46 protein-coding genes and 1 tRNA gene (1 of these 47 only partly in view) are annotated in these 57,671 nt (G+C 62.2%); 27 read left to right on the top strand and 20 right to left on the bottom strand.

Translation table 11 applies throughout. The annotated features are described in order from the left end of the window. The first annotated feature begins 10 nt into the window (after positions 1 to 10). The 3 genes from PG899_RS09930 (at position 11) to PG899_RS09940 (ending at position 4,868) form a co-directional block, all read left to right on the top strand. Positions 11 to 3,463: a VWA domain-containing protein gene (locus tag PG899_RS09930; RefSeq protein ID WP_270697345.1), complete on the top strand. Its 3,453-nt coding sequence runs from the start codon at positions 11 to 13 to the stop codon at positions 3,461 to 3,463. A gap of 86 nt (positions 3,464 to 3,549) precedes the next feature. After that, entirely contained in the window at positions 3,550 to 4,107 is a 558-nt protein-coding gene (locus tag PG899_RS09935; protein ID WP_190284085.1) for a hypothetical protein, read from the top strand. Positions 4,108 to 4,163: 56 nt separating this feature from the next. Next, positions 4,164 to 4,868: an SIMPL domain-containing protein gene (locus PG899_RS09940; protein ID WP_190284086.1), complete on the top strand. Its 705-nt coding sequence runs from the start codon at positions 4,164 to 4,166 to the stop codon at positions 4,866 to 4,868. A 248-nt stretch (positions 4,869 to 5,116) separates the two neighbouring features. Here the strand turns inward: PG899_RS09940 and PG899_RS09945 are convergent, their stop codons facing one another. Continuing rightward, positions 5,117 to 6,493, bottom strand: coding sequence for an amino acid permease (locus PG899_RS09945; protein WP_190284087.1), 1,377 nt, complete (start codon positions 6,491 to 6,493; stop codon positions 5,117 to 5,119). 362 nt (positions 6,494 to 6,855) lie between these two features. On the opposite strand from PG899_RS09945, the gene PG899_RS09950 reads away from it, so the two are divergent. Then, entirely contained in the window at positions 6,856 to 7,143 is a 288-nt protein-coding gene (locus tag PG899_RS09950) for a hypothetical protein (protein ID WP_190284088.1), read from the top strand. Between the two features lie 89 nt (positions 7,144 to 7,232). Here PG899_RS09950 and ppsR read toward each other — a convergent pair whose 3' ends face one another. Continuing rightward, positions 7,233 to 8,045 (bottom strand): posphoenolpyruvate synthetase regulatory kinase/phosphorylase PpsR, encoded by an 813-nt coding sequence (gene ppsR / locus PG899_RS09955; protein ID WP_005302533.1) that lies wholly within the window; start codon positions 8,043 to 8,045, stop codon positions 7,233 to 7,235. Between the two features lie 308 nt (positions 8,046 to 8,353). Here ppsR and ppsA point away from each other — a divergent pair, with 308 nt between their 5' ends. Next, positions 8,354 to 10,732: a phosphoenolpyruvate synthase gene (gene ppsA / locus PG899_RS09960; protein WP_190284089.1), complete on the top strand. Its 2,379-nt coding sequence runs from the start codon at positions 8,354 to 8,356 to the stop codon at positions 10,730 to 10,732. Between the two features lie 300 nt (positions 10,733 to 11,032). After that, a complete protein-coding gene (locus PG899_RS09965) occupies positions 11,033 to 12,010 on the top strand; it encodes an AraC family transcriptional regulator (RefSeq protein WP_103828137.1) in 978 nt (325 codons plus the stop codon). 95 nt (positions 12,011 to 12,105) lie between these two features. Here PG899_RS09965 and PG899_RS09970 read toward each other — a convergent pair whose 3' ends face one another. The 4 genes from PG899_RS09970 to PG899_RS09985 form a co-directional block, all read right to left on the bottom strand. Next, positions 12,106 to 14,487 (bottom strand): beta-glucosidase, encoded by a 2,382-nt coding sequence (locus PG899_RS09970; protein ID WP_190284090.1) that lies wholly within the window; start codon positions 14,485 to 14,487, stop codon positions 12,106 to 12,108. A gap of 423 nt (positions 14,488 to 14,910) precedes the next feature. Further along, entirely contained in the window at positions 14,911 to 15,369 is a 459-nt protein-coding gene (locus PG899_RS09975; protein ID WP_011706502.1) for a serine protease chaperone, read from the bottom strand. A 17-nt stretch (positions 15,370 to 15,386) separates the two neighbouring features. Then, positions 15,387 to 17,261 carry a serine protease Asp gene (asp, locus tag PG899_RS09980; RefSeq protein ID WP_190284091.1) on the bottom strand — a complete coding sequence of 625 codons (1,875 nt, stop codon included), beginning with the start codon at positions 17,259 to 17,261 and terminating at the stop codon, positions 15,387 to 15,389. Positions 17,262 to 17,747: 486 nt separating this feature from the next. After that, complete coding sequence (locus tag PG899_RS09985) at positions 17,748 to 18,287, bottom strand: isochorismatase family protein (RefSeq protein WP_158197042.1); 540 nt, start codon at positions 18,285 to 18,287, stop codon at positions 17,748 to 17,750. A 236-nt stretch (positions 18,288 to 18,523) separates the two neighbouring features. Between PG899_RS09985 and PG899_RS09990 the strand changes: the two genes are divergently transcribed. Next, positions 18,524 to 19,333, top strand: coding sequence for a MetQ/NlpA family ABC transporter substrate-binding protein (locus PG899_RS09990; RefSeq protein ID WP_270697346.1), 810 nt, complete (start codon positions 18,524 to 18,526; stop codon positions 19,331 to 19,333). A gap of 92 nt (positions 19,334 to 19,425) precedes the next feature. Here the strand turns inward: PG899_RS09990 and PG899_RS09995 are convergent, their stop codons facing one another. After that, positions 19,426 to 20,172 carry a phosphatase PAP2 family protein gene (locus PG899_RS09995; protein ID WP_270697356.1) on the bottom strand — a complete coding sequence of 249 codons (747 nt, stop codon included), beginning with the start codon at positions 20,170 to 20,172 and terminating at the stop codon, positions 19,426 to 19,428. Between the two features lie 323 nt (positions 20,173 to 20,495). On the opposite strand from PG899_RS09995, the gene PG899_RS10000 reads away from it, so the two are divergent. From PG899_RS10000 to dedD, 7 genes are all read left to right on the top strand, one after another. After that, a complete protein-coding gene (locus PG899_RS10000) occupies positions 20,496 to 21,626 on the top strand; it encodes a 4-phosphoerythronate dehydrogenase (RefSeq protein ID WP_190284094.1) in 1,131 nt (376 codons plus the stop codon). 142 nt (positions 21,627 to 21,768) lie between these two features. Next, positions 21,769 to 22,785 (top strand): aspartate-semialdehyde dehydrogenase, encoded by a 1,017-nt coding sequence (locus tag PG899_RS10005; RefSeq protein ID WP_016351142.1) that lies wholly within the window; start codon positions 21,769 to 21,771, stop codon positions 22,783 to 22,785. A 275-nt stretch (positions 22,786 to 23,060) separates the two neighbouring features. After that, entirely contained in the window at positions 23,061 to 25,259 is a 2,199-nt protein-coding gene (locus tag PG899_RS10010) for a FimV/HubP family polar landmark protein (protein ID WP_190284095.1), read from the top strand. Between the two features lie 178 nt (positions 25,260 to 25,437). Next, complete coding sequence (gene truA, locus PG899_RS10015) at positions 25,438 to 26,247, top strand: tRNA pseudouridine(38-40) synthase TruA (RefSeq protein ID WP_190284096.1); 810 nt, start codon at positions 25,438 to 25,440, stop codon at positions 26,245 to 26,247. A gap of 119 nt (positions 26,248 to 26,366) precedes the next feature. Next, positions 26,367 to 27,230 carry an acetyl-CoA carboxylase, carboxyltransferase subunit beta gene (accD, locus tag PG899_RS10020; protein ID WP_011706493.1) on the top strand — a complete coding sequence of 288 codons (864 nt, stop codon included), beginning with the start codon at positions 26,367 to 26,369 and terminating at the stop codon, positions 27,228 to 27,230. Positions 27,231 to 27,232: 2 nt separating this feature from the next. After that, complete coding sequence (gene folC / locus PG899_RS10025; RefSeq protein WP_190284097.1) at positions 27,233 to 28,492, top strand: bifunctional tetrahydrofolate synthase/dihydrofolate synthase; 1,260 nt, start codon at positions 27,233 to 27,235, stop codon at positions 28,490 to 28,492. Between the two features lie 74 nt (positions 28,493 to 28,566). Continuing rightward, a complete protein-coding gene (dedD, locus tag PG899_RS10030; protein WP_011706491.1) occupies positions 28,567 to 29,367 on the top strand; it encodes a cell division protein DedD in 801 nt (266 codons plus the stop codon). Between the two features lie 57 nt (positions 29,368 to 29,424). On the opposite strand, the gene PG899_RS10035 is transcribed toward dedD, so the two are convergent. From PG899_RS10035 to PG899_RS10045, 3 genes are all read right to left on the bottom strand, one after another. Further along, a complete protein-coding gene (locus PG899_RS10035) occupies positions 29,425 to 29,769 on the bottom strand; it encodes a TusE/DsrC/DsvC family sulfur relay protein (protein ID WP_011706490.1) in 345 nt (114 codons plus the stop codon). A 20-nt stretch (positions 29,770 to 29,789) separates the two neighbouring features. Then, entirely contained in the window at positions 29,790 to 31,943 is a 2,154-nt protein-coding gene (gene yccS / locus PG899_RS10040) for a YccS family putative transporter (RefSeq protein ID WP_011706489.1), read from the bottom strand. 163 nt (positions 31,944 to 32,106) lie between these two features. Beyond that, positions 32,107 to 32,763: a Bax inhibitor-1/YccA family protein gene (locus tag PG899_RS10045; protein ID WP_190284098.1), complete on the bottom strand. Its 657-nt coding sequence runs from the start codon at positions 32,761 to 32,763 to the stop codon at positions 32,107 to 32,109. Positions 32,764 to 32,946: 183 nt separating this feature from the next. Here PG899_RS10045 and PG899_RS10050 point away from each other — a divergent pair. Further along, positions 32,947 to 33,034, top strand: a tRNA-Ser gene (locus PG899_RS10050). A gap of 71 nt (positions 33,035 to 33,105) precedes the next feature. Here the strand turns inward: PG899_RS10050 and PG899_RS10055 are convergent. Then, a complete protein-coding gene (locus PG899_RS10055; protein ID WP_190284099.1) occupies positions 33,106 to 34,320 on the bottom strand; it encodes an MFS transporter in 1,215 nt (404 codons plus the stop codon). Positions 34,321 to 34,406: 86 nt separating this feature from the next. After that, entirely contained in the window at positions 34,407 to 35,186 is a 780-nt protein-coding gene (locus PG899_RS10060) for a COG4705 family protein (RefSeq protein WP_011706486.1), read from the bottom strand. 380 nt (positions 35,187 to 35,566) lie between these two features. Between PG899_RS10060 and PG899_RS10065 the strand changes: the two genes are divergently transcribed. From PG899_RS10065 to PG899_RS10085, 5 genes are all read left to right on the top strand, one after another. After that, the gene (locus PG899_RS10065) at positions 35,567 to 37,192 is read left to right on the top strand and encodes an MCR-3-related phosphoethanolamine--lipid A transferase (RefSeq protein WP_190284100.1); all 1,626 of its coding nucleotides are present in this window, start codon (positions 35,567 to 35,569) and stop codon (positions 37,190 to 37,192) included. Between the two features lie 120 nt (positions 37,193 to 37,312). After that, positions 37,313 to 37,660, top strand: coding sequence for a hypothetical protein (locus tag PG899_RS10070; protein ID WP_232105294.1), 348 nt, complete (start codon positions 37,313 to 37,315; stop codon positions 37,658 to 37,660). 9 nt (positions 37,661 to 37,669) lie between these two features. Further along, entirely contained in the window at positions 37,670 to 40,219 is a 2,550-nt protein-coding gene (gene mprF, locus PG899_RS10075; RefSeq protein ID WP_190284102.1) for a bifunctional lysylphosphatidylglycerol flippase/synthetase MprF, read from the top strand. 9 nt (positions 40,220 to 40,228) lie between these two features. Beyond that, on the top strand, positions 40,229 to 40,915 hold the full coding sequence (locus PG899_RS10080; protein ID WP_190284103.1) for an AcvB/VirJ family lysyl-phosphatidylglycerol hydrolase: 687 nt from the start codon (positions 40,229 to 40,231) through the stop codon (positions 40,913 to 40,915). A gap of 157 nt (positions 40,916 to 41,072) precedes the next feature. Next, positions 41,073 to 42,626 carry a methyl-accepting chemotaxis protein gene (locus PG899_RS10085; protein ID WP_017408049.1) on the top strand — a complete coding sequence of 518 codons (1,554 nt, stop codon included), beginning with the start codon at positions 41,073 to 41,075 and terminating at the stop codon, positions 42,624 to 42,626. A gap of 66 nt (positions 42,627 to 42,692) precedes the next feature. On the opposite strand, the gene PG899_RS10090 is transcribed toward PG899_RS10085, so the two are convergent. Next, a complete protein-coding gene (locus PG899_RS10090; protein ID WP_190284104.1) occupies positions 42,693 to 44,276 on the bottom strand; it encodes a GGDEF domain-containing protein in 1,584 nt (527 codons plus the stop codon). 86 nt (positions 44,277 to 44,362) lie between these two features. Here PG899_RS10090 and PG899_RS10095 point away from each other — a divergent pair, with 86 nt between their 5' ends. From PG899_RS10095 to maiA, 6 genes are all read left to right on the top strand, one after another. Then, entirely contained in the window at positions 44,363 to 45,022 is a 660-nt protein-coding gene (locus tag PG899_RS10095) for a TIGR01621 family pseudouridine synthase (RefSeq protein WP_190284105.1), read from the top strand. Next, a complete protein-coding gene (locus tag PG899_RS10100; RefSeq protein ID WP_190284106.1) occupies positions 45,019 to 45,675 on the top strand; it encodes an HAD family hydrolase in 657 nt (218 codons plus the stop codon). The genes PG899_RS10095 and PG899_RS10100 overlap by 4 nt, the downstream gene beginning before the upstream one ends. A 237-nt stretch (positions 45,676 to 45,912) precedes the next feature. Further along, positions 45,913 to 47,010 carry a 4-hydroxyphenylpyruvate dioxygenase gene (hppD, locus tag PG899_RS10105; protein ID WP_190284107.1) on the top strand — a complete coding sequence of 366 codons (1,098 nt, stop codon included), beginning with the start codon at positions 45,913 to 45,915 and terminating at the stop codon, positions 47,008 to 47,010. Positions 47,011 to 47,057: 47 nt separating this feature from the next. Beyond that, positions 47,058 to 48,218 (top strand): homogentisate 1,2-dioxygenase, encoded by a 1,161-nt coding sequence (locus PG899_RS10110; RefSeq protein ID WP_190284108.1) that lies wholly within the window; start codon positions 47,058 to 47,060, stop codon positions 48,216 to 48,218. A gap of 11 nt (positions 48,219 to 48,229) precedes the next feature. Beyond that, complete coding sequence (locus PG899_RS10115; protein ID WP_029302746.1) at positions 48,230 to 49,228, top strand: fumarylacetoacetate hydrolase family protein; 999 nt, start codon at positions 48,230 to 48,232, stop codon at positions 49,226 to 49,228. Positions 49,229 to 49,300: 72 nt separating this feature from the next. Continuing rightward, positions 49,301 to 49,939 (top strand): maleylacetoacetate isomerase, encoded by a 639-nt coding sequence (gene maiA, locus PG899_RS10120; protein WP_039214563.1) that lies wholly within the window; start codon positions 49,301 to 49,303, stop codon positions 49,937 to 49,939. 78 nt (positions 49,940 to 50,017) lie between these two features. On the opposite strand, the gene PG899_RS10125 is transcribed toward maiA, so the two are convergent. The 6 genes from PG899_RS10125 to PG899_RS10150 all read right to left on the bottom strand — a co-directional run bounded on the left by PG899_RS10125 (position 50,018) and on the right by PG899_RS10150 (position 56,192). Further along, positions 50,018 to 50,641, bottom strand: coding sequence for a glutathione S-transferase family protein (locus PG899_RS10125; RefSeq protein WP_190284109.1), 624 nt, complete (start codon positions 50,639 to 50,641; stop codon positions 50,018 to 50,020). Positions 50,642 to 50,764: 123 nt separating this feature from the next. Next, positions 50,765 to 51,265 (bottom strand): thioredoxin family protein, encoded by a 501-nt coding sequence (locus PG899_RS10130; protein WP_016351122.1) that lies wholly within the window; start codon positions 51,263 to 51,265, stop codon positions 50,765 to 50,767. A 179-nt stretch (positions 51,266 to 51,444) separates the two neighbouring features. Further along, positions 51,445 to 53,109, bottom strand: a complete 1,665-nt coding sequence (asnB, locus tag PG899_RS10135; RefSeq protein ID WP_270697347.1) for an asparagine synthase B — start codon at positions 53,107 to 53,109, stop codon at positions 51,445 to 51,447. A 194-nt stretch (positions 53,110 to 53,303) separates the two neighbouring features. Next, positions 53,304 to 53,672 carry a cupin domain-containing protein gene (locus PG899_RS10140; RefSeq protein WP_190284110.1) on the bottom strand — a complete coding sequence of 123 codons (369 nt, stop codon included), beginning with the start codon at positions 53,670 to 53,672 and terminating at the stop codon, positions 53,304 to 53,306. 126 nt (positions 53,673 to 53,798) lie between these two features. Then, complete coding sequence (locus tag PG899_RS10145) at positions 53,799 to 55,373, bottom strand: cation:proton antiporter family protein (protein WP_190284111.1); 1,575 nt, start codon at positions 55,371 to 55,373, stop codon at positions 53,799 to 53,801. Between the two features lie 69 nt (positions 55,374 to 55,442). Further along, complete coding sequence (locus PG899_RS10150) at positions 55,443 to 56,192, bottom strand: HAD-IIA family hydrolase (protein ID WP_011706469.1); 750 nt, start codon at positions 56,190 to 56,192, stop codon at positions 55,443 to 55,445. A 214-nt stretch (positions 56,193 to 56,406) separates the two neighbouring features. On the opposite strand from PG899_RS10150, the gene PG899_RS10155 reads away from it, so the two are divergent. Continuing rightward, a complete protein-coding gene (locus tag PG899_RS10155) occupies positions 56,407 to 57,426 on the top strand; it encodes an adenosine deaminase (RefSeq protein ID WP_042064484.1) in 1,020 nt (339 codons plus the stop codon). An 83-nt stretch (positions 57,427 to 57,509) separates the two neighbouring features. On the opposite strand, the gene PG899_RS10160 is transcribed toward PG899_RS10155, so the two are convergent. Next, positions 57,510 to 57,671, bottom strand: partial view of an alkene reductase gene (locus PG899_RS10160; RefSeq protein WP_190284112.1) — the 3' end only. 960 nt of this gene lie beyond the right edge of the window; the window shows 162 of its 1,122 coding nt (coding positions 961-1,122); its start codon lies off the right edge, out of view; it ends in the stop codon at positions 57,510 to 57,512.

Raw genomic sequence — 57,671 nt, forward strand, 5'->3', positions numbered from 1 at the left:
CGGCGGGGAGGTGTTCCGCATCAGCGTGGCGAGCAATGGCACGGTGACGCTGACGCAGTCGGCGGAGCTGGACCATCTGCCGGAGGACGTGGACAACAGCAACGACAACAACCTCATCAGCCTGGCCAATGGCAAGGTGCTGCTGAGTGCGACGGTGACGGTGGTGGATGGTGACAACGACACCGCGACCGGGACAGTGAGTGCAGACCTTGGTGGCAACATCAGCTTCGAGGACGACGTACCGACAGCCAAAGACAACAACGTCGTTATCACTGAAGCAGGGTTGCCACCCTTCAACCTGGTGATGGTCATCGATACATCAGGCAGCATGTTGTGGCAGATCGGTACGTCGACAAATGGTTCGCCAAATCGTCTGGAACTGGCGAAGGATGCACTAAACCACATGATCGACTCCTATGTGGCGCTGGGTGTGCCGCTGGTCTTCACGGTCATTGATTTTGCCAGTGGGGCTGTATTGATCCCGCAAACTAGTGATCCTGATGTAGCCAAGGCCAGTATTTCCGGTTTGCCGACAGATGGTGGCGGTACCAACTACAACGCACCACTCGTATTGGCGCAGAATCAACTGACGGCGGATCTGGCGAACCCTGCTTTGGCTGGGTATGAAACCAAGGTTTATTTCCTGTCGGATGGAGCCCCCAATGAGGGCAATGTCCCGGCCGGCTGGACCAGCTTTGTGAACAGCAACAATGTTGAGGTTTACGCGGTGGGGTTGAACGTCAGCGGCAATGCGACGGCGATCGCTCAGCTTGGTCTGGTGGAGGACCATGGGGATGCCGTCACGTTGGTCAACAACATCTATGACCTGGACGCCACACTCCAGGCCACCGTGCCGCCGCCAGCTACCGGCAATGTGATCACGGATGTGGATACCACTGCCGGTGTGGACAGTGCCGGTGCTGATACCCCCGTGACCGTATTGCAGGTCAGCTTTACCGTCAGCAATCCGGCCGCTTATGTCGGGGTCGCCGACAGTGTGAATGGCAATGTGGTGACCTTCCTGGTGCAAGGAGGAACGACCGGCCCCATGACTACACCTCTGGGTGGGCATCTGACCGTGAATGCGGACGGTTCCTACTCCTACACTCCGCCCAATGATGTGGCCGTTGATACACAGGAGGCCTTTACCTATACCATTGTGGATGCCGATGGTGACACCTCGAGCGCCCTGTTGAAGATATTGGTACTGGATACCACCCCGGTCACGGCTTCCGTATTCGAAGATGGTCTGCCTGCCGGTCTGCCTGGCAACAACCCGGCCCTGACCACGGTTGCAGGCTCACTGGCTCATATGGTGGTCGACAGTATCGGCGTCAATTTCGGCGTCGGCAGTACAGCCGGTTTGCCTGCGTTGACCTCAGGTGGGGTGGCGATTACCTACAGCATCATCCACGGTGTCGGAGTCGATATCCTAGTTGCGGTGGCAGGCAGCAAACCGATCTTCACGCTGGCTGTCGAGGCTGATGGCGATTATACCTTTACTCTGCAGGGCCCGATTGATCATGCCCTGGCTGATGGCAACGACCTGGAACTGAAGGCGTTGAATCTGTCCAGTGCGATCACGGCCCATGAAGGGGTGGACAACGTGACGCTGGTTCGTGATTTCATCGTACAGGTTGAAGACGATGTACCGGTTGTCATGACGCCCGCTATGGGGGTCATGCTGAATCAATCCGGGGTGACTGGCATCTTCCTGCTGGATGGTGATGGTACCTTGTCCAACAACTACGGGGGGGATGGTGGTTCAATCCGGTTCGACAGCAGTTTGAATGGCAGCAGCAGTGGCATGACCTCGGGTGGTTTGCCTGTCACCTATACCCTGTCTTCGGATGGCATTACGCTGACTGCCGCAACGGCGGCGGGTACCGTGTTCATTGCCACCCTGCAGCCGGCATCCGGAACCTATCAGGTTCAGATGATTGGTGAAGTCGATGGCGGACAGACCATGATCGACTTCAGTGGTGGTGGTTACAAATTTGTCGGTGGTAATGGGCCTTGGGCTGGATTTAACACCCTGGCCAATGATAACAGCAAGGATCTGCTGTTGACAGCAATGACCAATGGTGTGGATGGCGGCACCGTCAATACGACTTCTCATACAGGTGGGATAAGTGGTGGAGCATCTGTGGGGACTGGTGAAGCTATGAGGATTGATTTTGTGATCGATCTGACCGGTTCACCGGGGAGTAGTGGGTCATATGGTGATCCTGCAACTCATGCCTTCGAAGCTCATTACGACGTCAATGGTGCTTCTGCACTGTTTACATCCATTACCAACAGTTCAAGTGTGAGATTGGTTGCCCGTCAGGATGTAGACAACGACAACGATATTGGTGATGGCAACAAGGAGTCGCTGACTGCTGTGGCAATCAGCTACAACGGTTCGACCAAGATCGTCAACATCGGTGCAGGCATGTCCCAGACCGTGGCGGTGGGCGGCAACTACTTTACAGTCAACTTTACGGATGATGATCCGGGGACTGGGGTTACTTATGTTGCGACCGTAGTTGGTGTTGTCACCAATACCAAGTTGGCGGCCTACACTGCAGATGGTTATAACAGTCTGGAGTTTCACTACGTCGATGGTAATACCTTCAAGATTGGGGACTTCGGTTCCAGTGTTGCCACTCCTGGGATCCCGGTCAGTTTGCAGCTGCCGGTCACGCTGACGGATGGAGATGGTGATGCAGTCCACAGCAACATTGGTCTTAGCCTGCTGCCGGAAGCACCGTTTACCCTGGACTACGACAGTTCCGCCAGCGGCGTGAATATGACCTTCAACAGTACGCAAGGGCATGCCATCGGGTCTGATTTTGGCGACAGCATCACAGGCAACAGTCTGGACAACATCTTGTCCGGCGGTGATGGTGATGACTTGCTGTACGGACTGGGTGGCAAGGATACCTTGGTCGGTGGCAAGGGCAATGACGTGCTGGATGGTGGCAGCGGCAACGACACTCTCTATGGGGAGGCTGGCGACGATACCCTGATCGGCGGGACTGGCAACGACATATTGCAAGGAGGTGATGGTAAGGATCTGCTGATCGGTGGTCTGGGTAGCGACACCATGACGGGTGGTGCTGGTAGCGATACCTTCAAGTGGCTTGCTGGCAATGCGGATGGTAGTACCGACAAGATTACTGACTTTACGTTGGGTAATCCGACCAGCGGTGGAGATGTACTGGATCTGTCGGATCTGCTGGTTGGTGTTCCCTCGGCAGCCAACAACAACGATCTGGCGACGGCGCTGGACAACTACTTGAAGTTTGATACTGCAACCAACAAGCTGACCATTGATACAAATGGGCTTACCAGTGGTGGTTCACAACTGACGGTACAGTTCCAGGGTAGCCTGGATCTGGATCACAGCGGTGGGCTGACGACCAACCACGACATCATCAAGCAACTGCTGGATGACGGCAACCTCAAGGTTGATCCGTAACCAGCCAAGGGGGCCGGGTAATACTTGGCCCCTGTTTTTTGACTGAGGGGGCGGCTAAGATAGCGGCAGTACAGGAGAGGGTCACCATGCAGTCATTTAATTGGGTCGATATCGATGGCATTCGCTATAGCTGGGATGGGCAGGGCAGCATTACCTGTACCGGCCAGTTTGGCTATCATGCCACGATGGCGGGTGATCGGATTGATGCGCTGGATCTGGAAAGCGATGATGGCGAGGTTGCTGGTTCACTGAATGTGGACTTTGCGGCGGCCACTATCTCATTCACGCCAGCCGTCGATGCAGCGCCACCCCACATGATGGTGCTGGTCGGTCATGAACAGGGGCAGCAGGAGTATACGTTGCAGAGTTTGAGCGATGTCTGCCTGCAGGATCTGCTCGGCCACTCCGACAACATCGACTGTGCCCCCCTGATGACCACCACGACGACGGAGCCGGTAGCTCCGCTGGCCGGACATGTTCTGTCGTGGGACTCCTTCCATTTTGATGATGATGTGCTGCTGGGGGCCCGCGGCGCCACGCCACTGGCGGCTGCTCATCAGGGGCTGCCGGGTAGCGAGATCAGCATCAATATCGATATGACCAATCAGGTACTGGATCAGATCCCGCCGTTGCACGATATATGAATCCCATTCGACGACGGGCATAATGACCTCACTCCAATAGATTGAGGTCTTTTTTTATGTGGCGTCCCCTGCTTACCCTGTCTGCCCTGGTTATCAGTGCACCCCTGTTTGCCCTTGAAGTGCCGCAAGCCCCCCATCTGGTGGTGAGCGGTTATGCCGAGCAAAAAGCCGAGCCCGACATGCTGACGCTGAATGTCTCCGTGACGGCGCTGGAAAAACAGGGCATCAAGGCCAAGCAGCAGGTGGATGGCAAGGTTGCCGCCTTCTTTGGCCAGCTGGAAGGGTTGGGCATCAAGCGCAGCGATGTGGAGGCGGGCAATCTGGTGATCTCTCCGGAATACCAGTATCCGCAGAACAAGAAGCCGGAACTGGTGGGCTACCGTGCCCAGCGCCAGCTTGCGGTCAAACTCTATCAACTCGACAAGCTGAGCGAGCTGATGGACACCGCACTCAAGGCGGGGCTGGAATCCGTGTCCCAGATTGAGTACGGGCTCAAGGCGCCGCAAACCATCAAGGAGCAGGCGCGTCTCGGAGCGGTTGAAGATGCCAAAACCAAGGCTGAGTCTCTGGCCAAGGCGTTTGGCATGAAACTCGGCAAGGTTTACAGCGTCGAGTACCACAACAATAGCCCCATGCCGATCTACAGCCGGGCCCTCAAGGCTGCCGCCATGGCACCTGCCGCCGACATGATGGAAAACAGCTACCAACAGCAGCAGATCACCATCACGGACAACGTGGAAGCCGTCTTCCTGCTGGAATAATCCTGCGCGGTTTTCTACCTGCCTTTTTGCAACAAGCCCGAGCTCTCTGTCTCGGGCTTGTTGTTTTTAGACGAGCGGGATGTTTGCCAAAGAAAGAGGACTAGCGATGGCCGCTTGCTGAGCGCGTGCTCACAGCGTCATGGTGGACTGAAGAGGGGAGCCGGGGGATGCCTACTTGCGGCGGTAATATCCGGGTAGAAAAAAGCCGGTCAGTGACCGGCTTTTGAGGGACGATGGGGCTGCAGCCATCAGCCCAGGTTGGCTGCGACGCGAGCCTGACGCTTCTGCTTGAATTGATAGCCGATGGCCAGCACGATGATCCAGACCGGAATGAGCAGTACCGAGATCTGGATGCCCGGCGTCAGGTACATGATGACCAGGATGCCGGCCATGAAGGTGAGGCAGAGGTAATTGCCGAACGGGTACCAGAACGCCTTGAACTTGGGAACCACGCCTTCGGCTTGCTTGCTCTTGCGAAACTTCAGGTGCGCCAGGCTTATCATGGCCCAGTTGATGACCAGGGCGGAAACCACCAGTGCCATCAACAGCTCGAACGCCTTGCCCGGCATCAGGTAGTTGATGAGTACGCACAGCAGGGTTGCTGCGGCGGAGACGGAGATGGCCACCACCGGCACCCCGCTCTTGTTGGTCTTGAGCAGGCTGCGCGGGCCGTTGCCCTGCTTGGCCAGACCAAACAGCATGCGGCTGTTGCAGTAGACACAGCTGTTGTAAACCGACAGGGCCGCGGTCAGTACCACCATGTTGAGCACGGTGGCCACCAGATTGCTGTCCAGTGCGTGGAAGATCATGACGAAGGGACTGCCGCCTTCTACCACCTTGCCCCAGGGGTAGAGGGACATCAGCACGGCCAGGGCGCCGATGTAGAAGATGAGGATCCGGTAGATCACCTGATTGGTGGCCTTGGGGATGCTCTTCTCGGGATTGTCGGCTTCGGCAGCCGTGATGCCGACCAGCTCGAGCCCGCCAAACGAGAACATGATCACCGCCATCGCCATCACCAGACCGCTGATGCCGTTGGGGAAGAAGCCGCCCTGGGCCCACAGGTTGCTGACGCTGGCGTCCGGGCCGCCGTTGCCACTGGCCAGCAGGTAGCCGCCAAAGCCGATCATGCCGATGATGGCCACCACCTTGATGATGGCGAACCAGAACTCCATCTCGCCAAACGCCTTGACGTTGGAGAGGTTGATGGCGTTGATCAACACGAAGAAGAAGGCCGCCGACATCCAGGTCGGGATCTCGGGCCACCAGTACTGGACATAAATGCCCACCGCGGTCAGCTCGGCCATGCTCACCAGCACGTAGAGCACCCAGTAGTTCCAGCCGGAGGCAAAGCCGGCGAAGTCACCCCAGTATTTGTAGGCGAAGTGGCTGAAGGAGCCGGCTACCGGCTCTTCCACCACCATCTCGCCTAGCTGGCGCATGATCAGGAAGGCGATAAAACCACCGATGGCATAGCCAAGCAGCACAGAGGGGCCCGCCATCTTGATGGTCTGGGCAATGCCGAGAAACAGGCCGGTGCCGATGGCGCCGCCCAGTGCGATGAGCTGGATATGGCGGTTTTTCAAACCGCGTTTCAGCTCCTCGCCGTTTTGTTGAAGATCCATTCTTCCTTCCTTACGTCTTCTGAAGTCATTCGTCTGTCATCTCGTCCGTCGGGTCACTCCATGTGACCGTGCACGGCAAAGCGTGCCTGAAACGTGACGAAATCCGTATTTATTTCGTTACAGTTGGTCGCTTTCTGTTTTTTATGGCGACTACCAACGGAAGCAGAATAGTGATAATCCATCGCGGATGCACCTGTTTTCCTCATCATTCGCTGGTTTTTTCGGCGAAAGGCAGGTTTTTAGGGAGCGACGAAGCTGGTAGGGAAGTGTTTGGTTGCATTGTGAGCAATTGAGTGCGGTTTGGTTGACTCTGTCGGAAATTCCTGTTTTATGAAGCCTCCTTTGCAACAAGGATGCACTTCATGCAACGTATTATTGGCAGTTTGCTGGCCGTCGCGCTGTGGCTCACCGTGTGGCTTTCGCCCCTGCTGCTGACCATGGTGGCAGGGTGTCTGCTGGTGTGGGCCGTGCAGGGTGATGACTATCTGGTGATGCACTTGCGGACGGTCTTGTTGATCGCCGGTGCCATCGGCCTGCTACCAGCCCTCTGGCTGACCGAGCGGGTACGCCGGCGTCACGGTGTGCTCAACTTCTACGCCATGCTGATGAACAACAAAGAGCTGAACCGCCCGGGCACCCAGCCCCGCTGAGGTCCAGTCGACAAGCGCCGGATACGGTTGTATCTGGCGCTTTTTTATTGGCGTTTGCCGTGTCGTCAGCTTGCCGGCGGGCAGGCTTCTCAATAAAGCTGACGGCGCAGGCCGGTGGCCTCGAGGATCTTGGCGCTGATCTCTTCCACCGAGTGGGAACTGGTGTCGAGGAAGCGGATCGCCTCCTGGCGAAACAGCCGCTCGACGCAGGCCAGCTCCTGTTCACACTGCTCCAGCGAGGAGTAGCGGCTGTTGGCGCGGCGCTGGTTGCGGATCTCGTGCAGCCGCTGGGGGGCGATGGTGAGGCCGAACAGCTTGTGGCGATTGGCCTTGAGGGCGGCCGGCAGATCCAGGACTCCCATGTCCTGCTCGATGAAGGGGTAGTTGGCGGCGCGAATGCCGAACTGCAGCGCCAGATAGAGGCTGGTCGGTGTCTTGCCGCAGCGGGAGACCCCGATCAGGATGATGTCGGCCTCCTCATACTCCTTGGTGGTGATGCCATCGTCGTTGGCCAGCGCGAAGTTGACTGCCTCAATGCGATCGTCATAGAGCTTGCGGTTCTCCATGCCGTGGGTGCGGTGCAGTCTGGGTTCGGCCTTCACCCCGAGCTCGTGCTCCAGCGGGCTGACGAAGGTGTTGAGAAAGTCGTGGCTGCTGGCCTGGGCCTTGAGCACCTCCTCGCGTACCTGATGATCGACGATGGTGTGGAACAAAATAGGGCGTACCCCGGTCTGGCGGAACTGCTCGTCGATGCGCATCCGTACTTGGCGCGCCTTCTCCAGGGTTTCGACAAAGGGGATGGTGATCTGCTCGAAGGCCAGCGGAAACTGGCTCAACACGGCGTGGCCGAACACTTCGGCGGTGATGGCGGTGCCGTCTGAAACATAGAATACGGTGTGCACTGGGGGCTCCTGTGAGGGGGGCGGCGAGCTGGCAAGCAAGAAGTATCTCTCGAAACCATATCGTTTTTGTCAACCGGTCTGCCGTGCCCAAGTTGTGAAGTGGTTTGCAAACCTGAGTCGTTACCTTTTTGTGTTGGCATTGTAGAATGTCTGTGTCATTCGACCATCCCCAAATCTTGCTCGGGGATTTTTTTGACAATAAGTAGAAAACGTTTTCATGGTCGTTGGCAACAGTAGAAATAGACAATAACGCACATAAACTGGCGCACAAGGTGCCATGGCGGCACAGTGCCCACCAACCTGGAGACATGCAAGTGCAACAGTACGTACTCTGGTACGAGCAACTCGGAATGCAGGACGTAGAACGAGTTGGCGGCAAAAATGCATCCCTTGGCGAGATGATCAGCAACCTCTCTGGTGCCGGAGTGTCGGTGCCGGGCGGGTTTGCCACCACCGCCTTTGCGTTTAACGAGTTTCTGGAGTCAAGCGGCCTCAACGGCAAGATCCACGATCTGCTCGACAGCCTGGATGTGGACGACATCGCCGCCCTCAACCGGGCTGGCCAGCAGATCCGTGACTGGGTGATCGAAGCCCCATTCCAGAGCGCGCTGGAACAGGCGATCCGGGTTGCCTACGACAAGCTCAGCGGTGGGCTTGACGCGTCCTTTGCGGTGCGCTCCTCCGCCACTGCCGAGGACATGCCGGATGCCTCGTTTGCCGGCCAGCAGGAGACCTTCCTCAACGTGCGCGGCATCGACGCCGTCATGATTGCCGTCAAGCATGTGTTTGCTTCACTGTTCAACGACCGCGCCATCTCCTATCGGGTGCATCAGGGCTATGACCACAAGGGTGTCGCCCTGTCGGCCGGGGTACAGCGCATGGTGCGCTCGGATCTCGCCGCCTCCGGTGTCATGTTCACCCTGGATACCGAGTCGGGCTTCAACGACGTGGTGTTCATCACCGGCGCTCAGGGCCTTGGCGAGATGGTGGTGCAGGGGGCGGTCAACCCCGACGAGTTCTACGTGCACAAGCCGACCCTCAAGGCAGGACGCCCGGCTGTGGTGCGCAAGACCCTCGGCTCCAAGCTCATCAAGATGACCTATTCCGGCGATGCCAGCCACGGCCGCCAGGTGCAGATCGTCGACACCAATGAGGCCGAGCGCAGCCGCTTCTGCATCACGGATGCCGAGGTGATGGAGCTGGCCAAGCAGGCCCTCATCATCGAGCAGCACTATGGCCGGCCGATGGACATCGAGTGGGCCAAGGACGGGCAGGATGGCAAGCTCTACATCGTGCAGGCTCGCCCGGAAACCGTGCGCAGCCGCCAGGAGGCCAACACCCTCGAGCGTTTTGCCCTCAAGCAAGCGGGCAAGGTGCTGATCGAGGGGCGTGCCATCGGCCACAAGATCGGCGCGGGCCCGGCGCGGGTCATCTCCTCCATCAGCCAGATGGACGAAGTACAGCCCGGCGACGTGCTGGTCACCGACATGACCGACCCGGACTGGGAGCCCATCATGAAGCGGGCCTCCGCCATCGTCACCAACCGGGGTGGGCGTACCTGTCATGCCGCCATCATCGCCCGCGAACTGGGCATTCCGGCGGTAGTGGGTTGTGGTGATGCCACCAAACGCATCGAACCGGGCCAGCTCATTACCGTCTCCTGTGCGGAAGGGGATACCGGCTTCATCTACGACGGCGAACTCGACTTCGACGTGGCGGTGACCGAGGTGGGCAACATGCCGCGTCTGCCCATCAAGATCATGATGAACGTCGGTAACCCGGACAGAGCGTTCGACTTTGCCCAGCTGCCGAATGCCGGCGTCGGGCTGGCCCGCCTCGAGTTCATCATCAACCGGATGATCGGGGTGCACCCCAAGGCGCTGCTGGAATTCGACCAGCAGAGCCCCGAGCTCAAGGCCACCATCGGCAAGATGATCGCCGGCTACGAGAGCCCGCGCGAGTTCTACGTCGCCAAGCTGACCGAGGGCATCGCTACCCTGGCCGCCGCCTTCTGGCCGGAGCGGGTGATCGTGCGGATGTCGGACTTCAAGTCCAACGAGTACGCCAACCTGGTGGGCGGCCGTGACTACGAGCCTCACGAAGAGAACCCGATGATCGGTTTTCGTGGCGCGTCGCGCTACATCGCCGACAGCTTCCGCCCCTGTTTTGCCCTCGAGTGCGAGGCGATCAAGCGGGTGCGTGATGTCATGGGGCTGACCAACGTCGAGGTGATGATCCCCTTCGTGCGCACCGTGGGCGAGGCGGAGCAGGTGATCGACATCCTGGCCGAGAACGGTCTGCGCCGTGGCGAGCGGGGGCTCAAGGTGATCATGATGTGCGAGATCCCGAGCAACGCCCTCTTGGCAGACAAGTTCCTCGAGCACGTGGACGGCTTCTCCATCGGCTCCAACGACATGACCCAGCTCACCCTTGGACTTGATAGGGACTCGGGGCTTATCGCCCACCTGTTCGACGAGCGTAACGAAGCGGTCAAGGCGCTGCTGGCGATGGCCATTGCCGCCGCCCGCAAGGCGGGCAAGTACGTGGGGATCTGCGGCCAGGGGCCATCCGATCACCCGGACTTCGCCGCCTGGCTGGTCGAGCAGGGGATCGACTCGGTGTCCCTCAACCCGGATACCGTGGTCGACACCTGGCTCTATCTGGCCGAGCAGCACAAGGCGAACTGACGCAGGCTGCACAGCCCCCATCAAAATGGCGCCCACGGGCGCCATTTTTCATGGCCGAACCTGACGCAACTGGTCCGATATGGCGGCCAGATATGCCCAAAATGGCGCGCTGGCGCGTGCTTTTACACTCCGTTACATCTGCTCGCTTTGCAACCGCCCCATAATGGTCGCGCCAGCCCGCTGCACGGGGTGGCAGGCCTGCCGCCAGTGGCGGGCCGGGGGATCACGAGCAGTTTCCTGTCAGCACGGAGGCCAGGACGGCAGATGTCACAGAGCGTATCGAACCAGGTGATCAGACGAATGCTGGGAGCCTGCCAGCAGCAGGGGGGCGATCCCGATGCCATTCTGATGGCGGGCGGCCTCACGTCGTTCGACATCGAGCGGGAACAGGGCCGGCTGCCGGCCCACAGCCACTACCGGATGCTGCAACTGATGCAGCCCTATCTGGCCAGTTTTCACGAAACCATTCTCTCCTACGACATCGGCCAGCTCTACCAGCACTATCCGCCGCTTATCAGCTTGTGCCTGAACCAGCCCTCGCCGCGGGCGGCGCTTGAGGTGCTGTTGGCCTATCGCCCCATCATCGGCAGTTGTGACGAGCTGCGGGTGCGGCGGGGGGCGCAGGCCAGCCAATACCTGTATGTCAATCAGGGGCCTGCCAGCCTGGGGGCGAGTCAGGCCATCCCCAACTTCATCATGCTCTACCGGATTTTGCGGGTCTATCTGGCGGATCCCCGGGTCTCGGTGGGCTTCACGGGGCGGCCGCCACCACGCCATCAGCTGCTGGATCAGTTCTTCGCCACCCGCTGCCGCTGGGAGCAGGGGGAAAACACCCTGACCATCGACAACGGCCAGCTCGACTGCCCCAGCCACTGCTACAACGAGCCGCTGGGTCATCTGCAACTGGCCCAGCTGGCGCAGATCTGCGCCGACATCGCCGAGCGGGCCCCCTTTGCCTATCTGGTGGGGGAGCGGATCCGCCACAAGATCCGCGAAGGGGAGCTGGAGAGCGACGAGAGCCTGCTCAAGGAGGTGTGCGCGGCCATGAATGTCAGCCGCTGGACCCTCAATCGCAAATTGCAGGGGGAGGGGAGCAGCTTCTCCACCCTGCTCAGGGAAGCGAGGGTGAGCGAAGCCTGCCGCTTGCTGGGTGAGGGGGATCAACCGCTGCAGAACATCAGCGATCGGGTCGGCTTCTCGTCCCAGAGCGCCTTCAATCGCTTCTTCAAGGCCAACACCCGCATGACGCCGCTGGCCTATCGCAACGCCCGCCAATAAGAACGGGACCGGCGCAAGGCCGGTCCCGTGGTCGGGTCATTGTTGAGCAACTATCAGGCAAGGCCGGGCTGGGTGCCCGGCCGTGCCTGCCTCTGTTAGCGGGTGATGGTGGTGACGCTGGCGGGATCCACCCCGGCCGGCAGTGCCAGCGCCCCCGGCGTGGTGTTGCTCACCACGATCTCCTTGCTCACCGTGAAGCTGACCGGCGTGCTGGCGGAGACGTCCGACGAGGGGCTGATGTAGGCGCTGTAGCGACCCGGCTCCACGATCCACTGGTTGCTGGCTTCATCGAAGCTGGCGAGGATGCTGGCCGGAATGGTGAAGCTCAGCTGTTCGCTGGCCCCCGGTGCCAGTTGCGCCGTCTTGGCAAAGGCCTTGAGCTCGATGAGCGGTTTCTTCAGTTTGACCTCGGGGGCGGTCACATAGACCTGGGCCGCCTCCTTGCCTGCCACGGCGCCGGTGTTGGTGATGGTGGCGCTCAGCACCAGGCTGCCGGCGCTGCCGCCCTCCAGGGTATTGCTGGCGATGGCGGGGCTGGTGTAGCTGAAGCTGGTGTAGGAGAGACCGAAGCCGAACGGGTAGGAGACCGCCTGCTCGAAGGTGCTGTAGTAGCGATAGCCCACGTAGATCCCCTCGTTGTAGTAGAGATCGTCCGGTTCGCCGTCCCCGTCGGTGTCCTCACCCGGGAAGGTGCCGGCGGAGGGAACGCTGGCGTAGCTGTGCGGGAAGCTCTGGGCCAGCTTGCCGCTCGGGTTGACCGCGCCGGAGAGCACGTCCGCCACCGCGTGGCCGGTCTCCTGGCCAGCCATGTAGGCCAGCAGGATGCCATCCACCTTGTCGCTCCACTGGGCGGTGTCGATGACGCCGTTGACGTTGAGCACCACCACCACCTTCTTGCCCTGGGCGTGGAAGGCGCTGCTCACCGCATCGATGAGGGCGCGCTCGTCATCACCGAGCAGATAGTCCCCCTTGCCGCTGCTGCGATCCGCCCCTTCCCCGGCCTGGCGGCCGATGCTGATGACGGCGGCTTGCTGGGTGGTGGCCGCATTGGCGATCAGGGCCGCCAGATCGCCGCTGATTGGCGCCTCGGCGCAGGTGTAATAGCCCTTGGCACCAAATTGCCCCTCGTGATAGACCTTGTTGTTCTCGTAAAAATCGCGGTAGTAGCTCTGCAACGCCTCGTTGACCGGGAAGCGTGCCGCCAGTCCCTGCGCGATGGTGGTGGTGCTGGCGGCGTTCACATCCCCGCTGCCGGTGCCACCCTTGTAGGTGTTGATCTGGTTGATGCCAAAACTGGCCAGGGTGCTGCTTGCCGAAAGCGGCAAGGCCGCGGCGTCGTTGCGCAGCAGCACCATGCTCTCGGCACCGGCCTGACGGGCCAGTTTGGCGTGAGCGATCAGATCCGGGCTGTTGCTGATGGCCAGCTGGCTGTAGGAGGGGCTCTTCATCACCTGGGTCAGGATGTGGATGGCGGCCTCGTTTACCTTGGCCTCGTCAAGATCGCCGTGCTCGATGGATTGCTGCAACTGCTCCTTGACGTTGCCCGGCTCGATCAAATCCTGTCCCGCCAGCACCTGCTTGTAGGCGTTGTTGGCCACATCGCCAGCAAACCAGTCGGACATCACCAGGCCGTCGAACTTCCACTCGCCACGCAGCAGGTCGGTCACCGCATCCCTGCGTTCGTTGACATAGGTGCCGTTGACCTTGTTGTAGGAGGTCATCACCGCCCAGGGCTGGGCCTCGTCCACCGCTATCTGGAAGCCGCGCAGGTAGATCTCGCGGAAGGTTCTCGGTTCGCCGATGTCGTTGATCTGGTTGCGGTTGGTCTCGGAGTTGTTGCCGAAGTAGTGCTTGATGGTGGTGCCTACCCCGTTGCTCTCCACCCCGTTGACCATGGCAGCGCCGATTTTGCCGGTGAGCAGGGGGTCTTCCGAGTAGTACTCGAAGTTGCGGCCATTGAGCGGGTTGCGCTGGATGTTCATGCCCGGGGCCAGCAGGATGTCGACCCCGTACTGGCGCACCTCGTCCCCCATGGCTTCGCCGACGGCCTTGACCAGCTTGACGTCCCAGCTGGAGGCGAGCAGCGAGCCGATGGGCCAGGCGGTGGCGTAGTAGCTGGCGCTGTCACCGTCGCGGTTGGCGTTGATCCGCACCCCGGCCGGCCCGTCCGCCAGTTTGAGGGCCGGAATGTCGATGCCGTCCGCGCTGCGCAGCACGCCGTTGATATAACCCGCCACGCCGGGCACGTCCTGCTTGACGTTGATGGCGCCGTTGGCACTGCCGTAACCGGGGCCGGAGAGCAGGTCCAGCTTCTCGCCGAGGGTCAGCTTGGCCACCATGGCCTCGGCCTGGCCGCGGTAATAGGCATCGTCCTTGACCAGGGGATCCGAGTCATTCTGGTTGCAACCGACCAGCAGGCCGGCCAGCGCCAGGCTGACACCCAGTGAAACCGCTTTCAATTTTGTGGTGATAGGCATGAAGACGTCCTCGTAACTGTCTGAATAAGAAATAAAAAGGAGATATCGACACCGGGCGCAAGGCATCCGCCCGGGCTGGGCCGCTCTGCTGGCGGCTGCCATTGGATATCGCAAGGAAGGCCGAACGGGCTCGTGGGCAGACGTTTGGCTGCAGGCAGGTTAACAAGCCGGGCGAGGGGCGCCTTGCCCCGGGGGAGCGAGAAATGTGCCGGCGGGAGCAAGGGGGCCGAGTTGTGAGCAAGGTCGCATCGAAAGGCGGTGCCAAACCAAGGGCTGAAAGTGACAAGAGGGGAGAAGGGCAGGGGAGATGCGGAAAAAACGGGTGGCCTGATGGCCACTGAGGATGACTGCGATCAACGCGCGAGGGGGCCGGCGGCCCCCTCGAAGATCAGCTGATATGCCCGGGCAATGGCCCGGGATGGCTCACTTGGGCTGTTTGAGGGCCCCGGCGAGTTCAATCTGCACCTTGACCCCCTCCTGCTTGAGCGCCGTGGCGACGGCGTTCAGATCGGTGCCCGGCTTGGCTTCCAGCAGGGCGATGCCGCCGCTGCTCTGCTTGAAGCGCAGGCCGTGACGGCTGGCCAGCGCGCTGGCCTGGTTGTCATCGGCTTCCACCAACAGGGTGCCGCTGGCGGTGAGCTGTGGGCTGGCCACCCCTTGCAGCAGCACGTCGCCGCTGCGCAGGGTTTGCCGGGGCGCCTTGCCGTCCGCGCTGCGGGCGACCCGCTGCTTGCTGCCGTTGTCCGGGGTGAGGTAGGTCTGACCGTTCACCTCGATGGTGCGGTACTGCTTGCCATCGATCACCACCGATTCATCGGCGGCGTGCACGCCGGCCGAAGCCAGGAGGCCGGCCAGGGCCAGGCCGAGTAAGCTGTGTTTCATCTTGTGACTCCTTGTGATCATGAGCGGGCGGCATCGTGGCCGATCACCCGCAGGGACCAGTTGAGCAGTTGACCCGGCTGGCTGTTGTTGCGCTCGGTCAGGGTGCTGCGGCGGTTGGTGTTGAGGTCAACCAGCGTCAGCTGGCGGCTGCTGTTGGAGACGTCGGTCACCTCCAGTCGCCACTCGCCCTGGGCCGCTTCGCCATAGAACTTGTGGGAGAGCATGCGCATGTCGCGCAGCCCCTTGGTGCGCACGTAACCCAGCTGCTGCCGGTCGAGGGATTGCCCCACCAGGCTGTTGTTGGGGTTGAGCAGCACGCTGCGGGTGCCGGACGGGGAGACCAGCTCGATCAGCAGGTCGGGCAGGCGCTGATGATCCAGGCTCACCGTGACCTGGACCGCTTCCACGGTCAAGGCTTGCGCCACCTGGGTGCTGGAGCGGGTGGCACTGCTGCCCACATCCGCGATGTTCCCTTCACTGCGTGGCACAGTGACCTTCTGAGCCGGCAATTGCACCAGCGGCGGTAGCGGGGTGTGGTTGGCGGCGGCTGTCAGGGTCTTGTTCACGTCGATGAGACCAAAGCCGTAGGTGGGGCTGTACCAGAGGCCGGCGGCGTTGCGTTCCCACCCTTCCAGGCCGGTGACCTGGCGGGGTTGACCGTTGGCGGCGGTATAACTGACCTGGACCGGCTGCTGGCCGGCATCGATGCGGGTGGCATTGCGGGCCAGCAGATCGCGCAGATCCCGCACCGACAGATCCGGATAGGCGGACATCAGCAGCGCCATGGCGCCCGAGGTGTTGGGGGTGGCCGACGAGGTGCCGTTCATCACGCCGTTGTAGTCGCAGGTGGCATCCAGCTGCGGGTTGTTGTGCAGCCGGTTGGTGCTGGGATCGTCGGTGCGGTTGTAGCCCATGTCGCAGCCGGGCAGATCCGTGGTCACCATGGCCGGCGCATCGGTACCGTACTCCCCGCCGGGGGCGCTCAGGAAGACGTTGCTGCCGACGCTGGAGTAGGAGGAACGCACTCCATCGGCGTTGATGGCGCTCACCACCAGGTTCCAGAAGTTGCTGTTGGAGGGGTCTATGTTGCTGTTCTCGAACGGCAGCTTGGGCAGGACGCCGGTGCGGCTGAACATGTAGTCACCCGCAGCGATGCGGTTGAAGCCGTTACCTGCCGCCTTGATGTAGGCCGCGCCCTGCGCCTGCTGGGTCTGCTGCTCGAACAGGCGATCGAGCTGAACCTGATCCAGCCCGCTGGCGCTTTGCGGATCCACCAGGCTCATGCCGTAGCTCTGGTTGAAGACCCGGTTGTCGGCGGTGGCGGTGCTGCCGCCCAGCGCATAGATCCAGTCTTTCTGCAGCTGCTTGCTGCGCTCATCCAGCAGGTTGAACCCCTGCAGCTGGACACGGGGGGCCACCCCCAGAGTACCTATGCCATTGTCGACCGCCCCGATCAGGCCAGAGACCGAGGTGCCGTGAGCACTGTCCGGATCGGTCGGGGTGGGGTCGCTGCTGCCGGTCACCACATTCTTCGAGCCAGGGCGCACATTGTCGGCCAAGTCCGGGTGGGCGATGGCCAGGCCGTCATCCACCACGGCCACGTTGATGCCCTGACCCTGCACGCCGGTACGGTGTGCCCACCAGAGGTTGAGGTCGTTGCCTGCCACGCCGCCACGGGAGCTGAAGGCATTCTGGCCGCTGTTGAGCAGGTGCCACTGCTGATCCTGCAGCGGGTTGATGCCGGGCAGGCAGCGCGCTGCGCTGCTGCGGCCGGTATCGAGGCCGGCTTCCTTGCCGGTCAATGGGGTGCAACTCTCACTCGCCTGAACTGAAGCGATGGGCAGGGCCGAGAGCAGGGCCGAGATTGCCAACGCTAACGATGTTTTTCTCATTAATAAACTCCATCTTATATCGCACCGTCCTGGGTGCGACTGGCATCTATACACGGGAAAAACAGAGTCAAAAAGCACTCGTTTTGATTCTGAGATAAGGCTCAAAAAAATCCCACAACAAATATTTTACAGACCATGTGGGGGTTCCTGTGAATCCTTTTATGTGGTGTATTGAGAACTTTTCTCAGCTGGATGGTGTTGATATTTATCTTTGTAGATCAACCTATTAGTAACTGTTCGCTAACGTTTGGCGGGACAAGCCGGTACGAAAGGGGGGGGGTGGAGTGGTGCGAAATAGGAGGCGTACCGCGCTGGCGGGGGGCCGCCGAGATCGAAAGCAGAGTGAGGGTCAGTGCAGGCAAGCCACAGGGCGCCAATGGCGCCCTGTGGGATGAAGTCGCTGGTCGGCAGGGGAGGAGATTTGATCAGCGCCAGAATGGCGCGAAACGTCGGATGACCGGATGGAGAGGCCATCCGGCAGGAGGGTTATTTGATCAACGCCAGAATGGATCGAAAGGCCGGATGGCGGCAATCGCCCAGCAGCTCGTAGAGGCACATCTCCACCGAGGTGAGTTCGGCCCCGTGTGCCGCCAGCTTGTGGATGGCGAGCTCCCGGTTGGCGGCGCTGCGCGACGACACCGCATCCACCACCAGCGACACCTGGCTGCCCGCGTCCAGCAGTCCCTGCACCGTCTGGTAGACGCAAATATGGGCCTCGATGCCGCACACCAGCCAGTGGCTGACGCTCTGACGGGCGAGGGCGTCGGCCAGCGCCGGTTCCCCCAGGGCGCCGAAGCTGTGCTTGGGCAGCACAAGATCGCCTGCCTGCATCAGCTGCAGCTCGGGCACGGTAGCCCCGAGCTTGTCCGGGTTCTGCTCCAGCCAGACAACCGGCAGGCCCAGCAGTCTGGCCCCCGCCACCAACTTGGCGGTGTTGGCGATCAGGGCGTCGCTCCCCTCGACCAGACGGGCCAGTTTGCCTTGAATATCGACGACCAGCAGGCCGGTGTTCGTGGTGGTCAGCATGATGGACTCCTTGCTAAGGAATGAAATGGGTAGCCGATGGTGCTCAGCCGCATTGAGTCCTTATATCAAAGGCCGTGATTTTTTATAAATAAGCTTGCCCGGTTTTGTTGCTTGGCGAAGAGAAACGGCTCTGTTATGGTGTGGTCAATTAGCCGTTTGGATGGCTAGATGGTTGCGGTGGTTCAAGCACGGCTCTACCATCGCGCCAGCCGTTGAGATGTTTACAGGGAGTTTTTATGCAGCGTCGTTCCTTCTTTGCCCTTTCCGCCCTGGCCCTGCTGGCCGGCACTCTGCCATTGGCCGCGCTGGCCGCCGATCCGGCCAAACAGGAGATCGTCATCGGCACCACGGTGGGGGATTTTGCCGACATGGTGACCGACTCCATCAAGCCGCAGCTCGAAGACAAGGGTTATCGGGTCAAACTGGTGGAGTTCACCGACTACGTGACCCCCAATATCGCGCTGGCCGACGGCTCGCTCGATGTGAACTGCTTCCAGCACAAGCCCTACCTGAAGAGCTTTGCCAAGGATCGGGGGCTGTCGCTCGCCCCCATCACCCAGGTACCGACCGGCCCCATGGGGCTCTATGCCGGCAAACTGGGAGATCTGAAGGCGGTGAAGGAGGGGAGCACTGTGGCCATTCCGAACGACCCTACCAATCAGGCGCGGGCGCTGCTGATGCTGCAGGATCTGGGCTGGCTGACCCTGAAGGAGGGGATCAACCCGCTCAAGGCGAGCGAGTTCGACGTGGTGCAAAACCCGCACAACCTCAAGCTGGTGTTGCTGGAGGCGGCCCAGCTGCCCCGCTCGCGCGAAGACGTGGACTTCTCGGTCATCAACGGAAACTTTGCCGCCTCAAGCGGCATTCCCTTCAACTCAGGGCTGTTCCTTGAGCGCAGCTACGACTTCATTAACTGGGTGGTGGTAAAAAGTGCCGATGCGGACAAGCCCTTTGCCAAAGACGTGGCAGAGGCCTACAACTCGGCCGCCTTCAAGGCCTATGCCGCCAAGCGCTTCGTCGGCTACAAATACCCCGAAGGGTGGTAGGGAGCGAGTGCCAGCAACTGAGAGGCCAGCATCACAGACTTGTAAAAAAAACGGGCACCCGCGGGTGCCCGTTTTTTTGTGTCGTGCGAATGTCAGTAATGGCGCAGCCACCAGCGGACGGCGAACAGCGCGGTGAGGCTGCCGAGCAGGGCGCTTGCCAGCACATCCAGCGGCCAGTGCATGCCGATCAGCATGCGCGACAGGCCGACACCGATGGCCCACAGCGGCAGCAACCAGGCGCCGGCAGGGGCGCGCGCCAGCCAGATCAGGCCGAAAAACTGGGCCAGGCTCATGGCGGCGATGCTGTGGCCGGAGGGGAAGGCGTAGTTCACCTCTGCCTGCCAGTGGTTGGCGAGCCACTCGGGCAGTGCCAGCAGCTGGCTGGCGGCATGGACCTGCTCGCTGCGCACCTCCACCTTGCCGGCGTAGAACTGCTGGATGGCGGGGATCAGCTGCTGGCTCTCCAGCCACAGCAGGTAGGGGCGGGGCTCCTCGGTCAGATGCTTGATCAGGCTCTTGATGAGCCAGTCGCCGGCCAGCACCGCAAACAGGGCGCCGCCGAGGGCCAGCAGTGCGGGCAGGCTCAGCGTCAGCTTGTGTCGGGTCAGCAGCAGCAGGGCCAGGATGCTGACGGCGATGCCGGGCACATCCACCATGCGGGTGAGGGCGTAGGGCCACCAGAGCCAGTCCGAGTGCAGGGCCTGGCTCATGAACGGTTGCCAGGGCAGGCAGGCCAGCAGGAGCAGCGGCAGGATCAGGGCGGCACTGAAACACAGCACCTGGCGGCGCGGCAGGGAAGAGGCGTGAATCGGCATAAAGGGGCTCGGCAAGGTGCCCATTCCTGGGCAGCAAAAAAAGAGGCGCCATTGTGCCAGCCCAGTCTGGTCGGTCAAGTCGCGCACCGCTCGCTGTAACACGGGGTTACAAATGAGTGTGGTGATGGTCGACCCGACTAGTGCAATCCGGCTGGTGGCGAGGGGAAGCATCCGGGGTTGCCCGTGCAGGCTGCGCCACTCGGTTGAGCAGAGATGAGTCAGCAGCGCGCAGGTTCCCGCCAGAAAGTCGCGGCGGCGACCGCTCATGGATGAATAAGCATCTGAAACTTCGGTCTGTTTGGGCTAGAATGGCGCGCTTGTGGCCGCTAGCGAAGTGAGAGAGCCCGATGAAGATCGTCGTTGATGAAAATATGCCCCACGCCCGTGAGCTGTTTGCCGAATTTGGCGAGGTCATCCCGCTGCCCGGCAGGCAGATGCAGGCGGCGGATCTGCAAGAGGCCGACGTGCTGCTGGTGCGCTCCGTCACCCGGGTGGACGCCGCACTGCTGGCCAGCTGCCCACGACTGGGCTTCGTCGGCACCGCCACCATCGGCACCGATCACGTGGACAAGGGGCTGCTGGCCGAGCGGGGCATTCCCTTCTTTAGCGCCCCCGGCTGCAACAAATATTCGGTCGGCGACTATGTGCTCTCCGCCCTGCTGGTACTGGCCGAGCGCCATGAGCTCAACTTGAGCGAGATGAGCCTCGCGGTCATCGGTGCCGGCAACACCGGCGAGTGTGTGGCCGGCAAGGCCGAGGCGCTCGGCATGCGGGTGCTGCGCTGCGATCCGCCCCGTGCCCGCGCCGCCGAGACCAGCGAGACGGCGCAGTTTGTCGACTACCAGCAGGCCCTTGGCGCCGACATCGTCAGCTTCCACGTTCCCATCACCCATCAGGGGCCGGACGCCACCTTCCACCTGCTGGATGCGGCGCAGATTGCCGCCCGCCCGGCCGGGCAGATCCTCATCAACGCCTCCCGTGGCGAAGTGTGGGACAACCGGGCCTTGCTGGCGCGCCAGCAAAGCCAGGCGCCGCTGCGGCTGGTGATGGACGTGTGGGAAGGGGAGCCGGAGCCGCTGCAGGCCCTGGTGCCCCACACCGAGCTCGCGACCCCGCACATCGCGGGTTACAGCCTGGAAGGCAAGGCCCGCGGCACCTGGATGCTCTATGAGGCACTCTGCCGGCAACTGGGGCGCACGCCGCGCCAGGATCTGCAGAGTTTGTTGCCGACCCCCGAGGTGCGCGAGGTGACACCGGGCCAGCCGGCGGATCAGGCATTGATCAAGCAACTGGTCCACCTTATTTATGACGTGCGCCGTGATGACGCCCGTTTTCGCAACCGACTCGGTGTGGCGGGCAGCTTCGATGAGCAGCGCAAACACTATCCGGAGCGGCGCGAGCTCTCTTCCCTGCAGCTGAAAGGGCCGTTTGCCGGTGCTGCCCTGGCCCGGCTCGGGTTTGTCTGCCAGCCAGACTGAACACTTTACATACTTGAAGGGGCGGGAGCCTTGTCCCGCCCATACCCGGTCTGGCCCGACGCCAGACCAGCTATCAGGCAGGTCCGCCTGCCAGCGGTGATGCCAGCGCGCGTCACCGGCACCATCATAGGAGAGAACAGCAGTGAGTCAGCAATTCAACGTAGCGGTATTGGGCGCCAGCGGCGCCGTGGGCGAGGCGATGATCGAGATCCTGGAAGAGCGTGCCTTCCCGATCGCCACCCTCTATCCGCTGGCCTCCAGCCGCAGCGCCGGCGACACGGTGCGTTTTGCCGGCAAGAACGTCGAGATCCTGGATGTGGAGGAGTTTGACTGGAGCCAGGTGCAGATCGCCCTCTTCTCCGCCGGGGCCGAGGTCTCTGCCAAGTGGGCGCCGATTGCCGCCGAGCACGGCTGCATCGTCATCGACAACACCTCCTGCTTCCGTTACGACGAAGACATTCCGCTGGTCATTCCGGAAGTGAACCCGGATGCGCTGGCCGATTTTCGCAACCGCAACATCATCGCCAACCCCAACTGCTCCACCATCCAGATGCTGGTGGCACTCAAGCCGCTGCACGATGAAGTAGGTATTGCCCGCATCAACGTGGCGACCTATCAGTCCGTCTCCGGCTCCGGCAAGGAGGGGGTGAGCGAGCTGGCCGGCCAGACCGCCCACCTGCTCAACGGTCGTCCGGTGGAGCCGAGCCTCTATCCGCAGCAGATCGCCTTCAACCTGATCCCGCAGATCGACAGCTTCACCGACAACGGCTACACCCGCGAAGAGATGAAGATGGTGTGGGAGACCCAGAAGATCCTGGGGGATGCCAGCATCGCCGTGAACCCTACCTGCGTGCGGGTGCCGGTGTTCTATGGTCATGCCGAGGCGGTCCATGTCGAGCTGCATCAGCCGCTCGACGCCGAACAGGTAAAAGAGCTGCTGCGCAATGCGCCGGGTGTCACCTTGTTTGACGACGAGAACGACTATCCGACCCCGGTGCGCGACGCAACCGGCAAGGACGAAGTGCTGGTGGGCCGGGTTCGCCAGGATATTTCTCACCCCTGCGGTATAAATATGTGGATCGTGGCCGATAACGTTCGTAAGGGCGCGGCGACCAACAGCGTGCAGATTGCCGAACTGCTGGTGCGTGATTACCTCTGATCGTCGGGTCCATTGGCCTGGCGGGGAGGGAAATCCGCCAGGCTGCCAGTCTGTGCACCCATGGGGTGGATGTGACCGGGGGCGCACTCTGTAGCCCCGAGAATTTTTCGCGATATCAACTGATTAAGTTTTTTCCTACACTCAGGGGCAAGTTGGGTGCTAAATGTGTCGGACTGCTGGCTTGCAACCTGAGCCTGATTTATATTGAACCGACTGTTTTGGGGTAACTATCCAGATTTTTCAATGTGATAGGGCCGTCATACGAAGGAACGAATATGGGACATTCCCGCATAACATTGGCAACGCTACTCGCATTGGGTCTGCTGGGCACGGCCCAGGCCGAAGACTCGGCGCGGGAGCCTTTTTTTGTTGAGCTCAAAGGCCCGGACGAGCCGGCTCCGCCCGCCGTCAATTCCCAGCCGCTGGCACAACCCGTCGCCGCTCCCCGCGCCACGTCTCAACCCAGCCGAGCCACGGCCCAGCCGATAGTGCGGCAGGTCGCGAGCAATGCCGGCAGTTATGGCCCCATTCGTCCCACCGACACCCTCTGGAGCCTGGCGAGCAAGTACCGCCCCTCCAGCAGTGTCAGCGTCTACCAGACCATGGTGGCGATCTACGAGAAGAACCCCCGTAGTTTCGCCGATGGCAATATCAACCACATTCTGGTGGGCTCGCGCATCCAGCTGCCCACCACCGCCGAGGCCAGCGTCATCACCGATGCCGAGGCCCGCGCCAAATTCCGCAGTGACAACGCCAGCTGGAAAGGGCTGAGCCCGAAATACCTGGCGAGCAAGCATACCCAGCCGGCCAAGCCGGTGACCACCAAAGCGGCCCCGACCAAGGCGGCCGAGCCGGCCAAACCCGAGGTAGCCAAGGTCGCGCCCGCCAAGGCGGCGCCCATTCCGGCCCCGGCACCCAAGGTGGAGACCCCCCAGCCGGCCACCGAGGTGAAGGCGGTTGCCAAGGCTCCCGAGCCGGTAGCCAGCCAGGCGGCTGCCACCAGCGCCGCCACGGCCAGCGCACCGGCGCCGTTGCCGGCCGATGTCAATCAACCGGTCGGCAAGCCCTCCACCGAGATGGCGCTGGCGCTGGAAGATGCCAATGCCCAGCTCGGCCAAGTCACCGAGATGAACCACAGGCTCAAGCTGCGGCTGCAATCCCTGACCGAAGAGGTGGAGACCCTCAAGGCTCAGTTGCAGGATCAGACCGCGCTGCAAAAAGAGATTGCCGAGCTCAAGGCCAAGCCGGTTCCGCCGGTGGCACCGGCCCCCGAGCCCAAGCAGAACTGGCTGATGGACTTGCTCTCCTCGCCGCTCAACCTGGCCATGATCATCCTGTTGCCGGTACTGCTGGTGCTGGCATTGGTGACCCTGTGGCTGCGGGCGCGGGCCCGTCGCGAGCTGGAAGAGCAGGAGAAGAGCCTGTCCGAATCCACCGCCATGGTGATGGATCAGGAGAGCAGCGAATTTGACGAGCTGATGACGGTCGGCATCACCGACGACGAGCCGGTACGACCGCGCCCGGATCTCAACACGCCGGATGGCTACATGGCGGTGGAAGAGCCTGCCGCGCCGGCCGATCTGGTGTTCAGCGACGACGGCGAGATGGATCTGGCCAGCTTCGATGCCGAGCCGGCCCCGCCCGCCAAGGCCGCCATCCGGGATCCGGATCTGGTGCCCGAGCTGGATCTGGCTCATGACGAGTCCATCACCCTCGACACCGAGCCGGATCTGGACCTTGCCAGCGAATTCAATCCCAAGCCCAAGGCTGGCAACGAGATCATGAGCGAAGAGGAGCTGCAGGCAGCCCTGTTCGCCGAACTGGACGCGGATCTGGAAGCCGATCTGGCGCTGGACGGCAGCGATGACGGTCAGCCCGATGCCGACCCCATGGTCAGCGACGAGGATCTCGCCTCCTTCGATTTGAGCGACTTCGAGACCGCCTTTGCCGAGCCGGGTGCCGACAAGACGGCCAGTGCCACAGCCGATGCCAGTGCCGATGAGCTGCTGGCGGAGCTGGGGCTGGAGCCCGAACCGACCAAGGGGAAACAGGAGGCCGCTACGGATCTGGAGTGGGATCCCAACGAGCTGGCCCTGGCCGATTTCGAGGATGCCTTCGCCGAGGTGGAGTCCCATCCGGGCGAGGTGAAGCCACGGGAGCAGGCCCAGGAGAGTGGCTATGTCGAGATCGACAAGCTGCTGGCCGAGGCAGACGCTACCACCACCGAGCAGGAACCTTATCAGGGCTTCTCGCTGGACGTGGGGCTGGATGGCTTCCCCGAGGTGCTGCCGGAGTCCACCGGGTTTGACGTGGATGCCGACGATGGCGGTGTGGGTGCCAAGCTGGATCTGGCTCGTGCTTACCTGGAGATCGACGACAAGGATAGCGCCCGCGAACTGCTGCAAGAAGCGGCGGAGCAGGGCACCGAGCATCAACGGGCCGAAGCCGAGAAGCTGCTCAAGCGCCTTGGCTAGAGAGCCAGCGCATAGTGGTGAAAGCAGGGGCAGCCGATGGGCTGCCCCTTGTTTTTGGCTTCTGTGTTTTGGCGCCTGGTCTGGCCTGGGCGCTGCTATTTGGGATTTTTGAGGCGAGACGCGTATAATCCGCCACGTTTCGTTCATCGCCCCTTTTCATCAGAAGACAAGTTTATCCATGCGAATTGCCCTAGGTATTGAATACGATGGCAGCCGGTATTTCGGCTGGCAGCGTCAGCGCGAAGTGATCAGCGTACAGGAGGAGCTGGAAAAGGCCCTCAGCCGGATCGCCAATCACCCCGTCTCCATCCAGTGCGCAGGGCGCACCGATGCCGGTGTCCACGCCACCGGCCAGGTGATCCACTTCGATACCGATGCGAATCGCGCCGAAGGGGCCTGGACCCTGGGCCTCAACTCCAACCTGCCGCCGGACATCGCCGTGCGCTGGGTCAAGCAGGTGGACGAGGGGTTCCATGCCCGCTTCAGCGCCACCGCCCGTCGCTACCGCTACGTCATCTACAACCACAACTACCGGCCGGCCATCCTTGGCAGTGGCGTCAGTCACTACTACGAAACAATCGATGCCGATCTGATGCACCAGGCGGGCCAGAGTCTGCTCGGAGAGCACGACTTCAGCACCTTCCGGGCCGTCGCCTGCCAGTCCAACACCCCCTGGCGCAATGTGACGCACCTGTGTGTCAGCCGCTCCGGCCCCTACATCGTGCTCGACATCAAGGCCAACGCCTTCCTGCACCACATGGTGCGCAACATCACCGGCTCCCTGCTGCTGGTGGGGCAGGGGCTCCAGCCGGTGGAGTGGATTGCCGAGGTGCTGGCAGCCCGGGATCGCAACCTGGCGGGCCCGACTGCCAAGGCGGGGGGACTCTATCTGGTGGACGTGGATTACCCGGCGGAGCTGGGGTTGCCGCGGATGCCGCTGGGCCCGTTGTGGCTGCCGGACTCGGCACCGGGTACGACCAGTTTTTAGTAACTGGCCCCGAAAATTTGTGGTTTAATGATCCGTCATTTATTGCCATCGAGCTATTAAGTCATTGAACAATCTAGGCTCGATGCGTTTTGTCAGGCACAAAAGCATTAAGGAATTCCATGAGCTGGCTTGAGAAGATCCTTCCCAAGAGCAAGATCACTACACCTCGTCGTCACAACATTCCGGAAGGGGTGTGGACCAAGTGCAGTGCTTGTGAACAGGTGCTCTACCGGGCAGAGTTGGAGCGCAATCTCGAAGTGTGCCCCAAGTGTGATCATCATATGCGCATCAGCGCCCGTGCCCGTCTCGAGAGCTTTCTCGACGAGCAGGGCCGCACCGAGATCGGTGCCGAGCTGGAGCCGCAGGATGTCTTGAAATTCAAGGATTCCAAGCGCTACAAGGATCGTTTGTCTGCCGCCCAGAAAGAGACGGGAGAAAAAGATGCGCTGGTGGTGATGAAAGGGACCCTCAAGGGGGTGCCGGTCGTCGCCTGTTCATTCGAGTTCTCCTTCATCGGTGGCTCCATGTCCTCCGTGGTGGGGGCCCGCTTCGTGCGCGCCGTCGAGGAGAGCATCAAGGAAGGTCGCGGTCTGGTCTGTTTCTCCACCTCGGGTGGTGCCCGCATGCAGGAGGCGCTGTTCTCCCTGATGCAGATGGCCAAGACCAGTGCGGCGCTGGACCGTCTGTCCAAAGCCGGCCTGCCCTATATCTCCGTGCTGACCGACCCCACCATGGGTGGCGTCTCCGCCAGTCTGGCCATGCTGGGTGACATCAACGTGGGCGAGCCCAAGGCACTGATCGGCTTTGCCGGCCCGCGCGTCATCGAGCAGACCGTGCGCGAGAAGCTGCCGGAAGGTTTCCAGCGCTCCGAGTTCCTGCTGGAGAAGGGCGCCATCGACCTCATCATCGATCGCCGCGAGATGCGCAACCGTCTGGCCAGCCTGCTCGCCAAAATGCTGAATACTCACGTCATCGAAGAGTGAAGATGAGTTCCAACATGCAACAATCCCAAAGCCGGTCGCTGGTCGACTGGCTTTCTTATTTGGAGCAGATCCACCCGGTCAACATCGACATGGGGCTGGATCGGGTCGGCGCCGTGGCCCGCCGCATGGGCTTAACCCACCTGCCGTTCAAGGTGATCACGGTGGCGGGCACCAACGGCAAGGGCTCCAGCTGTGCCATGGCGGCCAGCATACTGATGGAAGCCGGCTACCAGGTCGGTGTCTACTCCTCTCCCCATCTGCTGTGCTTCACCGAGCGGGTGCGGATCAACGGGGCCGAACTGGCCGACAGCGATCACTGCACCGCCTTTGCCGAGGTGGAAGCGGCCCGCGGCGAGATTGCGCTTACCTTCTTCGAGTTCGCCACCCTGGCGGGCTTGTGGCTGTTCCGGCGCGCCGCGCCCGATGTGCTGCTGCTGGAAGTGGGGCTGGGCGGCCGGCTCGATGCCACCAATGTGGTGGAATCCGATGTCGCCATGATCACCTCCATTGCGCTCGATCACTGCGACTGGCTCGGGGATACCCGCGAGGCGGTGGCAGTGGAGAAGGCGGGAGTGTATCGCGCCGGCAAACCCGCCATCAGCGGTGAGCCCAATCCGCCCGTCACCATCGCCAGCGAGGCTGCCCGCCTCGGCGCCTGCCTGCGTCAGGTCGGCATTGATTTTCGTGGTGATGAGCACGCCAGCGGCTGGGATTATCACGGCCTTCATCAGTGGCGAGACCTGCCCAAACCGGCCCTGCCGCTGATGAACGCGGTCACAGTGCTGGCCGCGCTGGAGTCCCTCGGCCTGCCGCTGCCGGAAGAGGCTATTCGGCAAGGGCTGGCCAATGCCAGGCTGGCCGGGCGGATGCAGCAACTGCAAAGCGCGCCGCTGGTCATCGTCGATGTGGCCCACAATCCCCATTCGGCAGCCTACCTGGCAGCCCAGCTGCGCAAGATGCCCTGCACCGGCGTGCGCCGCGCCGTGGTCGGCATGCTCAAGGACAAGGACATGGCGGGGTCGCTCGCCGAGCTCGATGGCCTCATCGGTGAGTGGTATCTGGCCAGCCTGACCGGCCCGCGGGCGGCGAGCGGGGCCCAACTGGCGGCCGCCCTTGGCAGCGAGCGGGGGCCGGCGACTACCTTTGACAGCGTGGGGCAGGCCTATGCTGCGGCGTTGGCCGCATCGAGTCCTGATGATATGGTCATTGTGTTTGGTTCGTTTTACACTGTTGCCGACATTCTGGCGGGTGTCGCCGTCTAGGTCACACCCCGGCTCCCCGGCCCTCTGGCGGGGAGCCAAATCGCATATTGAGTTACGTAAAGGTAGGATTCAACTTGGCCTCTAAGTTTCAAAACCGTCTGGTGGGCACCGTCATCCTGGTGGCCCTGGTTGTCATTTTTCTGCCGGATTTGATGGACGGCCACAAGCTGGAGCAGAAGGAAGAGGCGTTTGCCAAGATCCCGCTGCGCCCGGAGCTGGAGCCCGCCAAGCCAGCCTTGCAGGTATCGGCCGCCAGCACCTTGCCGGCGGAGCACCTTGCCAGCCAGCAGCAGGCCTCTGCTGCCCAGCAGTGGCAGGTGGAAGAGGTATCTGAGCCGGTAACCCTGGGGGCCAAGCAGGGCCAGCCGCCGGTGCAGCAACCGGCCGCCAAGCCGGTGACCCAGCCCGTCACTCCTCCTGTGGTCAAGCCCCAGCCCAAGCCTGAAGTGATCGCCAAGAAACCGGTGGAGCAGCCCAAGCCCAAGGTGGTGCCGCCCAAGCCGGTCGAGGTGCAAAAACCGGTTGAGAACAAGCCGCAGGCGGGCCAGATCAAGTCGATGGACGATCTCATCGCCAGCAAGATGGGACAACCGACCACAACGACAGCCCCGGCGCCTGCCGCTACTGCGCCGGCCCAGGGCAGCTGGATCCTGCAGCTCGGCGCCTTCAAGAACGTCGACAGCGTCAATGCGCTGGTGGGCAAGCTGCGGGCTGCGGGCTACTCGGCGCACACCTCGCCACGCACGCCGGTCCAGGGTCAGCTCAACCGGGTCTTCATCGGGCCGGATGTCTCCAAGGCCAAGCTGCAGGGCATGCAGAGTCGCATCGGCCAGATGACCGGCTTGAGTGGTTCCGTGGTGGCTTACAACCCCTAAGAGGGTCGACAAGGTAAAAAAATACCGCGCTGCATCTTGGATGAGCGCGGTATTTTTTTAGATGCATTTCACCGGTTTGGGCAGGCCGCCAATCTTGGTGGCCTGCTTGGCGGGGCCTTCCGGGAACAGCTTGTAGAGGTAGCGGCTGTTGCCCTTCTCGGGGCCGTACTGCTTCTCCATTGCCTTGACCAGGGCGCGGATGGCGGGGGAGGTGTTGAACTCCAGATAGAAGGCGCGTACGAAGCGCACCACTTCCCAGTGCGGCTCCTCCAGCACGATACCTTCCTGCTCGGCCAGTACCAGTGCCAGCGCCTCGCTCCAGTCGTTGCTGTTGAGCAGATAACCCTTGGCATCGGTTTCGATGAGTTGGCCGTTGAATTCCAACTGGTGATGCTCGGACATGGTGGGCTCCTTGTGGCCTGTCAGGATTGGGCGGGCATGGTAGCGCCTTGTTCCCGGGTGAGCAACCGGCTCTCGTTGGCCAGGGTGAGCAACTCATCCGCCAACTGGCTGATGAGGTTGAGCTGCTGGGTCAGCATCAGCTGCTCCTCGCTGCTGTCCGGGGTGATGACCGGGCACTGCCCCTCGATCTGCTCCGGCATCTCTCCCGCCAGGTGGCCGGCAGCCCGCTCCAGGGTGTGGCTCAGGTGACGGCTGATCTCGTCCAGCTCGCCGATGGCCTCCAGCTTGTCGCGATGGGCCCCCAGTGCCGAGATGTAGGAGAGCAGGGCGTGGTTGCGCCAGGTGAGGGTGAAGCAGAGGTCGAGAAAACGGCGGCGCTTTTGCGGCTCCACCAGCATGCTCTGCCAGGCCATGGCCAGCTCGCTGTCTGCCAGATGGGCGCTCTTGCGCGCTACCCGGTAGTCGATGGACTCATCCCGCTGCTGTTGCAGGCTGGCGAGCACCGCCGAGAGATAGCGGGCGTTGGCGGAGAGTGAATTGGCGATCAGGGTTGGCAGCCGCTTGTACTGCCAGTCCGGCCACAGCCAGGCCACCAGGGCGTAGGAGAGCAGGCAGCCGAGGAAGGTATCGAGCATGCGCGGCCCCAGGATGGCGAAGCCGATGCCGTCCAGCAGGTTGAACGCCATCAACACGTAGAGGGTGATGAAGCAGACCGCGGCGCTGTAGTTGCTGCGCACCTGGGTGAAGAAGAGGAAGGCGGCCAGCCCCATCACCACCAGCTGTACGTGCAATTCCGGGAACAGCCAGAGCACCGGGATCCCCACCAGCAGGCCGGCGAAGGTACCGAGCATGCGCTGTACCAGCCGGCGACGGGTGGCGCTGTAGCTCGGCTGACAAACGAACAGTACGGTCAGCAGGATCCAGTAACCCTTGTCCAGGTGGAACGCCTGCAGGATGCCATAGCCCACCACCAGCCCGAGCGACAGCCGCAGGGCATGGCGAAACACCATGGAGTTTGGGGTCAGGTGCTGTTTGAGCTGGGTCAGCAGTGGCAGGCGGGCGGGGCGGGCCAGGGGCGGCAGGCTCTGCGGGGCCTGCTCGGGATTTTGCAGCTCTTCGGCGCTTTGCAGCAGCTGGTTGATGCTGGCCAGATTGCGGCGCAGAAACTTCATCGGCGTCAGCAGGGTTTTCGGGTAGTGCTGCTTGAGGTGGGTGAACTCCAGCTGATCGCCGAGGGCCTCCAGCGTCCAGTGGATGCGCTTGTTGTGGGCATAGGGCTTGTGCACCAGGATGGCGTAGCCGAGCCGCTGACACGCCTCGGAGAGCTGCAGGAACACCTCCTGAAAGCCGTCAAGCACGATACCCTGCTTGAGCTCGGCCTCCAGCTTGCTGTAGGGATAGTGGCTGGAGGTGGCCCGCTCGTGGATCTCCAGCGCCAGCAGGTAGAGGCGCAGCAGGCTGGCCAGCTCGGGGGAGGCCCGGTGACGGGTGCTGAGGCGGGCGTTGAGCGCCGACTTGGTGAGCGTCAGGGCGTTGACCAGGTTGATGTTGAGCTGGGCCAGGTTGTGACGAATGGCCTGGGCGCCGTGCTCGTCGGCCGGAAAGAAGCGGGATTTTTCCAGCAGATAGCGGGAGAGGGCAAAGTAGCTTTGGGCCAGCTGTTCGTGCAGGGTTTTGTAGGGCAGCAGCCAGAGCCAGACCAGCGATACCAGGCCATACCAGAGTGCCCCGGCGCCGAGCGCCAGCGGCTGATAGAAGAGATCCGGCGCCTTGGCGGCCCCCAGCATGGTGTAGATGGCGATGAGCAGGGAGCCGAAGCTGATGGTGGCGTAGCGCTGACCGAGCGCCCCCACCATCACGAAGATAAAGGTGGAGCCCGCCAGCCCCAGGGCGAACAGCCAGGGCGTGGGGAAGAGGTACTGCACGCACAGGGAGGCGAACAGGAAGCAGAGCAGGGTCATGGCGAGGTTCTTGACCCGGCCCCACAGACTGTCGTCGGTCTCGGCGATGGCACCGGCCACCACCCCGAGGGAGAGCAGCACGGTGAGCTGGATGTCGCCGGTCGCCAGGGTGAAGGCAAGCAGCCCCATGATTGCCAGCAGTACCTTGAGGGCGAAATAGATATGACTGTCAGTCAGCAAACGGCGCAACAGGCCAGAGAAATCCATGGGCATGGGAGAGCACAACCCTTGAGCGAAACGAAAACCAGAGCATAACCGGTCAACAACGAAACGGCCCTGATTTGGATCAGGGCCACTTCGCTTCATATCCTTGATTTACAACTTATCCTGACAGAAACAGGAGCCAATAAAAACCCCGCCGAAGCGGGGTGTTTGATTAGTTGCGGTTGCCGCCAAGCAGACTCAGCAGGCCCAGGAAGATGTTGTAGATGGAGACGTACAGGGTGACGGTAGCGGAGATGTAGTTGGTCTCGCCGCCGCGCACGATCTGCTGGGTGGTCAGCAGGATGGCGCCGGAGGAGAACAGCATGAACATGGCGGACAGGGCCAGGCTCAGGGCGCTCATCTGCAGGAAGATGTTGGCGATCATGGCCACCAGCAGTACCCAGAAACCGACGAACAGCATGCCGCCGATGAAGGAGAGGTCACGCTTGGTGGTCAGGGCATAGGCCGACAGACCGAAGAAGGTGAGCGCGGTGCCGCCGAGCGCGGTCATCACGATCTCGCCGCCGCCATTGTTCATGTACATGTTGATGATGGGGCCGAGGCTATAGCCCAGCAGACCGGTCAGGGCGAAGGTGAACACCAGCCCCATGCCGTTTTCGCGATTTTTCTCGGTCAGGAACATCAGACCGTAGACGCCGATGAGGAAGATGGCCCAGTGCAGGGGCGGCATATTCATCACGGTGGCTACCCCGGCCACCACGGCAGAGAAGCCAAGAGTGAGGGAGAGCAGCATATAGGTGTTGCGCAGTACCTTGTTGGTATCGCGCGCGGCACTCTGGGTGCCGGTATAGATAGAACGGGTATCCATCTTGGGTGTCCTCTTGATTTCCGGGGTGAGGCGGCAATCCGCCTCGTTAACGCATTGTATGCACTGAATGTCGGGATGACGAGCGCTGATTTCAAGCCCCACCCCAGCCTGTTGCCCCCTACTATCCCAAATCAAATATGTATTGCATATGAACAAGGGGCTGACGTAGTATGCACGCCGTTCGGAGGGGTGGCAGAGCGGCTGAATGCACCGGTCTTGAAAACCGGCGATGGGCGACCATCCGTGGGTTCAAATCCCACCTCCTCCGCCATCTTTAGAAAAGCCCCGGCAACCAACTTGGTTGCCGGGGCTTTTTGCTATCCGGGTGCCGGTGTTTTCGGATCATGACGTTGTGGTGGATGTTGGCGGCTGGTGTTTATTGAGTACCAGCAGGGTGAGCAGGCAGCAGGCGGCGCCGGCGTAGAAGGTGAAGGCGGGGCCCAGATGGTCCCACAGCAGGCCGGCCAGCAGGCTGGCCAGCAACATGGCGAGGCCGCAGACGAGGTTGAAGAAGCCAAATGCGCTGCCGCGCAGATCCGCCGGGGCCGTGGCGGCCACCATGGCGGCCAGCAGCCCCTGGGTCATTCCCATGTGAATGCCCCACAGCATCACCCCTGCCAGTAGCACGCCCCAGTGGGTGCTGGCCGCCAGCACCAGATCGGCGGCAATCAGCACCAGCAGTCCCCAGATGAGCAGGGTGCGGTGACTCATGCGATCCGAGAGGCGGCCGAACGGGTAGGCGCTGAGGGCATAGACCAGATTCATCGCCACCATGACCAGCGGCACCAGCGCCAGCGCCATGCCGCTTTGCTGGGCACGCAGCACCAGAAAGGCTTCGCTGAAGCGGGCCAGGGTAAACAGGGCGCCGATCAGCAGCACCCAGCGATAGGGTTTACCCAGCCGGCGCAGGTTGTCGCGTCGCAGGGGGTTGCGGCGCTCGCACCGGCCGCTCTCTTTGGGTTCCCGCAGGCCGATGGCGAGCAGGGCGACCGAGGCCAGCCCAGGAATGACCGCCAGCCAGAAGATGGCGCGAAAATCATCGTGCCAGAGCAGCATTAATCCGACGGCCAGCAGTGGTCCCAGCAGGGCACCGACCGTGTCGAGGGACTGGCGCAGGCCAAAGGCGGCGCCGCGCAGCTCAAGGGGGGTGAGGTCGGCGACCAGCGCATCACGGGGGGCGCCCCGAATGCCTTTGCCAATTCTGTCCAGCAGGCGGGCGGTCAGTATCAACCCGCAGCCAGTGGCGATGGCGAACAGCGGCTTGGTCAGGGCTCCCAGCCCGTAACCGAGCAAAGCCAGCCCCTTTCGTCTCCCCAGATAGTCGCTCAAGGTGCCGGAGAAGACCTTGACCATCAGTGCCGTGGCCTCCGCCATCCCTTCGATGAGCCCGATGGTGAGGGCGCTGCTGCCGAGCACCGTCACCATGAACAGGGGCAGCAGGCTGTGGATCATCTCGGACGAGATGTCCATCAGCAGGCTGACGAAGCCCAGCACCCAGACCCCGCGCGGGATCCGGCGGGAGGGAGGGACCGGGTCTTGTCTGTTGCCTGTCGTCATCGGGGGGGAGCCTTGCCTCGCATCAATTCCCACAGAGCATAGCCAGCCCGGCGACCCAGAGGCGGCCGGGCTGGCTTGCTGCGTGATTACTGTTCGATATCGAGCTCAGCCCGAACCGGTTGCCGGTTGCGCAGAGTGGAGATCAGCACCAGTGCGGCGATGGCGGCCAGCAGGGTGAAGGAGGCGGAGTAACGGCTCAGCTCCAGCCCGCCCTTGCTGAGCGGCTTGTCCAGAAAATCCCCCACCACGGCTCCCAGCGGCCTGGTCAGAATGAAGGCGGCCCAGAACAGCAGGGTCCGCGACACCCGGGTCAGGTAGTAGGTCGCCACGATGGCGGCCAGCATGCCGCCGAACAGCACGGCACTGCCTGCATAACCAAAGCCGGCCTCGTCTGCGGTCCAGTCACCCAGTGCGGTGCCCAGCGTCTGGGAGAACATGATGGTGACCCAGTAGAACAGCTCGGTGCGCGGGGTGGTAATGCTGCCGGTGGAGATGCTGCCCTGCAGCCGATACCAGAGCAGGAAGGAGCCCATCAGCAAGGCCAGCAGCAGCGTGGAACCACCGGCATAACCCAGCCCGAGCGAGCGATCGGCAAAGTCTGCCAGGGTGGTGCCGACCGTGGTGGTGGCGATGATGGTGGTCCAGTAAAGGAGGGGGTTATAGGAGGTCGCTGCGATCTGCGCGCTGACCGACACGAAAAAGATCACGGCAAAGATGGCCGTGCTCACCAGATAACCGAGTTCCATCGACATGGAGACGGCGTCACCCCCCGTCTCCCCCAGGGTGGTCGCCAGAATCTTGATGACCCAGAACGCCAGGGTGATCTCTGGCACCTTGCTGATTGCTGCGCTGTTGCTGTTGTGCATGTTAACCCTCTCTCGCATCTGTCGTATGACGAGGACTCGTCAGGCAACAGCCTCGCCGAGCAGTCTTAAGCAAAACTTAAGAATGAGCGGCCGTCTTGAAAAAGAGTGGTGCGAGCGCGAGGCGGGAAGGTGAGTCGTATATGCGTGGCTGTTTTTTGAGCGACTGCATAACACGGGTATCTTAATTTTTCCTTAAGTATCGTCGGCTAGGCTGTCAGTTTGCTGATGATTGTTGATATACATCACATTATTGAAGATATTTGAAAATAGTATATTTGGTGTTTTCAGCACGCTGTTACTATCCGGCGCCAAATATCGGCGTGTCGACTCTGGTTCGGCTATTTCGACGTGTAATAAAGAAGCGTAACAGGGAGATATGCATGCCTTCTTTTCTTAGAATAAGAATTGTTCCATTTATTTTTTTGTTGGCATTTATTTTTGCTTTCTTGCTCAACTGGCCAGTCCTGCTGCATTTTTATGAGATATTGACGCAGCTTGAGCATTTTAAAATCGGGTTTTCCATCTCCATTCCCATCGTATTGGTAGCGGCATTGAACTTTGTATTCATGCCATTCTCTGTGCGTTATTTCGTCAAGCCTTTCTTTGCCTTTTTGTTTATCACTGGTGCCATTGCCAGCTACACCATGATGAAATACAAGGTGCTGTTTGATGGCGACATGATCCAGAACATCTTTGAGACCAACCAGAGCGAGGCTTACTCCTACCTGAGCGTGCCCATCGTGGTCTGGGTATTGCTGGCCGGAGTGCTGCCGGCGGTACTGCTGTTCTTCGTCAAGATAGAGTATCCGGCCAAATGGTATCAGGGCCTGTTGCAGCGCGGGCTCTCCATGCTGGCCTCGCTGGCGGTATTGGGGATCATCGCCGCAGCCTACTATCAGGACTATGCCTCGGTCGGGCGTAACAATCAGACCCTGAACCGGGAGATCACGCCGGCCAATTACATGTACAGCACTACCAAGTATCTCTACAAACGCTATCTGGCGGAGCCGGTACCGTTCCAGCGGATGGGCGACGACGCCAAGCGGGTGGCCGGCAAGGAGAAGCCGACCATGATGTTCCTGGTGGTGGGGGAGACGGCGCGCGGCAAGAACTTCTCCATGAACGGCTATCACAAGGAGACCAACCCCTTCACCAGTCAGCAGGCGGGGATCATCTCCTTCAACGACGTGCGCTCCTGCGGCACGGCGACGGCGGTCTCGGTACCCTGCATGTTCTCCAACATGGGGCGCAACCAGTTCGACGGCAACCAGGCCCGCAACAGCGAAGGGCTGCTGGATGTGCTGCAAAAGAGCGGCATCTCCATCTTCTGGAAGGAGAATGACGGCGGCTGCAAGGGCGTGTGCGATCGGGTGCCGAACATGGTGGTCAAGCCCAAGGATCACCCCAAGTTCTGCGACAAGAACACCTGCTATGACGAGGTGGTGCTGGAGGGGCTGGACGACGAGCTGGCCGGCATGAAGGGGGACAAGCTGGTGGGCTTTCACCTCATCGGCAGCCATGGCCCGACCTATTACAAGCGTTATCCGGGGTCGCATCGTCATTTCCTGCCGGATTGTCAGCGCAGCGATATCGAAAACTGCACCGATCAGGAGCTGGAGAATACCTACGACAACACCATTCGCTACACCGATTTTGTGATTGCCAGCATGATCGAACGGCTGAAAAAATATGAAGACAAATACAACACGGCGCTGATCTATATTTCCGACCATGGCGAGTCACTGGGGGCATTGGGGCTTTATCTGCACGGTACCCCTTACAAGTTTGCGCCGGATGATCAGACCCGGGTGCCCATGCAGGTGTGGATGTCGCCCGGTTTCTCCAAAGAGAAGGGAATGAATCTCGATTGTCTGCAGCAAAAGGCAGCCAATACCCGTTATTCCCACGACAACCTGTTCTCGTCCATGCTGGGGATCTGGGATGTGAATACGGCGGTATATGACCAGCAGCTGGATATCTTCAGCCAGTGTCGCAGCGTGCAGTAACGCCATATTGAGATAAAGGGGAGCCTGGCTCCCCTTTTTATTTGGGCGCAGCCTGATGATGGCCCGTGAGCGGCTTGCCAGCCTGACCAGATGGGTCGGGTAAACCCCGTTGTCTGGTGTATGATGTCACTGCTCATTTATTGTGCTGTGCGCCAACGGGATGTGGCGGGGCTGACCGCCAGGGTAAGCGGCGAATTAATCTGCCAGCAGCTGAGTAATTTTATTTCGGAGGCAAGACTCGTCTTTTGCAAAAAAGTCGATATAAAGTGGGATGCCATGCTGGGCGGGGGCATTTTCCGGGCAGCCAGGGCCAAACTGGCCATGTCATCAGTGCCGACCGTTCGCCGCCCACGGCCCATAAAACATCTATTTGAAGGCCAAGGCGCGAAGGAGTGCAGTTTGCGTTTCTCGCTGCGGGTGGCCATGTTCAGCAACGTGACGCGCATGGCCATGGCCTCGCGTCGGTAGGGATCGGCAATGCGGCGTCATCTGTTTATCTGGTTAGGCCCGTTATGTAGCTTGTTGTTGTTGGGGGCGGCGCTGGCCGTGCTCTATCGTCTGACTCACCTCTGGCACTGGCACGACATCCGGCTGGCCATCTGGTCTTTGCCGCTGCCGCTGTTGGGCGGTGCCCTGTTGCTGACCCTGCTCAGCTATGCCTGCCTCTGCTGCTACGACATGCTGGCGGTGCACGCCCTCGGCAAGCGGCTGCCCTGGCAGCAGGTGGGGGTCACCTCGTTCATCGCCTACACCTTCTCCAATACCCTGGGGTTCGCCCTGCTGACCGGCTCGTCGGTGCGCTATCGCATCTACTCGTCGCTGGGGCTCGGCACCGGGGAGGTGGCCAGGATCATCGTCTTCTGTTCTGTGACCTTCTTCCTCGGCCTGCTGGCCTGGGGGGGCACGGCCCTGCTGGTGGGGCAGGCCACCACCTTGCTGCCGGACTGGCCGCTGTGGGCCGATCAGCTGCTCAATGTGGCGGGCGCTCTGGCACTCTTGGCGGTGCTTGGCTATCTGTTCTGGCCAAAGCCTGCATTGGTGTGGCGCGGCCACGAGCTGGTGTTGCCGGTATTCAGAACCCGGCTGCTGCAACTGCTGGTGGCGTTGCTGGACTGGATGGCCGCCGCCGCCGTGCTCTATGTGCTGCTGCCGGCGGACAGCGTCTCCTATCCGGTGCTGCTCAGTGCCTTCGTGCTGGCCAGCTTCCTCGGGGTGCTGGCCCATGTGCCCGGCGGGATCGGGGTGTTCGAGGCGAGCATGAGCCTGCTGCTGGCCAAATACCTACCGGTGGACAAGCTCTTGGCCTCCCTGCTGCTCTATCGCTGTATCTACTATGTACTGCCTTTCCTGTGCGCCCTGCTGCTGTTCACCAGCCAGGAGCTGCTGCAGCAGAAGGCGCGCTGGAGCCGGTTGCAGGGCGTCATGACCGCGGTGCGCGAGTTCCTGCCGGCGCTGATCAGCCTGGGGGCGTTCGCGGCGGGCAGCCTGCTGCTCTGCTCGGGGATGATCCCCACCATGCGCGGGCGCATCGAGATGTTCCTGCAGGTATTGCCGCTGCACCTGCTGGAGCTCTCCCATGTGCTTGGCAGCGTCAGCGGCGTGCTGCTGATCCTGCTGGCCCGCAGCCTCTACCGGCGCCACGATGCGGCGTTTCGCATCACCCAGCTGCTGCTGGGGCTGGGGATGATCTTCTCCCTGCTCAAGGGGTTCGACTGGGAGTCGGCCCTGCTGCTCGGGCTGTTCCTGCTCATCATCACTCCCTGTCGCTCACTGTTCTATCGCAAGGGCTCCCTGCTGCACGCCCAGTTCACTCCGGGCTGGCTCATCTCGGTGGGGGCTGTGCTGCTGGGGGCGCTCTGGCTGCTGCTCTTCTCCTACCGCCAGGTGGAATATGACCACGCCCTCTGGTTCCACTTCTCGCCCCATGGCGCCGCCTCCCGCGGGCTGCGGGCCATGGGCAGCGTGGTGGCCGTGCTGGCCGTGGTCGGGGTGGCCCAGCTGCTGGCGCCGCTGCGGGTCTCCGGGCGCAAGCCGGAGCCGGACGAGCTGGCCCGCGCCCATGCCTTGGTGCTGCGGGAGGGGGGCGGTCATGGCTACCTGGCCCAGCTTGGCGACAAGTCACTGCTGTTTCATCCCGGCGGCGAGGCGTTTTTGATGTACGGCGTCGAGGGCAATGGCTGGATCGTGATGGGGGATCCCATCGGTCAGCCTGAGCTTATCGAGGAGCTGCTCTGGCAGTTTCGCGAGCTTTGCGATCAGCACGATGCCAGCCCGGTGTTCTACCAGGTGTCGGCCCGCTACCTGCCGCTCTATCTGGAGCTGGGGCTGATCCCGTTCAAGCTGGGGGAGGAGGCCATCGTCGATCTGGCGGCCTTCGAGCTGGCTGGCAGCCGGTTGCGCAACCTGCGCCAGAGCCATGCCAAGGGCAAGCGGGAGGGGTTGTCGTTCGAGGTGGTGGCGCCTGAATGCGTGCCTGCACTGTTACCACGCCTCAATGAGGTGTCGGACACCTGGCTGCAGAGCAAGCAGGGCAAGGAGAAGGGCTTCTCGGTGGGCAGCTTTGAGCCCGCCTACCTCAGCCTGAGCCCGGCCGCGCTGGTGCGTCACGAGGGGCAGATCGTCGGTTTTGCCAACCTCTGGGTCAGCCATAACAAAGAGAGCCTCTCCATCGATCTGATGCGCTACAGCCTGGACACGGGCACGGCCCCCATCATGGACTTCCTGTTCGTCGAGCTGCTGCTGTGGGGCAAGGCCGAGGGCTACGCCAGCTTCAACCTCGGCATGGCGCCCATGTCCGGTTTCAACGATCACCCCCTGAGCGGCTACTGGACCCGGCTTGGCAACACCATCTTCACCCGGGGCAGCCGTTTCTACAATTTCCAGGGGCTCAGACGCTACAAGGAGAAGTTCTCGCCGGACTGGGAGCCGCGCTACCTGCTCTGTACCAGCAAGCTGGTGCTGCCGAGGGTGCTGACCAACCTGATATCCCTGATCAGCCGAGGCCCGTTCGGGCTCATCAAAAAATAGGAGTCGGCCATGAAAATCCTGTTATTGCTGCTGGCGTGCTGCGCCTTTTCGCTCTCTGCCGCGCCGGTGAAAGAGGAGTTGGGGTTGGTGGAGCTGCCGGTGGCGCAAGCCTCGAGCGCACCCATGGTGGTGTTCATGAGCGGTGACGGCGGCTGGGCGGCGCTGGACAAGGGCCTCAGCGCCCAGCTGCAGCAGCACGGCATGCCGGTGGTGGGCTGGAGCTCGCTCACCTACTACTGGAAGAAGAAGGATCCACAGCAGGTCACCGCCGATCTGGTGCGGATCCTGGATGATTACCAGTCCCGCTGGGGGCGCCAGCGCTGGCTGCTGGTGGGCTTCTCCTTCGGTGCCGAGATAGTGCCCTTCGTGATCAACCGGTTGCCCGAGCCTTATCGCAAGAGCCTGATCGGGGCCGTGATGCTCTCGCCTTCGATCGCCTCTGACTTCGAGATCCACGTCAGCGACATGGTGACCCACGACAAGGCGGGCAGCTATCCCACCCAGCCCGAGGTCAACGCCATCCACACCCTGCCGATGCTCTGCGTGCAGGGGGCGGATGACGACTCGCCGGTGCGGCTCTGTCCCCGTTTGCAGCAGCCCAACGTGACCACGGTGACCCTACCCGGTTCGCACCATTTCGAGGATGACTACCCGGTGCTGTTCAAGACCATTGCCAGCCATCTTTCACTGCAATAAATATCGCGCGCCGGCAGGAAATGTTGATTTAAATCAATGATTATTTCCTGCCGGCCCGATCCGTTTTCGCCCCGTCAGAATCTTTTTGAATTGACCTTTACAGGTGCTGATTGCTTCCCAACACTCTACTGAGCAACAACGTAAGAGTGGGGGCTACATGCGCGAACAAAAAGGCCATCTTGTTGATCAGGAAGTGGATTTCGCAGCTGATGAACAGCTGGTGTCCACCACGGATCTGCGGGGCGTGATCACCTACGCCAATGACAATTTCTGCCGGGTCGCCGGTTACAGCCGGGCTGAGCTGGTGGGGCAGCACCACAACATGGTGCGTCATCCCGACATGCCCAAGGCGGCATTTGCCGACTTGTGGGGCAAACTCAAGCAGGGCCAGCCATGGCGCGGCATGGTGAAGAACCGCTGCCAGGATGGTCGTTATTACTGGGTGGATGCCTACGTCACCCCTATCTTCGAGCAGGGCAAGATCAGCGGCTATCAGTCGGTGCGCTGTCGCGCCGATCCGCAGATGAAGCAGATCGCAGCCCGCACCTATGCGCGGCTGCGGGCGGCGGAGCAGGGCGGCGGCAAGCCCAGGATTTCGCTGGCACGGCTGCGCCACGGGGTCGCGGTGGCCGGGTTGCTGGCGCTGGGCTGGCTCGGCACCGTGCAACTGGGCGGTTGGGCCGCGCTTTACATGGCGTTGCCGCTGATCTTGCTGGGGTTGCTCTATCGCCACGAACTCATCACCACCCCCCGTTATCTGCAGCAACTGGCCGGCGAGTACGACAGCCTGACCCGGCTCATCTACTCGGGCCAGGAGCCAAGCGCCATCGCCGACTTCCACATCAAGCTGCTGCAGGCCCGTATTCGGACCGTGCTCGGCCGGGTGGATGATGCCACTCATGCCCTGCAGGATCTGGCGGTGCACCTGAAGAGCGCCTCCAGCGAGGCGAGCTCGGACATCGCCGAGCAGGATGCCCAGACCCAGCAGATGGCGGCCGCCATCACCGAGATGGCGAGCACGGCCCAGGAGATCGCCCGCAACATTCAGGACACCAACAGCCAGATTGCCGAGGCCAAGGCTCACTGCCAGCACACGGATCAGCAGTTGATCGAGACCGAGCACAAGATCACCGATCTGGCGAAGGAGGCGGAGCACGCCTTTGCCTCGGCGGTGGCACTGGCCAGCGAGTCGGATCGCATCGGGGTGCTGATGGGGGAAATTCAGGGCATTGCCGATCAGACCAACCTGCTGGCGCTCAACGCCGCCATCGAGGCGGCCCGGGCCGGCGAACAGGGGCGCGGCTTTGCGGTGGTGGCGGACGAGGTGCGTACCCTGTCTACCCGCACCCACAAGGCGACCGAACAGATCCAGAGCAGCATCGGCCAGATCCAGCGCACCCTGAACGGCTGGAAGGGGATGATGCAGAACAACCTGCAACAGACCCAGGCCTGCGTAGAGATGACCCGAATGGGATCGGACAGCCTGCACCAAGTACTGACGGAGATCGAGCTGGTGATGGACTTCTCGGCCCAGATCTCGGCGGCGGCGGAAGAGCAGCAGGCGGTGGTGGAAAACATCAGCCAGAACGTCAACCTCATCTCCCAGCACTCCCATGCCAACAGCAGCAAGATGCACGATGTCGACGAGTCGAGCGAGATCCTGCTGACCAAGGCCAGACAGCTCAAGTCCCTGGGGCAGACCTTCGGTTAGCCGCCGCTGCCATCCATACAACAACAAGGCCACCTGCGGGTGGCCTTGTTGATGTCGGGGTTTGGATCAGCCTGGGGACTCAGCCAGCGGAGCCCCCTTGTCGTGGTACATGGCGCGGTCGGCCTGGATCAGCCACTGCTCGGCGCGCCAGCCCGGCTGGTACTGGCTGATGCCGACGCTGATACCGACCGCCAGCGGAACTCCTTCCACCTCGAACGGCGACTGCATGGTGGCCCTGATCTGCTCGGCGATGACGTCGGCTTGCGCCTGATCATGGCCCGGCAACAGCAGCACGAACTCGTCGCCGGCCAGTCTGGCGAAGAAGTGCTGTGGCCCGAGGCTGCGGCTGATCCGCTCCGCCAGCTGGCAGAGGAGGGCATCACCGTGGCTGTGGCCGAAGTTGTCGTTGACCTGCTTGAAGTCGTCGAGATCGCAAAACAGCAGGCAGCCGGGGGCCGGGCCCTTGACCTGGGCATTGAGCCGCTCCATCAGGCTCAGCCGGTTGGGCAGGCCGGTGAGCGGGTCGCGGCGGGCGAGCTGCCAGATCTCCCCCTCCCGCTGGCGGCGCAGGGCGATCTCGCGATTGAGCCGCTGATTGCACATCAATAGATAGAGGGCCAGCAGCAGGATCAGCACGCTGGCCGCCAGGCTCAGCAGGAACCAGGGACGCCAGAAAATCCACTGTTCGGAAGGGGCCTGATAGAGAAACTCGTGCAAGGAGACCGGTTTGGACACCAGCCCGATCTCGACCAACTGCTGCATGATGTGGGTCATGCGATCGGGATTCATATACCCGATCTCCACATAGAGCGGCTGGATCATCTCCTTGCTCACCTGCAGCTCGTACTCCATGTGGGCCTGACTGCGGTTGACGCCATACTCCTTGCGCAGCAGGGCGATGGCTTCTTGCGGATGGGCGAGGGCGTAGCGCCAGCCCGCCAGGCTCGCGGCCCGAAACCGGGCCACCCGATCCGGATGGGCGCGCTCCTGCGCCTGGGTGGTGAACAGGATGTCGCTGTAGAAATCGATGCCGTAGTTGCGCGGATTGATGACGGAGACGGGGATGCCGCGCTCCTCCAGATAGAAGGGCTCGTTGCTGAGGTAGGCGTTGAAGATGTCGACCCGGCCTTCGATGAGATCCTCGATGTTGACCGAGGTGGGTAGCGGAATGAGCTGGTGCTCATTGAGCCCCTGATAGAACAGGGTGGCCAGCAGTTCGGCGTCCTGATGGGCCGAAAACATCATGATCCGTTTGCCACGCATGTCGTCAACGGTGAGAATGCCGCTGTCACGGCGAGCCAGAAAGATGGACGGGGAGTGCTGATAGACGCTGGCAAGCGCCAACAGCGGCTGGCCGCTGGCGTAGCTGGTGAGCACCTCGGTGTTGCCGACCCCGAAGTCGGCCCGCCCGCTCAGCACCTCTTCTACCGGGCTGATGTCCTTGCCGCCGGGCCGTATCTCGACGTCCAGCCCGGCACTGGCATAAAAGCCCTTGGCCTTGGCCATGTGATAGCCAACGAACTGGGGCTGATGCAGCCAGCGCAGCTGGAGTACGACCCGCTCCGGCGCTTCAAGGGTGGATTCGCTGGCCCGCAAGGGAACAGCATGACTGATGCCAATCAACAGCAGCCAAAGCAGGTATCTCTTCATCCGTGCGAGTCTTGTTCTGAGTGTTCATGGGGTGCGACCCCGCAGGGTCATGTTCTTGTAATTAAAAACATTCTAAAGGGTTATTGATGTACCGGATACTAGTGCAGCACAAAGATTTCATGGTTATCAACAAGGGGCCTAGGCTCGGCATGCATGACGAGACCGACGAGGCCGGCCTGCTCCATCCGGGGCTGGTCAGCCGGGTCAAGGCCGACACCGGTCTGCTGCTCTATCCGGTGCATCGGCTCGACAAGATGACCTCCGGGCTGGTGCTCTTGGCGCGCACCACCGAGGCCAACCGGGCCCTCAGCATGGCCTTTGCCGCGCGGGAAGTGAGCAAGCAGTATCTGGCCCTCTCCGATCGCAAGCCCAAGAAGAAGCAGGGCTGGGTGAAGGGGGACATGCAGAAGGGACGGGGCGGCAGCTGGATGCTGGCGCGCAGCCAGGACAACCCGGCCATCAGCTGGTTCGACTCCGTCTCGGTGCGCGAGGGCTTGCGGCTCTACCGGATCAAGCCCAGAACCGGCAAGACCCACCAGATCCGGGTCGCCCTCAAAAGCGTGGGGGCGCCGATCTTGGGGGATGAGCGTTACGGCGGCACGGCGGCCGATCGCGGCTATCTGCACGCCTGGCGCCTGGCGTTCACCCTGGCGGGGGAGGCGTTCGACTTCGTCTGTCCGCCCGACGAAGGCACGCTGTTTGTGCTGCCCGAGTTGCACGCCGCCATCGCGGGGCTGGCGGAATGAAGGGGGCGACAGTGCCAGGAGTGCCGGATCTGCCCGCCAGCGGCTGGATCCTGGCGGATTTTGATGACACCCTGGCGCCGGATGACAGCCATGCCGGGCTGCTGCGTTTCATCCTGCGCCGCCGCATCTGGCCGCTGCTGCTGTGGCCGGTGATGGCGCTGGGTGGGTTGGTCTATCTGCTGCCAAGCCAGCGTCGGCGCGGCATTTCACTGATCTGGTGGGCCATCACCCTCGGGCTGTCGCCGCTGGGGTGGCGACGCCTGGTGCGGGCCTATTGCCGTACCCGGCCTGGACTGTTTCGTGAGGCACGCGCCCTGCTGCTGGCCGAAGGGCAGCGCTGCTGGGTGCTCTCCGCCAGCCCTCGTGCCCTGGTGCGGGGGCAACTGCCCGGCCATCTGCCCCATCGCATTCTGGGTTCGCGGATGCACTATCGCCTCGGCGGCCTGATGCCGCGTTTTTACTGCCACGGCCGCCACAAGATCCTGCCCGGGATCCACGCCCTCGGCGCCACCCTGGCACTGAGCGACAGCCTGCACGACTTGCCGCTGCTGGCAGAGGGGCAGGCGGCGTGGCTCATCAATCCCACCCCGGCGCGGCTGCAACAGGCGCGGCAGGCATTGCCCCGCATCGAGCCCAGATACTGGTCCCTGTAAGGCAAAGCTGACAGCCTTGCGGGGCGCCACCGAGCGCGCCACAAGGCTGCGGCCTTAATGTCACAATCTATTTACATCTTTTGGCCATCCCCCCCGGCAAACTATCTGAACGCCGCCTCTTCTCTTCCGCCGCGCCGCCACCTCTAATGAAACAAGTTGTTAACAATGCCGGTGGCGGCTGCCCGCAGCGCCCCGGTGTTACCCTCTTCGTTATCAGTCAATCGCAAGGAGCGCATCATGACGACCACTTCTTCTGCCCGTACTCACACCATCAATCCGCTCGGCACCGATGGTTTCGAATTCGTCGAGTACACGGCGCCGGATGCCAAAGGGATTGCCGCCCTCAAGGCGCTGTTCGTCTCGCTGGGCTTTGCCGAGGTGGCGCAGCACAAGCACAAGCAGTGCTGGCTCTACCGCCAGGGGGACATCAACTTCGTGGTCAATGCCGAGCCCCACTCCCAGGCCGAGCAGTTTGCCAGCCTGCACGGGCCGAGCGTCTGCGGCATGGCATTTCGGGTGAGCGATGCAGGCAAGGCCCAGCAGTACGCCATCGGCAAGGGCGCCAAGCCGTTCGTCGGCAAGATTGGCCCCATGGAGCTCAACATCCCCGCCATCTACGGCATCGGCGAGAGCACCCTCTCTTTCGTCGACCGCTACGGCGACAAGGGCTCCATCTATGACGTGGACTTCGTCTTCTATCCGGACTGGCAGGCGCGCATGGCCGAGGTGGATGCCGGGTTGTACGAGATTGACCACCTGACCCACAACGTGCAGCGTGGCAACATGGATGTCTGGTCCAATTTCTACGAGCGGATCGGCAACTTTCGCGAGATCCGCTACTTCGACATCGAGGGCAAGCTGACCGGGCTCCATTCCCGTGCCATGACCGCCCCCTGCGGCAAAATTCGCATTCCCATCAACGAATCTTCCGACGACAAGTCCCAGATCGAGGAGTATCTGCGTCAGTACAAGGGGGAGGGGATCCAGCACATCGCCATGGCGTCGAGCGATATCTACCGCACCATCCGCACCCTGCGCGGCCGTGGTACCGGCTTTATGCCGACCCCGGACACCTACTACGAGAAGGTGGACAGCCGGGTCGAGGGGCACCAGGAGGATCTGGCTGCGCTCAAAGAGCTGCGCATCCTCATCGACGGCTCCCCCACCAAGGACGGCATTCTGCTGCAGATCTTCACCGACACCGTGATCGGCCCGGTGTTCTTCGAGATCATCCAGCGCAAGGGCAATGAAGGTTTTGGCGAGGGCAACTTCCAGGCACTGTTCGAATCCATCGAGCTGGATCAGATCCGCCGCGGGGTGCTCAATGATGCGTAACGGGAGCCGCCACGGGCGGGTTGGTTGTCAAGCAAGGGAGGTTGGCGATGCGCAACTGGATTAACTTTCCCCACCGGGAGGGGACACACTCCCGCCAGGCTCATGCCGACCTGCCCGAGCAGGCCATCTATGAGCGTGAACTGGGCCGCTCCGGCTTTTTCGGGCCTGCCACCCACATGCACCACAAGCATGCCCCCACCGACTGGGTCAACTGGGAGGGGCCGCTGCGCCCGCGCCTGTTTGATCTCAATGCCCTCGGCGAGGAGGTGAGCTCTCTCTCCCCCTGGGTGATGCCGGATATTCTGAGCAACCCCCACTGCCGCTACCGCATCTGGCGCCTGCATGAGCCCATGTCGTTTCTGGTGCGCAACGCCGATGGCGACGAGCTCTTGTTCATCCACGAGGGCAGCGGCGAGTTCTATTGCGACTACGGTCACCTGACCCTGCGCGATGGCGACTACCTGGTGATCCCCCGCGGCACCATGTGGCGCATCGAGCCGACGGCGCCCCTGTTCATCCTGATGATCGAGGCGACCAACGACAGCTACCAGTTGCCGGACAAGGGGCTGGTGGGCAATCACGCCATCTTCGACCCGGCAGCGCTGGACGTGCCGGCCATCAACGAGCGCTTCCTGGCCCAGCAGGATGAGAACCCCTGGTCGCTGCAGGTCAAGCGTCACAACCAGGTCTCGGTCATCACCTGGCCGTTCAATCCGCTGGATGCGCAAGGGTGGCACGGGGATCTCTGCGTGGTGCGCCTCAACTGGCGGGACATCCGCCCGCTGATGAGCCATCGCTACCACCTGCCGCCCTCGGCCCACTCCACCTTCGTGGCGAGCCGGTTCGTGGTCTGCACCTTCGTGCCGCGCCCCATCGAGAGCGATCCCGGCGCCCTCAAGGTGCCCTTCTACCACAGCAACGACGACTACGACGAGGTGCTCTTCTACCACGCCGGGGATTTCTTCAGTCGGGACAACATAGAGCGGGGCATGGTCACCTTCCACCCCGCCGGGTTCACCCACGGTCCCCATCCCAAGGCGTTTGCGGCGGGTCAGGCCTATGCCAAGAAGTTCACCGACGAGGTGGCGGTGATGCTCGATACCCGCGATGCGCTCAACGTCGGCAGCCTGTGTGACGGGGTGGAGAACCCGCGTTACGTCACCAGCTGGTTGCGCCCGGAACTCACGCCAGCCACGAACGGCAAATAAAAGGAATCCCTATGAAACTGGCAACCCTGAACAATGGTAAACGGGACGGCGCCCTGGTGGTGGTGAGTCGCGATCTGAGCCGTGCGGTGCGCGTGCCGCAGCTGGCCGCCACTCTGCAGGCGGCCCTCGACGAGTGGGCCGAGCTTGCGCCCAAACTGACCGCCGTCTATCAGCAGCTCAACGATGGCGCCTGCGCCGACGCCTTCCCGTTCGACGAGACGGCCTGTCTCTCCCCGCTGCCGCGCGCCTACCAGTGGGCTGACGGCAGCGCCTATGTCAACCACGTGGAGTTGGTGCGCAAGGCCCGCGGCGCCGAAATGCCAGAAAGCTTCTGGCACGATCCCCTGATCTATCAGGGGGGCTCGGACAGCTTCCTGCCGCCCCGTGGCACCATCCCGATGGGGTCGGAGGAGTGGGGCATCGATTTCGAGTCGGAGATCGCCGTCATCACCGACGACGTGCCGATGGGCACCAGTCCGCAGGCGGCCGCCGGCCACATCAAGCTGCTGATGCTGGTCAACGACGTCAGCCTGCGCAACCTCATCCCGGGGGAGCTTGCCAAGGGCTTTGGCTTCTTCCAGTCCAAGCCCTCCAGCAGCTTCTCGCCGCTGGCCATCACTCCGGACGAGCTGGGGGATGACTGGCGCGACGGCAAGGTGCACCTGCCGCTTGAGACCCACCTCAACGGCGCCCTGTTCGGAGCCCCCGATGCCGGGGTGGACATGACCTTCAACTTTTATGAACTGATCGCCCACGCTGCCAAGACCCGGCCGCTCGGGGCGGGCTGCATCATCGGCTCGGGCACCGTCTCCAACTACGACCGAAGCCGCGGCTCATCCTGCCTCGCCGAACTGCGAATGCTGGAAATTATCGAGTCAGGTCAAGCCACTACACCCTTTCTGCGCTTTGGTGATACAGTGTCCATCGCGATGCAGGATCGCAACGGGATGAGTCTGTTTGGCACCATTTTGCAGCGGGTCACGCCGGCGGGGGCCAGTCAGACGAAGTGAGGGGCCAGCATGGATACGAGGCCGGCTGGTGAACGGCAGGTGCCCTTGCACCTGCCAACACAGGGACAGATTATGTTGCAGTTGTTTGGATATTGGCGTTCATCGGCAAGTTATCGGGTACGGATCGTGATGCAGCTCAAGGGGCTCGATTATGAGCAGCATCCGGTCAATCTGCGGCAGGGCGAGCAGCGCGAGAAGGCCTATCGCCGGCTCAATCCCCAGGGGCTGGTGCCGTTTCTGGTGGATGGCGAGGTGCAGGTGGGTCAGTCGGTGGCCATCATGGAGTATCTCGACGAAACCTACCCCGCCCACCCGCTGATGCCCTCGGCCCCGCAGGAGCGCGCCCGGGTACGCCAGATCGTCAACATGATCGCCTGCGACATCCACCCCCTCAACAACCTGCGGGTGCTCAACTATCTGGAGCAGTCGCTGGGGCAGGGCAAGGCACACCGCGACGAATGGTATCGCCACTGGATTGACGAGACCTTCACCGCGCTGGAGCAGCTGCTGATGACCACCGCCGGCATCTATTGCGTCGGCAACGAGGTGACCCTGGCGGACTGCATGCTGGTGCCCCAGGTCTACAACGCCCGCCGTTACGACATGTCGCTGGAAGACTACCCCACCATCAATCGCATCGTCGCCAACTGCGAGCAGCTGCAGGCGTTTATCAAGGCCGCGCCAGAGCAGCAGCCGGATGCCCAGCCCTGACATACGGCAGGCCGGGCCCGGTCATCCCGGTCCGGCCAGCCGTGTTCACTCTGCCAACTCCCTCCCTTCCCGTTCGCCTCAGGGCGTTCCGTTGCAGCCATAGCGCCGAAAGCCGGGCCGCTCGCCCAGTCGCTGGTAGTAGTCGTTCACGGCCGGCAGCGGCGGACGATCATAGGGCGTCTCCAGCCAGCGGTTGACCGACAGCCCGATGGGAATGTCCGCCAGCGAGAAGTGCGGACCGGCCACATATCCCCCGGTTGCTTGAAGCTGTCTCTCCAGGATCCCCATGCAGTGAGACCACTGCAGGCACGCTGCGTGAAGGGTCTGATGGTCTTGATGCTGGGGGGATCGCCGCACCAGCGACAGGAAGGCGTAGCGCCAGGCGCTGTTCAAGTCCGATGCCTGCCAGTCAATCCATTGATCGACCCGGGCCCTTGCTCTCGCCTCGACGGGATAGAGCGCGTTGTTGCCGTAGCGCGCCGCCAGATAGCGGATGATGGTGTTCGACTCCCACAGGGTGAAGTCGTCATCCTGAATGACCGGCACCATGGCATTGGGGTTGAGTGCCAGGAACGCCGGGGTATCCGTCGGCTTGAAGCCGGACCCCCACTCCTCCAGCTCGAACGGGAGATCCAGCTCTGCGCAGGCCCACAGCACCTTGCGCACATTGATGGAGGAGGCCTTGCCCAGTATCCGTAACATCTTTTCGTCCTTGTCGGGGGGATGGCCGGCTTGCCGCAGGCCTACAACCTCCCTGCTTGCACGGCCATCGGGGCCCAGCACCGTCACCGACCGTGCAGGGCCCTGATTGCATCGATTGGCGAGTCAGCCGTGGGTGGTCTTGGGCTGGAAGAAGGCGATGAACTTGCCGAATTTCTCCCCGTCGTAGCTGTCACCCTTCTCCAGCAACCCGGTGTTGAAGGATTCCAGCAGCTTGCCCTTGGCATCCAGCACGTAGAAGTGGGGCACCCCCAGATACTCGGGATAACCGTTGAGGAAGGATTCGTTCTTGTTCTGCTTGCTGACGTTCACCTTGACCACCACGAAGGTGCGGTTGAGCTGACTGGCAAGGTCGGGTTGTTGGTCCAGAAAGTGGTTCATCTCCTGGCACCAGCTGCACCACTCGCCGCCCACCAGCAGCAAGACTTTCTTGCCCTCGGCACTGGCCTTGGCGGTGGCGGCGGCGAGATCGCGGGCCGGGTCCCGCTGCTCGTCATAGCCCTGGCTGTAATCGGGCAGGCTCTGGCTCCAGAGGTGGCCGGCGCTGTACGCCTCGCCATGAAACAGGGCGGTGCCAAGCACCAGCGGCAATAGCAGTCGGTTCATCACGTGCTCCTTGTGTTGTTGTGGTTGCTTCCAAGCCGCAACAATGTGACACGAGCGAGCCCGGCCGCCAAGGGCGAGATGGGCGCTTGTTATGCAAAAAGCGGGAATGGGTCGGCGGGAAAAAACAAAGCCCCTCGCAGGAGGGGCTTGGCATTCAGGCAAAGGAGGTCGCCGGCAGATCAGTAACCCTGCTGGTGGACGTCCATCACGGCGCGACCGGAGGGGTCGGCCATCTCCTTGAACTTGGCATCCCACTCCAGCGCGGTCGGGGTGGAGCAGGCGACCGACTTGCCGTAGGGCACGGTACGGGCAGCGGACTCCAGCGGGAAGTGCTCGTCAAAGATGGCGCGGTAGAAGTAGGCCTCCTTGGTGAGCGGGGTGTTGACGGGGAAGCGGAAGGCCGCCGCCTCGAACATCTGATCCGTCACCTCTTCCTCGACCATGGCTTTCAGGCTGTCGATCCACGAATAGCCCACGCCGTCGGAGAACTGCTCCTTCTGGCGCCACGCCACTTCGTGGGGCAGCAGATCCTCGAACGCTTCGCGCAGGATGTGCTTCTCGATCTTGCCCTTGCCGCACATCTTGTCGGCAGGCTGCAGGCGCATCGCCACGTCCATGAACTCCTTGTCGAGGAAGGGCACGCGACCCTCCACCCCCCAGGCGGCCATCGACTTGTTGGCCCGCAGGCAGTCATAGAGATGCAAAGAGGCGAGCTTGCGCACGTTCTCTTCGTGGAACTCGCGGGCGTTGGGCGCCTTGTGGAAGTAGAGGTAGCCACCGAACAGCTCGTCGGAGCCTTCGCCGGAGAGCACCATCTTGATCCCCATCGCCTTGATGTAGCGGGCCATCAGGTACATGGGCGTGGAGGCGCGGATGGTGGTGACGTCATAGGTCTCGAGGTGATAGATGACATCCCGCAGGGCATCCAGACCCTCCTGCACGGTGAAGTGGATCTGGTGGTGAATGGTGCCGAGGTGATCGGCCACCTTGCGGGCGGCGGCGAGATCCGGCGAGCCTTCCAGGCCGACGGCGAAGGAGTGCAGCTGGGGCCACCAGGCTTCGCTCTTGCCATCGTCTTCCACCCGACGGGCGGCATAGAGCTTGGCGATGGCGGAGATGACGGACGAATCCAGCCCGCCGGAGAGCAGCACACCGTAGGGCACGTCGCACATCAGCTGGCGTTTTACCGCCGCTTCCAGCGCGGCTTTGAGCTCGGCCTTGTCGCTGACGTTGTGCTCGACTGCGCCGTACTCCATCCAGTCGCGTTTGTACCAAGTTTTAAGCTCGCCATCCTTGCTCCACAGGTAGTGTCCCGGCGGGAAGGTTTCGACGCTCTTGCAGACCGGTACCAGCGCCTTCATCTCGGAGGCGACGTAGAAGTTGCCGTGCTCGTCGCGGCCGGTGTAGAGGGGGATGATCCCCATGTGGTCGCGACCAATCAGGTAGGCATCCTGCTCGGCGTCATAGAGGATGAAGGCGAAGATGCCGTTGAGATCGTCCAAAAAGGCCGGGCCCTTCTCCTTGTAGAGGGCCAGCAGCACCTCGCAGTCGGAGTGGGTCTGGAACTGGAAGTCGACCTTGAGGTTCTTCTCCAGCTCCTTGTGGTTGTAGATCTCGCCGTTGACGGCCAGCACGTGGGTGCGCTCGGGGTTGTAGAGCGGCTGGGCGCCGTTGCCCGGATCGACGATGGCCAGGCGCTCGTGCACCAGAATGGCTTTGTCGGAGCTGTAGACGCCGGACCAGTCAGGACCGCGGTGACGCAATCGCTTGGACATCTCCAGCGCCGATTTGCGCAGCGCGGCCGCATCGGATTTGATGTCCAGAATGCCGAAAATAGAACACATTGGCGGTAATCCTCTTAATTTTTATATGAGCCCCCCACGTTCGGGCTCGAAATTCCATTTACATTCCTCGCCAATCACAATGCCTAGTGCAAAAACCTTTTGCAAGCGGGAAAACCGCAGAAAATCATGCCGTACACGTCAACCCGGTCGGCCTGAAAAAAGGAGGGTTGCAGGGGCCCTGGTTGACGCAGACGTCAAGACGCGGCGGGCTCGAAGATCACGTAGAGCTTGCGGCAGGGGGTGAGGGTCTCCCACTCCCCGACAAAGCCGGCCGGGATGACGAACTGATCGCCGGGCTTGAGGGGCAGTCTGCCGCCCTGGCCGTCGTGGATCACCGCCTCGCCTTCCAGCAGCTGGCAATACTCGTGCTCGGTGTAGTGGATGGCCCAGCGGCCCGGCTCGCAGGCCCAGAAGCCGACGTGAAACTGTTGGCTCGGGTCGGAGTAGTGGTTCCATACCGTCTGGCGCGGATTGCCGGCGCGCAGGCGCTCGGGGGCGGGCATCAGCGGGGTGGGGGCCGCCTCGTGGCGGTCGAGCAGGATCCAGTCGTTGAGGGTCTTCATGCTGCCTCCTTGGCAAGGGATAAAAAACGGGGCCATCCAGGCCCCGTGATTGTTCGTTTTATTAAACGAGGTTGCGCATAACGTAAACGATAGCGCCTCCCTTGCCAAGGGGGCCGCCGCCCCCCGTCAGCGTGGCTGCAACCGCTTGATGACATGGCGGGCGAAGCCGCTGCCCGCCTCGTCGTAGACGTTGAACACCGCATCCACCCCCTGTTCGCGCAGGGAGGCGATGTCATCCTCGAAGCGGACGATGGCGGCAATCTTGCCAGTAAAGCCGTGGCTGCGCAGTTTCTCGATGGCGTAGAGGTTGCCCGAGTGGTGAGGCATGGCCAGAAGCACCAGGTTGACCTGGTTGGAGAGCAGCACCTTGTCCCAGAAGTCGGTATCGGTGGCGTCCCCCTCGATGACGTTCATGCCCTGGGCGCGCAGGGTGGGCAGCTTCTCGCTGTCGTTCTCCACCCCGAGGATCACGGTGCCGTACTTGTTCTCCAGCTCGAAGTAGGCGCCTTGACCGATCCGTCCCATGCCGAGGATGATCACCTCGGCATCGCCGAGCTCGATGGGCCTGTCCTCCGGGTGCAAAGTGGTGGCCTGCATGCCGCGCAGCCAGTTGCCGAGCCGATGGTAAATGCGCTCGCTCTGACCGTTGAGGGGGGCCGAAATCATGAAGCTGGCCGCCAGCGCCAGAGAGAGCGCGACCAGCCACTCGTGGGAGATCCAGCCCGCCTTGGCGGCAATGGCCGCGACGATGAGACCGAACTCCGAGAAGTTGGTGAGCGCCAGGGTGGAGAGCAGGGCGGTACGCACCCGCAGGTGGGCGCCGCTGTAGACCAGATAGTAGAGCGCGCTTTTGAGCGGCAGGGCCAGCACCAACGCCAGCGCCAGCAACATGGTGTCGTGGGTCGGCAGGCCGTTGAGGCCGATGGTGAGAAAGAAGCAGATGAGAAACAGATCTTTGAGGTTGAACAGCGACTTGGCCAGCCCTGCGGAGGCAGGGTGGGAGGCGATCAGCATGCCGATGACCAGCGCCCCCAGATCCGGTTTGAGCCCCACCACCTCGAAGCCGGCGGCCCCCACCACCAGCGCCAGGAAGATCCCGAACAGCACCTGCAGCTCGCCGTGACCGGCCCGCTCCAGCAGTTTCAGCAGCAAGGGGCGCAGCAGCGGCAGCCCCAGGATCCAGAGCGCCCAGATGCTGGGCCACTGACCGCTGGAGACTGCCAGGAAGGCCACCGCGAACAGATCCTGCATCACCAGCACGCCGACGGCGAGGCGGGCATAGAGGGCGTTCATGTCGCTGCGCTCCTCCAGCACCTTGACCGCAAACACGGTACTGGAGAAGGAGAGGGCAAAGCCCAGCAGCAGTGCGAGCCGCCAGTCCAGCGACATGGCCAGCGCCAGCCCGAGCCCCTTGCACACCAGCAGCACCACGGTGAACAGCAGGGTGGAGAGCAGCAGGTGCAAACTGGTGGTGCCCCAGACGTCGCGCCGCATCAGGATCTTGACGTTGAGCTTGAGGCCGATGGTGAACAGCAGCAGGGTGACGCCGAGATCGGCAATTTCGTTCAGGGCCGGGGTATTCTGATAGCCCATGCCGTTGAGCAGAAAGCCGGCCGCCAGAAAGCCCAGCAGGGGCGGCAGGCCGATGAGGTTGACCAGCATGCCGCAGCCGAAGGCCACGGCGATCATGACAGGTTCCATTGCGCGTCCTTCAGGGGTAACGAGGCAGGCCTGGGTTTTGGGCCAGGCCGGCCCGTCAGCCGGCAGGGATCAGACGATGTCGATATCCACTACTGAGTCGAAGATGTGGTTCGGTCGAAACGGCATGCGGTCGATGTCGGCCACCTTGCTCACCCCGGAGAGCACCAGCACCGTCTCGAGGCCGGCCTGGAAGCCCGCCAGAATGTCGGTGCGCAGGTTGTCGCCGATGATGATGGTGTCGTCGGAGTGGGCCTCCATCCGGTTGAGCGCCGCGCGGATGATCCAGGCGCTCGGCTTGCCGACGTAGAACGGCTTCTTGCCGGTCATCCGCTCGATGGGGGCGCACAGGGCACCGCAGGCCGGGTGCATCATGGGGCCGTGGGTATCGGGGTTGGTGGCGATGAAGCGGGCCCCCTGATCGACGAACTTGGCCCCCAGCTGCATCATGGTCCAGTTGTAGTTGCGGGTCTCGCCCACCACCACGAAGTCGGGGTCGATGTCGGTGATGGTGAAGCCGGCCTTGTAGAGCTCGTGGGTCAGCGCCCCTTCGCCGATCACATAGGCCTTCTTGCCATCCTGGCGCTTGAGAAAGTCGGCGGTGCCCATGGCGGAGGTGTAGAAGCACTCCTCCGGCACCTCGATCCCGGCGGAGCGGAAGCGGTTTTGCAGATCTTTCTGGGTCTGGGCCGGGTAGTTGGTCAGAAACAGCAGCTTGCTGCCCTGCTCCAGCAGGCGGTGGACGAAGCGGTCGGCACCGGGCACCAGATCGTTGTTGTGCAGGATGACGCCGTCGATGTCGCAGATGACGTTTTTCTTCATGGGGACTCCTTGTGTAGGCGCAAGAGGCGGCGGAAAGTTGCGCCAACTCTCAAGATCTTCAAATAGTTATGTTGTTTTTGTGACGCCATTATAAGTCTGTTTGATGACAAGTCTCCCCCATAAACAGAGATAGGTGCACAATGAACGACAGAGGGGAGGGATCCGCTCTGCCACTGGCTGGTCCCGCTGTCTGTGAACCGATGGAGCCGTCATCATGGATAACTTTATTGCCGGTCTGCCCAAGCTGGAGCTGCACCTCCATATCGAAGGCTCGCTCGAGCCGGAACTGATGTTTGCCCTGGGCCAGCGCAACGGCGTGGCCCTGCCCTGGCCCGACGTGGCCAGCGTGCGCGCCGCCTACGAGTTCGACTGTCTGCAATCCTTTCTCGATCTCTACTACCTAGGGGCCAGCGTGCTCATCACCGAGCAGGATTTCTTCGACCTTACCTGGGCCTATCTGGAACGCTGCGCCGCCGACAAGGTGGTGCACGTGGAGATTTTCTTCGACCCCCAGACCCACACCGCCCGTGGCGTGCCCTTCGCCACCGTGCTGGGCGGCATCGAGCGGGCGCTGCAGCGCGGAGAGCGGGAGTTTGGCATCAGCTGGCGGCTCATCATGAGCTTCCTGCGCCACCTGAGCGAAGAGGATGCCTTTGCCACGTTGGCGCAGGCTACTCCCTTCCTGTCGCGCATTCACGGCATCGGCCTTGACTCGGGGGAGCGGGGCAACCCGCCCAGCAAGTTTGCCCGGGTCTTTGCCCGCTGCCGCGAGCTGGGGTTGCCGGTGGTGGCCCACGCCGGCGAAGAGGGGCCGGCGGACTACATCTGGCAGGCCATCCGGGAGCTTGAGGTGCGGCGCATCGATCACGGGGTACGCTGCGTCGACGATCCCGATCTGCTGCGCTATCTGGCCGATACCCGACTGCCGCTCACCGTCTGCCCCCTCTCCAACACCCGTCTCAAGGTGTTTGACAAGATGGCCCACCACAACGTGCTGGCGCTGCTGGAGCAGGGGCTCTGCGTCACCATCAACTCCGACGATCCCGCCTATTTCGGCGGCTACATGAATGCCAACTTCCATGCCCTGGCCCATGAACTGGGGGCCAGCATGAACCAGCTCTGCCGCTTGTCACTGAACGCGGTGGAGGCGAGCTGGTTGAGCCTGGCCGACAAGGCGCGGCTGACCCGGGAGATCAGAAGCTACGCCGCCTGCTACGGGGTCAGCCTTCATTAGCCTGAGACGTTGGCAAGCATGCAAGGCAAAAAACGACGCGCCCACCATCTCTGGTGGGCGCGTTTTTTTATGCCAGGGGGGGCTCAGGCCGTGTGGGGCAGGGGGGCCGCCTGATAGGTCGGGTAGTCAATCAAGCCCTTTTCGCCGCCGCCGAACAGAGTGGCCGGATCGTGAGGGGCCAGCGGATAACCGTGGCGCAGCCGCTCGGGCAGGTCGGGATTGGCCACGAAGGGGCGGCCGAAGCC

The organism is Aeromonas sp. QDB39, from assembly GCF_027707585.1.
GTDB lineage: Bacteria > Pseudomonadota > Gammaproteobacteria > Enterobacterales > Aeromonadaceae > Aeromonas > Aeromonas hydrophila.

Bases quoted from the DNA above. Each gene is read 5' to 3' on its own strand.
- PG899_RS10095 (WP_190284105.1), top strand. From the start codon at position 44,363: ATGTACCGGATACTAGTGCAGCACAAAGATTTCATGGTTATCAACAAG.
- PG899_RS10145 (WP_190284111.1), bottom strand. From the start codon at position 55,373: ATGGAACCTGTCATGATCGCCGTGGCCTTCGGCTGCGGCATGCTGGTC.
- PG899_RS10110 (WP_190284108.1), top strand. From the start codon at position 47,058: ATGCGCAACTGGATTAACTTTCCCCACCGGGAGGGGACACACTCCCGC.
- PG899_RS10045 (WP_190284098.1), bottom strand. From the start codon at position 32,763: ATGGATACCCGTTCTATCTATACCGGCACCCAGAGTGCCGCGCGCGAT.
- truA (WP_190284096.1), top strand. From the start codon at position 25,438: ATGCGAATTGCCCTAGGTATTGAATACGATGGCAGCCGGTATTTCGGC.
- yccS (WP_011706489.1), bottom strand. From the start codon at position 31,943: ATGCCCATGGATTTCTCTGGCCTGTTGCGCCGTTTGCTGACTGACAGT.
- PG899_RS09945 (WP_190284087.1), bottom strand. From the start codon at position 6,493: ATGGATCTTCAACAAAACGGCGAGGAGCTGAAACGCGGTTTGAAAAAC.
- asnB (WP_270697347.1), bottom strand. From the start codon at position 53,109: ATGTGTTCTATTTTCGGCATTCTGGACATCAAATCCGATGCGGCCGCG.
- PG899_RS10115 (WP_029302746.1), top strand. From the start codon at position 48,230: ATGAAACTGGCAACCCTGAACAATGGTAAACGGGACGGCGCCCTGGTG.
- PG899_RS09985 (WP_158197042.1), bottom strand. From the start codon at position 18,287: ATGCTGACCACCACGAACACCGGCCTGCTGGTCGTCGATATTCAAGGC.
- PG899_RS10150 (WP_011706469.1), bottom strand. From the start codon at position 56,192: ATGAAGAAAAACGTCATCTGCGACATCGACGGCGTCATCCTGCACAAC.
- PG899_RS09995 (WP_270697356.1), bottom strand. From the start codon at position 20,172: ATGGGCACCTTGCCGAGCCCCTTTATGCCGATTCACGCCTCTTCCCTG.
- PG899_RS10130 (WP_016351122.1), bottom strand. From the start codon at position 51,265: ATGAACCGACTGCTATTGCCGCTGGTGCTTGGCACCGCCCTGTTTCAT.
- PG899_RS10085 (WP_017408049.1), top strand. From the start codon at position 41,073: ATGCGCGAACAAAAAGGCCATCTTGTTGATCAGGAAGTGGATTTCGCA.
- PG899_RS10090 (WP_190284104.1), bottom strand. From the start codon at position 44,276: ATGAAGAGATACCTGCTTTGGCTGCTGTTGATTGGCATCAGTCATGCT.
- PG899_RS10140 (WP_190284110.1), bottom strand. From the start codon at position 53,672: ATGAAGACCCTCAACGACTGGATCCTGCTCGACCGCCACGAGGCGGCC.
- PG899_RS09935 (WP_190284085.1), top strand. From the start codon at position 3,550: ATGCAGTCATTTAATTGGGTCGATATCGATGGCATTCGCTATAGCTGG.
- PG899_RS10070 (WP_232105294.1), top strand. From the start codon at position 37,313: ATGATGTCACTGCTCATTTATTGTGCTGTGCGCCAACGGGATGTGGCG.
- PG899_RS10100 (WP_190284106.1), top strand. From the start codon at position 45,019: ATGAAGGGGGCGACAGTGCCAGGAGTGCCGGATCTGCCCGCCAGCGGC.
- asp (WP_190284091.1), bottom strand. From the start codon at position 17,261: ATGAGAAAAACATCGTTAGCGTTGGCAATCTCGGCCCTGCTCTCGGCC.
- PG899_RS09950 (WP_190284088.1), top strand. From the start codon at position 6,856: ATGCAACGTATTATTGGCAGTTTGCTGGCCGTCGCGCTGTGGCTCACC.
- PG899_RS10065 (WP_190284100.1), top strand. From the start codon at position 35,567: ATGCCTTCTTTTCTTAGAATAAGAATTGTTCCATTTATTTTTTTGTTG.
- hppD (WP_190284107.1), top strand. From the start codon at position 45,913: ATGACGACCACTTCTTCTGCCCGTACTCACACCATCAATCCGCTCGGC.
- PG899_RS10155 (WP_042064484.1), top strand. From the start codon at position 56,407: ATGGATAACTTTATTGCCGGTCTGCCCAAGCTGGAGCTGCACCTCCAT.
- PG899_RS10125 (WP_190284109.1), bottom strand. From the start codon at position 50,641: ATGTTACGGATACTGGGCAAGGCCTCCTCCATCAATGTGCGCAAGGTG.
- ppsA (WP_190284089.1), top strand. From the start codon at position 8,354: ATGCAAGTGCAACAGTACGTACTCTGGTACGAGCAACTCGGAATGCAG.
- PG899_RS10060 (WP_011706486.1), bottom strand. From the start codon at position 35,186: ATGCACAACAGCAACAGCGCAGCAATCAGCAAGGTGCCAGAGATCACC.
- PG899_RS10010 (WP_190284095.1), top strand. From the start codon at position 23,061: ATGGGACATTCCCGCATAACATTGGCAACGCTACTCGCATTGGGTCTG.
- accD (WP_011706493.1), top strand. From the start codon at position 26,367: ATGAGCTGGCTTGAGAAGATCCTTCCCAAGAGCAAGATCACTACACCT.
- mprF (WP_190284102.1), top strand. From the start codon at position 37,670: ATGCGGCGTCATCTGTTTATCTGGTTAGGCCCGTTATGTAGCTTGTTG.
- folC (WP_190284097.1), top strand. From the start codon at position 27,233: ATGAGTTCCAACATGCAACAATCCCAAAGCCGGTCGCTGGTCGACTGG.
- PG899_RS09975 (WP_011706502.1), bottom strand. From the start codon at position 15,369: ATGAAACACAGCTTACTCGGCCTGGCCCTGGCCGGCCTCCTGGCTTCG.
- PG899_RS09965 (WP_103828137.1), top strand. From the start codon at position 11,033: ATGCTGGGAGCCTGCCAGCAGCAGGGGGGCGATCCCGATGCCATTCTG.
- PG899_RS10055 (WP_190284099.1), bottom strand. From the start codon at position 34,320: ATGACGACAGGCAACAGACAAGACCCGGTCCCTCCCTCCCGCCGGATC.
- PG899_RS09990 (WP_270697346.1), top strand. From the start codon at position 18,524: ATGCAGCGTCGTTCCTTCTTTGCCCTTTCCGCCCTGGCCCTGCTGGCC.
- PG899_RS10035 (WP_011706490.1), bottom strand. From the start codon at position 29,769: ATGTCCGAGCATCACCAGTTGGAATTCAACGGCCAACTCATCGAAACC.
- PG899_RS10000 (WP_190284094.1), top strand. From the start codon at position 20,496: ATGAAGATCGTCGTTGATGAAAATATGCCCCACGCCCGTGAGCTGTTT.
- PG899_RS10080 (WP_190284103.1), top strand. From the start codon at position 40,229: ATGAAAATCCTGTTATTGCTGCTGGCGTGCTGCGCCTTTTCGCTCTCT.
- PG899_RS09940 (WP_190284086.1), top strand. From the start codon at position 4,164: ATGTGGCGTCCCCTGCTTACCCTGTCTGCCCTGGTTATCAGTGCACCC.
- PG899_RS09970 (WP_190284090.1), bottom strand. From the start codon at position 14,487: ATGCCTATCACCACAAAATTGAAAGCGGTTTCACTGGGTGTCAGCCTG.
- maiA (WP_039214563.1), top strand. From the start codon at position 49,301: ATGTTGCAGTTGTTTGGATATTGGCGTTCATCGGCAAGTTATCGGGTA.